The sequence below is a fragment of the Acidobacteriota bacterium genome (assembly GCA_026393675.1).
Classification (GTDB): domain Bacteria; phylum Acidobacteriota; class Vicinamibacteria; order Vicinamibacterales; family JAKQTR01; genus JBAXOX01.
Genome location: JAPKZQ010000019.1, coordinates 57672 through 102694 on the forward strand (window position 1 = coordinate 57672; position 45023 = coordinate 102694).

Here is a 45023-nt window from a genome sequence, read left to right on the forward strand (position 1 = left end):
CCGGGATGGTGAGCTTCGCGCGCGGGTGGGACCCGCTCCGGCGCGACGACCTCGGCGTCCTCTGGGAGCATCTCGTACTCGAACATCTGCAGGCGCACTTTCCACAGACGCCCGTTCTCTATTGGCGGGACAAGGCCCAACGCGAGCTCGACTTCGTGCTCGCGCATCGGCGGAATGCCGTGGATGTCGTCGAGTGCAAGTGGGACCCGGCCGCGTTCGACGTCGCGGCGCTCCGCGTGTTTCGCGGGTACTACCCGAACGGCCGGAACTACCTCGTCACGCCGTCTGGCGATCCGACCTACACCAGGCAGTTCGGGAGACTGGACGTGCGCGTCTGCACGCCGACCGAGCTGCACGCGTAGGCGACACGGCATCGCTCCAGCCGGATCGATGGCCCGATGTGACGGTGGCGTCGAGACGCTGGAAAGGCCCGTCCATCTCGACTCTGATTCAGCCGGCGCAGTCGTTCAGTCGTCTTCCGGCAGAACGTACCGCTCTTTGGGCGTCAAGTCCTTGGGCTGGACGAATCCGACCTGGCGCCTTCTCGCATCGGTTCTCAGGATCCAGGCGATGTCTTCCATTTCGCGGATGGATGCGTGCTGCCTGCTGACGTGATCGGTGCAGAAGTTAACGGCGAAGGTGATCCGGTTATGGCCGGACGTCAGCATGCCGCACTCCACGATTTCGTCCCGAAGGCGAACGCCCTTCGCGACGATCGAGTGCCGACAACTGAGGCACAGAGACGGCTCGCCCGGGCGTGCGGTGCTGCCCTCAATCTTGATGCGCATCGACATGTCCTCCTACAGGTGCGTCATGCAACACCTCCTTTTTGCGAGCATGTGACGACGATGCCATCGTCGAACGACGCGAGTCAAGTGGTGGGGGCGTGGTGTGGGGCCGAGATGCTCACCGCCCCGATCGTGGCGGAAGCGACGCGGGATCTTGGCTCACGGCTCCATGCCGGCAGCCGTGAGCGCAGCAAGGCCGCGGCCCAACGGCCCGGACCCGGCGGCGCTTGAGAGCTGTTCAGCGCCGCGGGTCAGGCCCGAAGGTGACCTTGCCGGAGGAGGGCCCCTCGCGCTCCCACGGTCCGCGCGGGTTGGGTCATTGACGACGATGATGCCGGGTGGGATAATCCCACCATGATCGTGACACTGGATGCGAAACGCCGACTCACTGTTCCCACCTCGCTGGCCCCGGCTGTGCCGGGCGAGTACTTCGACGCCCGCTTTGACCCTGAGGAAGACGCGATTGTCTTTCGCCGACTTCCCGCACACGGGGATTGGTTCACCATCCTCACGGAATGCCCCGTCAGCATGGACGACCTGCCCGTGCGCCGCCGTGAGCCCGCTCGGAGAAGAAAGCTGTGAGCTGGTTGCTCGACACTGACGTCCTCTCACAACCAGCCAAGCGTCACGGCGATCGTAAGGTGATCGCGTGGCTGCAGCGTGAGAAGGACCGGTGCTACACAAGCGCCATCGTCATCGCGCAACTGGCCTATTGGGTCCGCACGAAACAGGGACGTCAACGGGAACAGTTACAGGCGTGGCTCACGCGGCTGGTTGACGCGATGCAGGGCCGCATCCACGGGTTCAACGTGTCGGTGGCGCACGTCTGGGCGGAACAAGAGTACCTGCTCGCAAAAGCCAGCCATCGCATGCCCGTGGAGGACAGCTACATCGCGGCCACGGCCCGCCGGCACGGATTGACGATCGTGACCGGAAACGACCAGGACTTCCGCCGGCCGGGATTGAAGGTGCTGAATCCATTCACCGAACTTCCCGACGAGAAGTAGGCTCGGGGTGTGCCTCCGGCAGCAACCGGGCCGCAGCGCTGGCGTACCGAACGGAATTGCCGGATTGATCCGGTTCAGAGAATGAAGAGGGGGTCCACCTTCGCGCCTCCGCTCTTCGAGCTTCGGCGTCGGAAGCGAACCCCCACACTCTTGCGAGTGCCAGCCCCTCAAGCTGGCGAAATAGGTATGCACACATGATCAGACGCGGACTGTATTGACGGATCCTGATCACACGTGATCTCAAGCGTGCGCCCGTGACGACTTTATTCGCACATATTCGCACACGCTGGGAGCCGCGCTCAGAGACATCACGCCCGGGCTGGAGATTCTCTCGCTTTCACGGATTTCGTGAATGCCAGGACCAGGGCGGCTATCCCGTTGACATCTCAACCGGCGTTGGGACAGCGGGCCGGAGAGCGTCCCTACCGGCTTGTGCAAGGAGAGCCACGCGGAGCCACGTGCCGCTGTCGGTATGGTTCCCTCGGCCACGCGCCTTGTCCGCCGTCGCCCGTCGTGAGCCGGTGCAGGGACCTGTGGACCTTGGGCGCAGAGCCGATCGGGGGGGCGCGGGCAGCGTCGTCTGAGGGGTCTTCTGTGTACCTGGTGAGCCGCGCCCCGCTAATCCGGCCTGTCGTCCGGCGTCAGGTAAACTATCAGGCGTCGCGGGTCGTAGGTTCCATAGTCAGGGGGTTGCGTTTTGGGTGGAGATCGCGGGTGAGGAGCGCGTGGGTGCGGCCGTTACGACGAATCGCGTCGTTGAGGCTGACGGCTGTCTCCGCGGCCCCCTCCCTCGATTCGCCCGACCGCGGCATAGATCGTTCCAACGGCTCGCACTCGAATTCGCGAGCCTTTACCCCGCCACAACTGTCCATCGGATTGCTTGGAGCCCATCTGTGTTCATGATTCCTCCGCACGTTCTCGAGGATGTGAGCGTCGCTCGTCGGTTCGGCCTCCCTTGTCTCGCGTTTCTGGCGGTTTCGCTGCTGGCGATCGGCTGCAACGGAACCCCGGCCCAAAGCACAGGGAGCGGCGGTCGCGGTGGACGTGGGGGCCGCGGTGGTGGCGGTGCTCCGCAACCGGTCGTTACCGCCAAGGTCTCTCAGAAGAACGTGCCGGTCGACATCGCCGCGGTCGGGAACGTCGAGGCCTACACCACCGTTTCTGTCCGCTCGCAGGTTACCGGCCAGCTGCAGAGGGCTTTCTTCCAAGACGGCGACGTGGTGAAGAAGGGCGACCGGCTTTTCACGATCGACCCCCGGCCGCTCGAGGCGGCCCTGAAGCAGGCCGAGGCCACATTCGTCCGGGATCAGGCGCTGCTCAACCAGGCAGAAGCGCAGATCGCTCGTGACGGCGCCAACGCGGAATATCAGCAGATCGCGGCCGAACGCCAGGCGCAGTTGGTCGCCAGAGGCCTTCTGTCGAAGGACGCCGGTGACCAGTCTCGTGCTGCAGCCGACGCAACGCTCGGGACAATCAAAGCCGACAAGGCGGCGTTCGAAAGCGCGAAGGCGCAGCTCGCCGTGCAGCAGTCGGTGGTCGACAACGCCAAGGTCCTGCTCAGCTATACGGACATCCGCGCGACAATCGATGGCCGAACCGGCAGCAACACCGTCAGGCCCGGCAACCTCGTCACCGCCAACTCCACCGAGCTCGTGACGGTTTCCCAGCTGCAGCCGGTGTATGTCACGTTTGCGGTCCCGGCCGTGCACCTGCCAACTATCAAGGGTCACGCCGGCGCCGACCAGCTGATGGTCATGGCGACAACGCCTGAAGTCGGCGGCCAGCCGATCGAGGGACGCCTGACGTTTGTTGACAACGCAGTCGATCAGACGACCGATACGATCAAGCTCAAGGCGACGTTTCCCAACCACGATCTCCGGCTGTGGCCTGGTCAGTTCACTCGCGTGAGCCTGCGGCTCACAACGCTCATGAACGCGACGGTCATTCCGAGCCAGGCCGTTCAGACCGGCCAGAACGGTCAGTTTGTCTTCGTCGTCACGCGTGACGCCACCGTGGAACAGCGCCCCATCACCGTCGCCCAGCGGATGGGCGAAGTGGTCGTCGTCGGCAAGGGGGTATCCGTCGGCGAGACGATCGTAACGGAGGGCCAGCTTCGTCTTGAGCAAGGGACACGCGTGCAGAGCTCGGATGGCGTTGGCGCGGCCGGGGCGGGCGCGAGCGGAGGTCGGAGCGGCCGTGGCCGGGGCGGGCGGGGTGGTCGCGGCCGAGGAAGCGATGGGCGGAGTGGAACAGGCCGGCAGGGCGCTCAATAGGGCGGCGCCGTGAATATCTCCGAAACGTTCATCCGGCGTCCGATCGCCACCAGCCTGCTGATGGCTGCGATCGCCCTGTTCGGCGTCGTGGCGTACCGAGAGTTGCCGATCAGCGACTTGCCGACCGTAGAGTATCCAACGATCAGCGTGCAGGCCAGCCTGCCCGGCGGCGACCCGGTCACGATGGCGGCGGCGGTCGCCAGCCCGCTCGAAAGACAGTTCACGACGATCGCGGGCATCGACGAGATGACCTCGCGTAGTGGCACGGGCAGTAGCTCCGTCACGCTGACCTTCGACCTGAACCGCGACATCGAGAGCGCGGTTACCGACGTGCAGACGGCCATCGCTGCAGCGATGCCCCTGCTGCCGCCCACATTGACGGCGCCACCTTCGTTCCGCAAGCAGAACCCGGCCGATCAGCCGATCCTGCAGATCAACCTGACCTCCGATACCCTCGACATGACGACGGTCGACGAGTACGCGGAAGACGTCCTGGCCCCGCGCATTTCCACGGTGACCGGAGTCGCCCAGGTCAACGTGCAGGGCGCCGCGAAGTATGCCGTGCGGGTCCAGGTGGATCCCGACAGGCTGCAGGCGCAGAAGATAGGCATCAACGAAATCGACACCGCCCTGCAGAATTGGAATGTGACGCAACCCACCGGACAGCTGTTCGGGCCACTGGCCACTTACAGCATCGCGGCCAAGGGGCAGCTCAACAACGCCGACGAATTCGGGCGAATTGTCGTCTCGTACCGCAACGGCCGGGCCGTACGGCTGAATCAGGTCGCCAACGTGATCGACAGCGTCCAGAGCGTCACGCAGCGGGCGTGGTACATCACGAAGGACGCCTATCAGCGCTCCATCACCCTCGAGGTGTTGAAACAGCCTGGCACCAACGTGATCGAGGTGGCCGACGCGGTTCGTGCCGTGCTGCCGGAGCTCCAGAGCCAGTTGCCGCCCTCGGTGCACATCGTGATCCGCCAGGATCGTTCGGTGAACATCCGGGCGGCATTCAGGGACATCCGCGTGACGATGCTCATCACGCTCATTCTGGTGGTCGGCGTCATCTATCTGTTCCTTCACAACGCCTCGGCGACGCTCATCCCGGCGCTGGCGCTGCCGTTCTCGATTCTGGGCACCTTCGCCGTCATGCAGATGCTGCACTACAGCCTCGACAATCTGTCGATGATGGCGCTCATCCTTTCGGTCGGATTCGTCGTGGACGATGCGATTGTGATGCTCGAGAACGCCGTCCGCCACATGGAGGCCGGCGAGTCTCCGTTGCACGCGGCGCTATCGGGCTCCAGGGAGATTGCCTTCACGATCGTGACGATGACCGTCTCGCTGGCGGCGGTGTTCATCCCGCTCCTGTTCATGGGCGGCATCCTCGGCCGGCTCTTCCGCGAGTTTGCGGTGACCATCACGAGCACGGTGCTCATCTCCGGCATTGTCTCGATCACGCTCACGCCGATGCTCTGCAGCCGGTTCCTGCGCGTGGTCCTGACCAAACGCGGGTTCGCGGGGTTCATGGATCGGTGGTTCGATCGGCTGCGCTCGGCGTACGGACGGAGCCTGAGGCTGGTCCTCCGGCACCGGCTCGCGATGCTCGGCGTGTTCGTGGCCGTGCTCGGCGCCAGCGTAGAAATGTTCGGGATTGTCCCGAAGGGATTCATCCCTGACACGGACAACGACTCGTTGAGCGTCATGGTCCAGGCGGCGCAGGGCACCTCGTTCTACGAACAGGTCGGATACGTCCGGCAGATCGCCGACGTGATCCGGCCGAACCCGTTTGTCGTTGCGCAGATGGCCAACGCGGGCGGCGGCGGCCCCGGCGGCGGGTTCAACATCCAATTGACGCCGCGCGCCACCCGGAACATGACGGCGCAGCAGATCGCGCAGCAGCTCCGGGGACCCCTCGGCCGCTTCCCGGGGTTCCGCGCCTTCGTCAACGTGCCGGCCTCGCTCCAGATTGGCGGCTTCCGGGGCAACAGCAGCTTCAACGTCAACGTCCAGAGCCTCAACTACGACGAGCTCTACGAGTGGGCACCGCGACTGGAGCAGGCCATCGGCGAACTATCCTCGATCCAGGACGTGTCGGACAACATGGAGATGAAGAGTCCGCGCGTGAACATGACCATCGATCGGGACAAGGCGGCAGCCATCGACCTGAACGCGACGCAGATCACGCAGACGCTCTCCGACGGCTTCGGCCAGAAGCTGGTCGGCACCATCTATGGCGATCGGACCCAGTACCGCGTGCTGCTGGAGCTGGATCCGAAATATCAGGAACGGCCCGAGTCGCTGAGGAAAATCTCGTTCAGGACCCCGCAGGGCGCGCTGGTCCCGCTCGAAGAGGTGATCAACATCAAGGAAGACGTAGGGCCGCAGAGCGTCAATCACTTCGGTCAGCTGCCGGCCGTGAATATCTCGTTCTCGCTGAAGCCGGGCGTGTCGCTGGGCACCGCCATCGACCAGATCAACCAAGTCTCCCGCCAGGTGCTGCCGGCCACGGTGACGACGAGCTTCCAGGGGTCGGCCAAGGTGTTTCAGTCGTCGCTGGCCAATCTCAACCTCCTGTTCTTCATCGCGATCGGCGTGGTGTACATCGTCCTCGGCATGCTCTACGAGAGCTATATCCACCCGATCACGATTCTCTCCGGCCTCCCGTCGGCGGCCCTCGGCGGCCTGCTGACACTGTGGCTGTTCGGCAACGAGCTGAACATCTACTCGTATGTGGGTCTCATCCTGCTCATCGGTCTGGTGATGAAGAACGCGATCATGCAGATCGACTTCGCGCTCGAGGCCGAGCGCCAGCAGGAGATGACGCCGACCGACGCCATCTACCAGGGCTGCATCGTCCGATTCCGCCCGATCATGATGACGACCATGGCCACGCTGCTCGGCGCGCTGCCGATCGCGCTTGGATTCGGCGCCGGTGGCGAGGCGCGGCGGCCGCTGGGGATTGCGGTGGTCGGCGGCCTGATCGTCTCGCAGGTCATCACGCTCTATCTCACACCGGTCGTGTATACCTACATGGCCACCTGGGTCAAAACGAGCAGAATTCAGGCGACCAGCGCCTCCGCCGCGCGTGGCTAAGGGGATTCGTGAACATCTCTGAAGGATTCATCAAACGGCCCATCGCGACCAGTCTGCTCATGGCCGCGATCGCCCTGTTCGGCCTGGTGGCGTATCGGGCGTTGCCGGTCAGCGACCTGCCCAACGTCGACTTCCCGACGCTGCTCGTCACGGCGCAGTTGCCCGGCGCCAATCCGGAGACGATGGGCGCGTCGGTGGCGACGCCGCTCGAAAACCAGTTCTCGACCATCTCCGGGCTCGAGCAGATGACCTCGGTGAACTCGCTCGGCTCGACGCAGATCACGCTCGAATTCGCGCTGGACCGGAGCCTGGACGGCGCGGCGGTCGATGTGCAGGGCGCCATCACGCAGGCCTCGCGCCTGCTCCCGCAGGGCATGCCGACGCCGCCGGTCTTCACCAAGGTCAATCCGGCCGACCAGCCCATCCTGTATCTGGTCGTCACCTCGACGACGCTCCCGCCGTGGACCCTCGACGAATACGCCGAAACGCGGATCGCGCAGCGGATCTCGCAGGTCAGCGGCGTCGCGCAGGTGCAGGTGCTCGGCGGCCAGAAGTACGCCATGCACGCGCAGCTCGATCCCTACGCGCTGGCGGCACGCCAGATCGGGATCAACGAGGTCGAAGCGGCGCTTCGGAATTGGAACGTCAACGTCCCGACCGGATCGATCATCGGCCCGCACCAGGTGTTCACGCTGCAGGCGAGCGGACAGCTGATGAACGCCGACCAGTACCGGAACCAGATTATCTCGTACCGGAACAACTCGCCCGTCCGGCTCGAGCAGCTCGGCGCGATCGTCGACGGGGTCGAGGACCAGCGCACGGGGTCGTGGTACTACACGTCCGACCTCAAGCAAAGCGCCATCACGCTGGGGATTCAGCGCCAGCCCGGGACCAATACGATTGCGGTCTCAGACGCCGTCAAAGAGCTCTTGCCGCGGCTGCGCGCCGAACTGCCCGCCAGCGTTCACATGAACATGCTGTACGACCGCGCCAACACGATCCGGGAGTCGTATCGCGACGTGCAGTTCACGATGGGGCTGACCCTGGCGCTGGTGATCCTGGTCATCTTCGTGTTCCTGCGGAACGTCCGGGCGACGGCGATTCCGAGCCTCGCGCTGCCGTTTTCGATCATCGGCACCTTCTCGGTGATGTACTTCCTGAACTACAGCCTCGACAACCTGTCGATGATGGCGCTCATCCTCTCGGTCGGGTTCGTCGTGGACGATGCGATCGTGATGCTGGAGAACATCTATCGGCACGTCGAGATGGGCCAGGAGCCGCTCGAGGCGTCGTTTGTCGGAGCCCGCGAAATCGGCTTCACGATCGTGTCGATGACGCTCTCGCTGGCGGCCGTCTTCATTCCCGTGCTCTTCATGGGCGGGGTGCTCGGTCGGCTGTTCCGCGAGTTCTCGGTCACCATCTGCGTCGCGATTCTCATCTCCGGCGTGGTGTCGGTGACCTTGACGCCGATGCTCTGCAGCCGTTTCCTGAAGAAGCCGCGCACGCGCGGCGAGGACGGGGGACGCCCGCGTTTCTATGAGGTGACCGAGCGCGCGTTCAAGTCGTGGCTCAATGGCTACGACCGGACGCTGCAGATCGTCATGCGGCATCGTGCGGCGACCATGGTCGCCTTCGTCGTGATGCTCGTGTCGACAGGCATCCTCTTCGTCGTCGTGCCCAAGGGCTTCATTCCAGACCAGGACGCCTCCCAGATCGCCGTCGTCACGGAGGCCGCGCAAGGCACGTCCTATGGCAAGCTCGTCGAGTACCAGGACCGCGTCGCCGACATCATCAGGCGTGACCCCAATGTCGAGGGGCTGGTGTCGACAATCGGCGGCAGCGCCTCGATGGCGCTGGGCGGGCCGAACCTCGGGCAGATCGTGGTGACGCTGAAGCCGCATAACGAGCGGAGGCTCTCGGTCGGCGAGCTCATCGAGAAGCTGCGACCGCAGGTCGATCAGGTCGTCGGCATGCACGTCTTCATGCAGAATCCGCCGACCATTCGCATCGGCGCCCAGGTCAGCAAGAGCCTGTACCAATTCTCGATGCAGTCGCCCGACAAGAACGCGCTGTACGCCGCCGCCCGCACGCTGCGATCGGCGCTGGCGGCGCTTCCCGGCCTCCAGGACGTGACGAGCGACCTTCAGGTGAGCAGCCCGCAGGTCAGCGTCGAGATCGATCGCGACAAGGCCGCGGCGCTCGGCGTGACCGCCAACCAGATCGAAAACGCGTTCTACGACGCGTACGGTCCGCGCTGGGTCTCGACGATCTACGGGTCGGTCAACGAGTACAAGGTCCTGCTCGAGCTGGCGCCCGAGTTCCAGCAGGACCCGAGCGCCCTCTCGCTGCTCTACTTCAAGGGCGGTGGGGTGAACAGTCCGGTGGTCCCGCTCGACACGCTGGCGACACTGACGCAGCAGGTCGGCCCGCAGACCGTGAACCACTACGGTCAGTTGCCGGCCGTCACCGTGTCGTTCGGGATCGCGCCGGGCGCGTCGCTCGGCGACGTGCTGAGCCGGGTGCGGCAGGTGACGCTGGACACCGTGCCCGACGGCGTCACGGGTCAGTTCCAAGGTGCGGCCGCCGCGTTCCAGGGTGCGCTCTCGAACCTCGCCGTGCTGCTCGTCATCGCCGTGCTCGTCGTGTATATCGTGCTCGGCATCCTCTACGAGAGCTACATCCACCCGCTGACGATTCTGTCAGGCCTGCCCTCAGCTGCCTTCGGCGCCCTGCTCACCCTGATCCTCTTCCACATGGATCTGAACATCTACGCCTTTGTCGGCATGATCATGCTGATCGGCATCGTCGAAAAGAATGCCATCATGCAGATCGATTTCGCGCTGGAAGCCGAGCGGAACGGGCTGTCGTCGGAGGAGGCGATCTATCGAGGGTGCCTGATCCGGTTCCGCCCGATCATGATGACCACGATGGCCGCGGCTCTGGGCGCGGTGCCGATCGCGGTGGGATACGGGGCGGGCGGAGAAGCCCGGCGCCCGCTCGGCCTGGTCGTCGTCGGCGGGTTGGCGTTCTCGCAGATCGTGACGCTCTATCTCACGCCGGTCTTCTTCACCTACATGGCGCAGTTGCAGACCTGGCTGAGGCGCGGTCGGACGGTTCCGCAGGCGCAGTCCGTCGTGGTGGGGGAATAGGCAGGCCTGCGTCAGCCTCGGTGGCGCGCTGGTGTCGCGTACCGCCGAATCCGCTGCCGGTGGCAGCCAGTCGCTCGAGCGCAACGCTGGCATCGGAATCGGCAACCCCAAAGACCTCCGCCGTCACGTCGCGACGGCGGCGAGGGTGCCCGCCTTGAAGCAGGTTTTGTCCCCCCAGCTTCTCTCCACGAACGAAACGATGCCGGCGGCGATCTCTTCGAGCCCGCTGCGGTCCCGGTTGTACACGGCGTGATAATGCGTCAAGTCACGGACCGACGCGCGCAGGTAGCTTTCGATGAATGCGTCGCGCTTCTGGTGGTACTCCCGCAGCATCTCGGCGGCCTCCTTCTCGGAGATCTTCAGGCGCTGAGCCGTCGAGGAGACGCAGAACGCGTCGCTCGCATCGAGACGGAAGTGATAGCAGTTCTTGAGGTGCCGGGTCAGGATGGCGCCTCCGCGGCCGACGATGATCGCGTTGCCAGCCCCGGCGATCTGCACCAGGTGCCACGCCAGGCGGCGGAAGGCCTCGTCGTGCGTGACGTGACCAGGGAACACGAAACCCAGGGAGTCGTCGGCGCGCCTGGACGACCCCAGGTCCTCGAGGAACTCCATGGAGAGGTGCTCGGCTTGGCTCACCCGCTCAAGGAGCGCCTTGTCGTAGATGATCCAGGGTTCCTCGCAGGCGGCGTCGAGCAGTTCCTTGAGCCGCAGGGCCAGAGGAAACGCCTCGCAGCCGTACTTGCGCGAGATGGTGATGGTCGCGCCCGGCGGCGGCGCTTCGGCGTCCTTGCGTTTGTCCTTGACGGAGATCCACGCGGAAAGGCGCCGCTCGACGCTTGGGAGGAGGGAATCTTGGGACTTGGTCATGGTGTCCTCCGTCCGCCGCCCGTGTAGACCGTTGCTGAGCAAAATGTAGCACGACGGCGGACATGGGGAGGTCAGGGGTTTGAGGGGCAAATCTTGGCACGTGGGACGGCTGAGGGCTCTTCACGTTCCTGCGAACCTCTCCGGGGCTAATCGGCTCGGCTACCCCCGAATTGGCCGGAACGAGACGGAGGATTGGCTAGGCGATGGTCCGCCTCCGTCGCGGTCCAGGTGGCACGCTACTTCCCGCCACTACGGCGGGACAGCCTTCGCGACTAGCTGGCTTGCCCAGCCGAAGCTCGACCGAGGAGTATGGCAAGCCGAGGTCGAGCGAAGGCTGGTGCGGAAGGGGGGATTCGAACCCCCACACTCTTGCGAGTGCCAGCCCCTCAAGCTGGTGCGTCTGCCAGTTCCGCCACTTCCGCGAGGAGGGCTACCGTACTTTACTTCTTGACGGGCGCCGGCGGCGGGGCCGCGGGCGCGCTCTGACCAGCCGGCAGCTTGATGCCGCTCAGCGCCGTGCCCGAACCCTTCTGCCAGAAAATGGCCAGGGCGAGCGAGCCGGCCATGAACAGCACCGCCATCACGGCCGTCGCTCGCGTGAGCAACGTCGCGCCGGACCGTGCGCCAAACGCTGTCTGGCTGCTGCTGCCTCCGAACGCCGCCGCGATGTCGCCCGCGCGGCCCTGCTGCAGCAGCACGACCACCAGCAGGAACAGACATACCAGCACGTACAGAGTGATCAACACGTAATACAGCATCCAACTATTATACCCAAGGATGGCCCGGCCGTGAGTCTCGAACACGAATTCGCCGGGGATCGGGGCCTAATAACTCAGAACGGCCGCGCAGTCGACGAATTTCCTGGGACCGCCGGGCTCCAGCCCGGCTCGCGTTACGGCCACGCTGGAGCGTGGCGATCCCAGGGGGCCTGTCAATCCTGTCCGTTGAGTTCCCCCTCCAGTTCGACCATACTTTCGAGCGTTTCCGATTGACGGGGGAGTACTCGCGCAATGAAACTGATTCGATTCGGCCATCCGGGCAAGGAGCGGCCGGGCGTTCAACTGTCCGACGGCACGCGTATCGATGTCACGGCCTTCGGCGCCGATTATGACGAAGCGTTCTTCGGTGGCGGCGGCATCGCGGCACTCCGCAAGTGGCTGGCCCAGAAGGACGCGTCCTGTCCGCGCGTGGATTCGACCGTGCGGCTTGGCGCCCCGCTCGCGCGTCCCAGCAAGATCATCTGTATCGGCCTGAACTACCGGGACCACGCGGCGGAAAGCGGCATGGAGCTGCCGAAAGAACCGGTGCTGTTCTTCAAGTCCACCACGGCGCTCTGCGGGCCCAACGATCCGCTTATCATTCCGCGCGGCGCCACGAAGGTCGATTGGGAAGTGGAACTCGCCGTCGTGATCGAGCGCACGGCCCGCTACGTCGATCCCGTCAACGCGATGGACTACGTTGCCGGCTACGCGCTGCACAACGATTACTCGGAGCGCGCGTTCCAGCTGGAGCGCGGCGGTCAGTGGGTCAAAGGCAAGAGCGCCGATACGTTCGCGCCGCTTGGGCCGTTTATCGCAACCCGCCACGAAATGCCTGACCCGATGAAACTGGACATGTGGCTGCACGTCAACGGCGAGGTCCGCCAGAAGGGCACCACCGCCAACATGGTGTTCGATGTGCCGTTTCTCGTGGCCTACATCAGTGAGTTCATGACGCTGTTGCCTGGAGACGTCATCAGCACGGGCACGCCCGCCGGCGTGGGCCTCGGCTTCAAGCCTCCGATCTACCTCAAGGCCGGCGACGTCGTGGAGTTGGGCATCGACGGCCTCGGCAGTTCTCGGCAGGAGGTCAAGCCCTCGGTGTGAGGAAACTGGGGCCTGGCCCCGCTTCGCGTGGCTGGCTGGATTCCGGCTTTCGCCGGAATGACGAATCGAGGGTTGTAGGGGCGCGATTCATTGCGCCCGGGGGCTCGGGAAAGGCGGAGTTGGAGTCAGACCCCAATTACTGGCGGCATCCGGAGATGATGTCGAAAAACGACTGAGCCTTGAGGCTGGCCCCGCCGACCAGCGCGCCGTCCACATCGGGTAGGGCCATCAACTCCCGGATGTTGTCGGGCTTGACGCTGCCTCCATAGAGGATGTGGCACTGGTCCGCGCTCTCCGGCGTGAACCGGTCGCGGAGCCATCCGCGAATGTGGGCGTGGGCGTCGCCCGCCTGCTGCGGCGTCGCGTTGCGTCCGGTGCCGATAGCCCAGACGGGCTCATACGCGATGACCAGTGCGGCCACCTGCGGGGGCTTGAGGCCGCCAAGCGCCTCGTCAAGCTGCCGGTCGAGGACCTCGGTCGTGCGATTGGCGTCCCGTTCCTCGAGCGTCTCGCCAATGCATACGATGGCGGTCAGGTCGGCTGCCAGCGCAGCCAGCAGTTTCTTGTGCACGGTCTCGCCGGTGTCACCAAAGAGCCGCCGGCGCTCCGAGTGGCCGATGATCACGTAGCCCGCGCCAGCGTCCTTGATCATCCCGGCGCTGACCTCGCCGGTAAACGCGCCTTCGCGTTCCCAGTACAGATCCTGGGCGGCAATGCCGATCCGGCTGTTGCGCGCCGCGTCGGCGGCGGCCTGGATCGCGGGGAACGGCGGCGCCACGACGATCTCCGCGTCGGTGACGCCGCTGACCAGTGCCCGGAGTTCGTGGAGGTAGGCGACCGTCTCGCCGACGGTTTTGAACATCTTGAAGTTGGCCGCGACGAAAGGAATACGCATAAGGATAATCTTTCTTACCGATCCGTGAGCGCCTCCACGCCGGGTAACTTGCGCCCGCCAAGGAACTCGAGCGACGCGCCGCCGCCCGTCGAGATGTGCGTGATGCGGTCGGTGACGCCCGCCTTCGCGACGGCCGATACGGAATCGCCGCCGCCGATGATGGTCGTGCCGTTCACCCCGGCCACTGCCCTGGCGACCGCCGTCGTGCCGGCATCAAACGGGCTCGTTTCGAACACCCCCATCGGGCCGTTCCACACCACGGTCTTCGCCGTCTTGATCAGGCCTGTGTAGCGCTCCACAGTCTTCGGCCCGATATCCAGACCCATCCGATCGCCGATGGCCGCATCGGTCACATTCAGCGTCTCGGTCGCCACCCCCGCCGCGATCTTCGCGGCCACGACGTGATCCACCGGCAACTCGAGCAGGATCTTCATCTCGGCTGCGCGTTTCACAATCTCCCGAGCGGCATCGAGCTTGTCGTCCTCGACCAGCGACTTGCCGACCGGCAGCCCCTGGGCCTTGAAGAAGGTGTACGCCATCGCGCCGCCGATGAGCAGCGCGTCCACGCGACCAAGGAAGTTCTCGATGACCTCGATCTTGTCCGAGACCTTTGCTCCACCGAGGATCGCGACAAACGGGCGCTCCGGCGATTCGAGGGCGTGGCCAAGGTACTTAAGTTCGTCTTCCATCAGGAAGCCCGCGGCGGCTCGCGGCATCAACCGGGCCATCCCTTCGGTCGACGCGTGCGCGCGATGGCTCGAACCAAAAGCGTCGTTCACGTAAGTGTCCGCCAACTCCGCCAGTTGCTTCGCGAATGCGGGGTCGTTCTTCTCCTCCTGCGGGTGGAACCGGACATTCTCCAGCAGCACGACGCGATTGCCTGCGGCCTGGGCCTGCGCGATCGCCTGGCGGGCCGGCTCACCCACACAGTCGTCGGCGAACGTGACGGCGCGGCCGAGGAGCGTCGCCAGGTGCTCACCAACAGGCTTCAGACTGAACTCCGGGCTCGGCCCTCCCTTGGGCCGGCCAAGATGTGACGCCAGAATCACGGTCGCGCCATGCTCGAGCGCGTAGGTGATGGTCGGCAACGACGCTCGGATGCGCGTGTCATCCTTGATGCGCCCTTCCTTGATGGGCACATTGAAGTCGACGCGGATGAAGACACGCTTGCCCTGGAGGTCGAGATCACGGATGGATAGCTTCGCCATATGACACACCCCGAATCCCGAACACCGCTTCTCTGGGTTCTCCCGAGAGCCCCGTGCCAGCGGGACAGCGGTTCCTCCGCGTCCCCGCTCACACAAGCCGGCAAAACATGCCTTGCCAGGACATGTTGCCGACCTTACGAACGGGGCCCCTATCCCCCAGCTTGTCTTGGCCCTCCCGGCACGTTTTGCGAACTGACGCTGTCGGCTTGGTTCGAGGGGCCGCTCCGGAAGCCGCCTTCCCGCCGGCATCAAGGCTCTGTGCAGCTCCGCCCAAACCCCGAACCCCAAACCCCGAATCCCGCTATATCCCTCGGCTCGCCATGTACATCAACAGGTCGATGCACCGCTTTGAGTAGCCCCACTCGTTGTCGTACCACGAGAGGATCTTTACGAAGTCGCCGTCCATCACCTTGGTGTACGCCGAGTCGACGATGGAGGAATTCGGATTGCCGCGGAAGTCGATCGACACGAGCGGCGCATCCTCAACCGCGAGGATGCCCTTGAGTGGTCCGGCCGCCGCGGCGCGGAACGCCGCGTTCACTTCGTCGGCGGTCGTCTTCTTCTCGAGCAGCGCGGACAGGTCGACTACCGACACATTCGGCGTCGGCACGCGCATCGAGAACCCGTCCAGCTTGCCCTTCAGCGCGGGCAGCACTTCGCCGACGGCCTTGGCGGCTCCCGTCGTCGTCGGAATCATCGACAGCGCCGCCGCGCGTGCCCGCCGCAGGTCTTTGTGCGGCAGGTCGAGCAACCGCTGGTCGTTGGTGTAGGAGTGGATGGTGGTCATCCAGCCTTTCCTGATGCCGAAACGTTCGTGCAGCACCTTCGCGACGGGCGCCAGGCAGTTGGTCGTGCACGACGCGTTCGAGATGACCACGTGCTTGGCCGGGTCGTACTGCTCGTGGTTAACACCCATCACGAAGGAGCCGTCCGGGCCGGTTGCCGGCGCCGTGATGATCACGCGCTTCGCCCCGCCGGCCACGTGCTTGGTGGCATCGTCATGCTTCGTGAACAAGCCGGTCGACTCGAAGACGACATCCACGCCGAGGTCCTTCCACGGCAGCAGCGCCGGGTCCTTCTGCGACAGCACCTTGAACGTGTCGCCATTGACACTGATCCAGCCATCACCGGCTTCGATCGTCGCGGTCAGGTTGCCAAGGATCGAGTCATACTTCAGCAGGTGCGCGAGCGTCTTCGTGTCGGTAATGTCGTTGACCGCCACAAAATCGATGTCCCGATTTCCCAGTGCCGCCCGGACGAGATTGCGGCCGATCCGGCCAAACCCGTTGATTCCGACTTTGATCGCCATCGCGTGCCTCCAAGGGTGCAAAAGTTGATTGTACTGAACGCGTTGCGGCAGGGTCAAACACGCGTGGTATCTTGGTTCGGCTTATGTACGCGTTCTACAGCGTGGCGACCCTGCTCGTCTTCGTCGTGGCGATGCCGTACTTTGTCTACCAGGCCATTCGCTACCGGAAGTACATCGGCAGCCTGCCTGAGCGGCTGGGCTTCCTGCCGCTGTCGCTCAATCTCGACCGGGACCGCTCGATCTGGATTCACGCGGTGTCGGTGGGTGAGGCGCTCACGGCGCGGGCCATCGCGGGCGAACTCAAGGAGCGATATCCCGGTCTTCGGCTCTTCGTGTCGACGACGACGATGACCGGCCAGGAGGTGGCCCGCCGTAGCTTCCAGATGGCCGACGGCATCTTCTATTTTCCGTTCGACCTGTCGTTCATCGTGAATCGGGTGCTCACGGTTCTTCGGCCGCGCCTGTTCGTCATGATGGAAACGGAACTCTGGCCGAACCTGTTGCGCGCGTGCCACGAGCGCGGCGTCAAGACCATCGTGATCAATGGCCGCATCTCGGCGCGGTCGTACCCGCGGTACCGGCTCGTGCGGCCGCTGTTCAGGCGTGTGCTGGCGCTAGTGGACCGTTTCTGCGTGCAGGGCGAGGAGACGGCCGGGCGGCTGATTGAACTGGGTGCACCGGCCGGGCGCATCACGATTACGGGGAGCCTCAAGTTCGATTCGCTGCACGCGACGGGTGGCGCGGCGGCGTTTGGCAGAGGCGCCGAACGGGTGCTGCGCTTCTTCCGGGTGCCAGCGGGACGACCGGTCGTCGTGGCTGGCAGCACGATGCCCGGCGAAAGCGAGATCGTGCTGGGATGCTTCGAGCGCATCCGCACGCTGACCCGCCATCCATTGCTCGTGATTGCGCCCCGCAAGCCCGAGCACTTCGACGCGGTTGAACAGGCGGCGCGGCAGGCCGGGTTCCGGACCGTCAGGCGATCGGCGCTGACCATCGACGAGGAACCGAAGGCCGACGTCGTGATCCTCGATACGATTGGCGAGCTGGCGCATGTGTATCTGGCGGCGACGGTCGTGTTCGTGGGCGGCAGCCTGGTCGACGTCGGAGGGCACAACATCCTCGAGCCGGCCATCCATGGCAAGGCGATCGTGTTTGGTCCCTACATGCAGAATTTCGCGGAGATCGCGCGGTCATTTCTGGAGCACCACGCCGCCATCCAGATCCACTCCGCGCGCGAACTGGAAGATACGCTCCTCGACCTGATCTCGAACCGCGACCGCCGGGAGCGACTTGGCGACGCGGCACGGGCGTTGGTCGAGGCGAACAGAGGCGCGAAGGATCGGAGCCTCGAGGCCATCGCGACGCTGTTGCCCTTGCCATCGGCGGCGTCGGACAATGTCGTGCCGTTTCCGGCGGCACGCTGAAGCATCAAGCTGTGTTGAATTCCCTGTACGCGCAGATCGCCCGTGCCAGACGGCGCGCCTACCAGCGTGCTGATCGACAACGCCATCTCCGCCGCCCGGTGGTGAGCGTGGGCAACCTGCGCGTCGGCGGCAGCGGGAAGACTCCAACTGTGGCGTGTATCGCGCGCACGCTTGTCGATCTGGGCGAGCGGCCATCGATTCTGAGCCGCGGGTACGCGAGGCGCCACGCGCCGGATGGCGTCGTCGTCGTGTCGGATGGCCATCGAATATACGCGGATCTCGACGCGAGCGGCGACGAACCGCTGATGCTGGCGCGCGCGCTTGAAGGCGTTCCGGTGCTGGTCGCTCAGGATCGTTATCTCGCCGGCGTCGTGGCCGAGCAGCACCTGGGTGCCACCGTGCACGTGCTCGATGACGGGTTTCAGCATTTGCCACTCGCTCGCGATGTTGATCTGCTGATTGTCAGCGAGGACGATCTCGCCGACCCACGAACCCTGCCCGGCGGCCGTCTGCGCGAGCCGCTGTCTGCCGCCGCTGCCGCCGACGCGGTGCTGGTGCCAGGCGTGTCGCCCGACGCGGCGCAACCGATCGGGGCACGTCTTGGTGTGGCGGCGACATTCGGGATCACGCGCGTGGCGGAGGAGCCGCGGAGGCTCGATGTGCTGTCGGCTGCCGTGCGGGCTTCACGGAACATTCCCGTCTACGCCGTGGCGGGAATTGCGCGCCCCGAGTGGTTCTTTCAGGATTTATCGGGTGACGGATGGTCGCTGGTGGGGACGCTGGCGTTTGCGGACCATCATCGGTACGACGTTCGCGATATCGCACGCATCGTGCGTGCGGCGAAGTCGGCGGGTGCCGCGGCACTCGTGACCACCGAGAAGGATCTGATGCGACTTTTGCCGTTCCGGCCGCTGGCGCTGCCGGTCATCTGGGTGCCGTTGACCGTGCGCATCGAGCCGGAGCACCGCTTTCGATCCTGGCTATCAGCAAAACTGGCTGACGCGCGCCACGAGCCTGGCACGCGTCGCTCCACGGATTCGGCCGCGGAGTCGCGCATATGACGCGATTCAGGTACCGATTGGAGTACTGGCTCGTGCGCCTCACCATGTGGCTGGCGCGCCGGTGTTCGTGGCGCATGACGCGAGCCATGGGGGCTGGCGTCGGCCGCCTCTTCCACGCGTTCGATCGCCGCCATCGCCGGATTGCGCTCGCCAACGTCGCCGCGGCGTTTCCGCACCGTGCCGTTGCCGACCAGCGCGCCATCGTGCGCGGCGTGTTTGTCCACTTCGGGCGTCTGCTCTTCGAGTTGATGAAGTTCAGCGGCCTCACCCGCGAGCAGATGCTGTCGCGCGTCGAGTGGGAGGGCGGGCGATGGGCCGACGCCGCCTATGCCGCCGGACGCGGCGTGCTGTTTTTCACGGGGCATTTTGGCTACTGGGAAATCCAGGCGATCGCGCATGCCGCGGCCTCCAACCGGCCCATCGGAGTGCTGGCGCGTGCGCTCGACAATCCAGCGCTCCACAAGCTGCTCGAGCAGATTCGAGGCTGCACCGGGAACGTCTCGATCTACCGGCGTGGTGCGATCCGGCGTGTTCTGCGCGCGCTTCAGTCGAACCAGAGCGTGGCCATCCTGATCGACCAGCACATCCAGGCTCCAGACGCCGTCACGGTCAATTTCTTCGATCGGCCCGCGTCGACGACGCTGGCCCTCGCGATGCTGGCCAGGCGCACCGGCGCCGCCGTCATCCCCGTGTTCGCGATGTCGACCGCGCCGGGCCGCTATCGTATGGTGTTCGAGCATCCGGTGGATCCGCCTCAGGACGATTCTCCGGAGGCCATTCTCGACTTCACCCAGCGATGCACCGACGTGCTGGAGATGTACGTGCGCCGCCACCCCGAACTCTGGCTGTGGATGCATCGCCGCTGGCGCGACGAGGACGGCATCGACGCGACAGACCCCGGTATGTTTCCGCGCACTGAACCGGACACCGGAGGCGATCAGACATGACGACGATGGTCTTTTCGCCCAATTGGCTGGGCGACGCCGTGATGGCATTGCCAGCCATCGTGGACATTCGTCGTCACGCATCCACGGGCCGGTTGCTCGTCGCTGCGAGGCCAGCCGTCGCCGGGCTGATGAGCCTCGTCTCCGGGGTGGACGGCGTCGTGACGCTGGCGGGCACCGGAGGTTTCGCTGCCGTTCGCCGTCTCGGGCAGGACATTCAAGCCATTCGAGCGTCCGGGGCCGACGTGGCGATCCTGCTGCCCAACTCGATGCACGTCGCGGTGATGGCGGCTCGGGCCGGCATCGCGGAACGAACGGGCTACGCCCGAAACCTCCGTCGAGTGCTATTGTCGCGTGCGGTTGCGAGACCACCGGCCGATCTCCACCAGGTTGACGCCTATCGCCATCTTGTCGCGGCACTGGGCTTCGGGAATGGGCCGCGTGAACCGCAGTTAACGGCGCCGGCCGACGCGGTGGAATCGGCACGGCGACTGCTCGCTGGGTGCGGGTGGACCGGCGATCGCCGCCTGGTGGGCATCGCCCCCGGCGCGGCCTACGGAGGGGCAAAACGCTGGCCGCCGGAACGATTCGCGAGTGTCATCGTGGCGCTCACGCAGGACCATGGCCTCGCCTGCGCGCTTGTTGGCGGTGAGGCCGATTCGACGACGGCGATGGCAATCGAGGCGGAACTCGGTAAGATCAACAGACGGTCGCCGCCGGGCGCGGTCATCAACCTGGTGGGTCGCACCGACCTGCGACAGTTGTGCGGCGTGCTCGCGCTTGGCGCGGCGTTTGTCTCGAACGATTCGGGCGCGATGCACCTGGCAGCCGCGCTGGGCGTCCCCGTGGTGGCGCTGTTTGGCCCCACCAACGAGCGCGCCACTTCTCCGGTCGGCCGCCGCGCCACACTGGTGCTGACGGTGCCGGCATGGTGCCGGCCGTGCATGTTGCGCGAATGTCCGCTCGACCATCGATGCCTGTCCGGCATCACGGTCGACAGGGTCGTTCGTGCCGTGAAAGAACTGTTGTGATGCAGCCACGCCCAGCCGCGTTTCTCGATCGCGACGGCACGTTGAACGAAGAAGCCGGATACATCGATCGCCTCGACCGGTTCGTCCTGTTTCCCTTCGCGGTCGATGGGATCCGCCTGTTACAGCAGATGGGTTACCTCGTCGTCGTCATCACCAACCAGGCGGGCGTGGCGCAGGGACTCTACGGCGAGGACTTCGTCGAGGAGACCGGGCGGTACCTCGCGGAGCGGGCACGGCTGGGGGGGACGCGCATCGATGGTCACTACTATTGTCCCCATTCACCCGAGGCCGTTGTCGAGAAGTACCGGGTCGAGTGCGAGTGCCGAAAACCAAAGGCGGGGATGGCGGTGCGCGCCGCACAAGAACTCAATATCGATCTCCGGCGCTCCGTCGTCGTTGGCGATCGCTGGCGCGACCTCGCCGTGGCGCACGCGGTTGGCGGACGCGGCATCCTCGTCAAGACCGGGTATGGCGCGACAGAGGCCACCATGCCGCCGCCCGGCATGTCGGCCGACGCCGTGTGCGAAAACCTCATCGACGCCGTGGTCTGGTTGCAGGCCCACCCACGACCCTGAACCTGTATGGCCCGCATTGTCTCGCTTGACGAACTCGAACCGCTCATGACCGCCGACCGCAAGGCCGGCCGCACCATCGCGCTCGCCAATGGCGTCTTCGACCTGCTCCACGTCGGGCACATCCGCTACCTGCAGGGCGCGGCGGCGGAGGCCGATCGGCTCGTTGTTGCCGTCAACGACGATGAATCGGTGCGGATGCTGAAGGGGGAGGGGCGGCCCGTGATGAACCAGGCCGATCGTGCCGAACTGGTCGCGGCCCTCAGAGGCGTCGACTATGTGGTGCTCTTCTCCGGCCGCACGGTCACTGACGTCCTGCTGCGCCTTCGCCCGGACGTGCACTGCAAGGGCACCGACTACACCGTCGAGTCCGTGCCCGAGCGGCCCGTCGTGCAGTCGTACGGAGGACGCACCGCGATCGTCGGCGATCCCAAAGACCACTCGACGCGCGACCTGCTCTCGCGCATGAAACAAGACTGAATGGCCCGTTCCGTTCTCATCGTTCGGCTCGGCGCTCTCGGTGACCTGGTTCACGCCCTGCCTGCCGTAGCGGCGTTGCGGGACGCGTGGCCCGAGTCGCGGATCGATTGGCTCGTCGACGCGCGGTATCGCGCGTTGCTCGACTTCGTCCCCGTCGTGAATCGCGTGATCGTGATCGGAAGTCCGGGCGCGTCGCTCGGGGGCGTGGTGCGATCGCTTCGGCGCGAGCATTACGACACCGCGATCGATCTGCAGGGCCTCATCAAGTCGGCCGCGCTGGCACGATTGTCGGGGGCACGCGAGGTCGTGGGGTTCGCGACGCCGCTGCTTCGTGAATGGGCCGCACGTCTGTTCTACACGACACAGGCGGATAGTGACGCGGGCGGACACGTCATCGCCAAGAACGTGGGATTGTTGCGCGTGCTGGGCGTGACGCCGACGTCCTGGACATTCCCGCTGACGGTTCCCTCATCCGCTGTCGTCAACGCGGTGCGTGGCGTGCTCGGAATCGGCCAGGATGATCGGTTTGCGGTGCTCAATCCCGGTGCCGGCTGGCCCAACAAGCAGTGGCCGCCCGAGCGATTCGGCCGGGTTGCGCGGCATCTGTCCGAGCAGGAGGGATGGCCGTCGGTGGTGCTCTGGGGTCCGGGAGAAGGACGTCTGGCCGAAGCCGTCGTCGCCGCGTCCGACGGTGCGGCGCACGTTGCTCCGCCGACCGGATTGGGCGACGTGCTGGCCCTGGCCCGAGCGGCGGCGCTCGTTGTCGGGGGCGACACCGGGCCGCTTCAGCTGGCGGCCGCCCTCGGAACGCCGACGGTCGGCATCTTCGGGCCCACCAATCCCGCGCGCAACGGGCCCTGGTCGCAGGCGGATGTGACGCTCTCGCGATTCGAACAGTGTGAGTGTCATCATAAACGGCGATGCCGAAGGAGTCAGCCGTGCCTGCAGGACATTGGAGTCGATGAGGTGATTGACGCGGTCGACCGGCGATGCCACCAGGTGACGTTCCGTGGATGATGTGCTGCTGCGCCTCGCGCGGTTGAGAGTGCCGCTCGGTTTCGGCGCGGCCGTGGTCGCCATCGTGCTGGCGCGCCCGAATCCGACGAGCCTGCTCTGGGGGATGCTGGTGGCGGCGGCGGGTGAGGCCGTTCGCCTGTGGGCCGCCGGACATCTCGAGAAGGGGCGCGAAGTCACACGCTCTGGTCCGTACCGCTTCTCGAGGCATCCGCTCTATGTGGGTTCGACGGTGATGGCGTGTGGGATCAGCGTGGCGGCGGCCAGTGTGTGGGTCGCCATCGTGACGGCCGTGTACCTGGGGGTCACCCTGACGGCCGCGATTCGCACCGAAGAGGCGTTTCTCCGCCGTCAGTTTGGTGAAGAGTACGACGACTACTGCCGCGGCCGGGCCGCGAGCGTCGATCGACCTTTCAGCTTGGCCCGCGCGTGGCGCAACCGCGAATGGCGGGCGATCGTCGGTCTCGGCGTGGCGATGGTGCTGCTGGCCGCAAAGGCCGCGTGGCTGAACTAGTCGGTGCGCAGATGAAGTCCCGTCTGGCTGGCGCGTTGCTCGGACTGACCGTGGGTGCCCTGGCCGGCGTACTGGCGGTCGCGGTCGGGTACGCCTCTGCGCCAGGCGTGTTGCTCGACATGGGCCGGTATCTTCCCGACCTCACGCCGGGATTCTCCGAGCCTGAACTGGCCGGTGACACGTTGTTCGCCTGGACGGCCGAGCAGGGCAGCCTGCAGCTCCGCGGCCTTGATCGCCGCATCGAATGGAACTGTACCATCCGCCTGACGGGTGGGATGCGGCCATTACACGTGCCGATGCCCTCCGAGATCGCGTTCTCGGCTGACGGCATCGTCTTGTCACGGGTCACGCCAACCGACACCTTCGCGGACTACTTCGTGACCGTCCCGGCCCGACCACAGGTGGCGGGTTTGATGCTGACCATCCGCCCGTCCGCGTCATTTGTTCCGGGCGACCAGGATCGGCGGCACCTTGGAGTGGCCGTCGGACATCTGGCATGCGCGCCGGCCCCCGGTCGCTGGCCGCTTCCGCCTGCGGCCGTATTGGTATCGGCCGCGTTCGCCGCAGGCGCATTTGCAGCCGCCGCCGGACTTCTGGGCCTGGGCGCCGCCGGCGTCGTCCTGGCGGGCATCGCGATTGCGCTCCTCCAGGCGTTTCCCCTGACGGTGCAGTTCGCTCCCTACGGCGAATACGCGGTCCGCGTGCGATGGATGGCCACCTGGGCGTGGTGCCCGCTGCTCGTCCTGGCTGCGTGGCAACTGATTCGACGCCGGGACTTCGTCGCGCCGAGCCTGGCGGTTGCGCTCTTTTCCGCCTCCAGCTTCTATCTCAAACTCCTGGCGCTGTTGCATCCCGCCAAGGACGTGGTCGATGCCATCTTTCAGGCGCATCGATTCGAGTGGGTGCTGGCCGGGCAGTACTACTTCACGTCGGTGACTCCACGCGGCTACAAGTTTCCGTACGCCATTGGGCTTTACCTGGTAGCAGCCCCGTTCGCGTCGCTGATGGATCACGTGTCGCTGCTGCGGGTCATCGTCCTCGCGACGTGGATGGTGGCGGGCGTCGCGCTGTACCTGATCACGGCGCGCGTGTGGCACGACCGATTGGCAGGCGCGGTCGCGGCCGTCTTGTTCAACACCGTGCCGATCGTTTTCGATGTCGTCGCGTCGGCCAATCATCCCAACGCGTTTGGCGAGACGATGGCGCCGGTGGCCGTCTGTGCGTTCGTTTGGCTCATCGATCGGCGGTCGAGGTTCCTCTGGGCCGTTCCCGCCGTGGCCATGCTGATCGTCGTCGCGTTGCTGTCGCACCTCAGCACGTTCGCCACCTTGTCGGTGACACTGCTGGCCGCTTCCGCCGCCGTATGGTGGTGGGGGAGCGGCGTGTTGAAAAGGCGAGCGCTGTGGGCGGGCGTGTTGGTGACGGGAATGATCGTCGTGGCGGTGGTTGTCTACTATGGGCATTTTCCGGATATCTACCTGGGCCAGCTCAACCGTGTGCGTGCGGAAACAGGCAACCTGCCCGCGAGTCGCACGTTCGTGCTTGTTGATCCGACGCAGAGGCGGGATGTGGCCCCCGGCACGGCCCCTGCGGCGCCGCCGTTCTGGATGCGTCTCGTGCAGCCGGTCACGCAAGCCGGAACCAGCTTTGGCTGGCCGACCCTCGCGCTTGCCCTTGCCGGCGGGTGGCAGCTTCGTCGGAGCCGGCGACGGGATCCGCTCACCCTGGTTCTGGTGGGATGGCTCGGGATGTTCCTGCTGTTTTTCCTGCTCGGGATGTGGACGCCCGTCGAGATGCGCTACCACCTGTCGACCTCGGGTGCGGTCGCGCTTCTTGGAGGCTTCGGGGCCGCCGAACTCTGGAGGCGGTCTGGCCTGCTGCGTGTGGCGGCTGTGCTGCTCGTGCTGGGCAGTGTCGTCGGTGCCCTGGCCACCTGCGCCCGCTGGCTGGTGTGACGGGCACGTGTGGTAGCATCCTTCTGACTTTCCATCAGCCATGGCTTTTCGTGACATCGTCGGACACCGTCGCCAGATTGGGCTGCTCGCCCGGGCTCTTGGGGCTGACGCGCTGCCGCCTAGCCTGGTGTTTTCCGGCCCAGACGGCGTCGGCAAGCGGCTGGTCGCTCTGGCGGTGGCCCAATCGCTCAATTGCCCGACCCCGGTCACCGATGGAGCCACCGGCAGGCGTGATGCGTGTGGGATCTGTCCGGCCTGCAGCAAGATCGCCCGGCGCATCCACCCGGATGTCGTGTTGATTGAGCCGGAAGACACCGAGGCGATCAAGGTCGAGGCGGTTCGCCAGGTGGTCGGGCAGGTCACCTACCGACCGTTCGAAGGTCGCTATCGTGTCGTTGTCATCGACCAGGCTGATCAGATGAACGACACCGCGCAGAACGCCCTGCTGAAGACGCTCGAAGAGCCGCCGCAGCGCACTGTCATGGTGCTGGTCACGGCGCAGCCGGACACGCTGCTGGCGACGATTCGGTCCCGCTGCTGCCAGGTCCGGTTTGCGCCGCTCGCGCCGCACGATATTGCCCGGGCGCTGGTTGAGCGGCATGGCTTTACCGATCGAGACGCGAATGCCGCCGCGGCACTGGCGGGTGGCAGTTTTCGCAAGGCGCTCGAAGCCGGATCGGGCGAGACCACCGAGGCACGGGCCGTCGCCGTGGCCGTGCTACAGGAAGTCTCACGCGAGAGCGATCCGCGTGCCCGTCTGGCGGCGGGCGCCGCGCTGTTGCAGGCGGTGCCTCGGAAGGGCAGGGACAAGTCGCCAGCCAGCTCGGACCGCGGTGCGCTGGCGGTCCGTTTGAGTGCGATGGCGTCGATTATCCGGGACGTCACGGTTTTGTCAGCACGCGCGTCCGATGAGGCACTGGTCAACCTTGATATCAGGAGCGAACTGGAATCCCTGACGAGGTACTACGACCGGGCCAGGCTTGAGCGCGCGTTTTCGGCCGTCGGACGATCGCTTGCTGCGGTGGAACGGCACAATGCCAGTCCGAAGATCGTCGTGGACTGGTTGGCGGTCCAACTGTAGCGTCGCGGGGTTCGAGCGGCGATAGATGCAGAAGACTATGAGCGCTGGACTCCCCGGCGCCGCGATCATGCTCAAGACCATCGGCGGCATGATGGTCCGGGCGGCGGTGCTGTTTGATCCGAACCCACCTTTCGCGGACGGCGACGCGGTCGTCGTCAATCTCGATGGCGGCCCTGTCATTGGCCACATCGTGGTCAGACCCCTGCTGGTCATGGCGAAACAGCCGATGGCTGACGGTCTTCCGCAGGTCATCCGGCGCGCCAGCGCGCAGGATCTGACGATGAGGCACCGCCACGAACAGCGGGAACGGGACGCCTTCCGTCTCGGCGTGATGAAGATCCGCGAGCGGGGACTCGCGATGAAGCTGGCGCGGGTCGAGCAGGCGTTTGACGGGTCGAAGCTCATCTTCTTCTTCACCGCTGAAGAACGCGTCGACTTCCGGGAACTCGTGCGGGAGTTGGCGTCGGACTTCAAGACACGGATTGAACTGCGCCAGATTGGCGTGCGGGACGAGGCGCGGATGCTCACCGGCTACGGCACGTGCGGACGCCCGCTGTGCTGCAGCACGTGGCTGCACTCGTTCGATCCCGTGTCGATCAAGATGGCGAAGCAGCAGGATCTCGCGCTGAATCCCTCGCGACTGTCGGGACTGTGCGGGCGCCTGAAGTGCTGCCTGCGCTACGAACTGAATGGCGGCGCGGTGGCGCCAGCCAGCCACAGTGACGAAAGCCTCGCCGATAGCGTCGATGAATCGGGCTCGCGGGCTCGCGGCGGGGGATGCGGACAGGGCCGCCACCCATGAGCCTGCCCCGCATCGCCATCACCGTGGGCGATCCGTCCGGCATCGGTCCCGAGATTGTGGCCAGCGCGCGCGTCGACTCGCGGGTAACTGAGGTGTGTGTGCCCGTCGTGTACGGCCCGGCAGATCTGGCCCGGTTTCGTCCAGGCCAGCTCTCGGCCGAGGCGGGCCGTGCGGCGTATGACGCCATTATCGCGGCGGTGAACGATGCCCTGGCAGGACGCGTGCAGGCCGTGGCCACCGCACCGGTGAACAAGGAGGCGTTTGCGCTGGCCGGCCTTCCCTGGCGTGGTCATACCGACTTGCTGGCGCACCTGACCGGGGCGCCGTCGGTGGCGATGATGTTCTACGCCGAGGCGCTCCGCGTGGTGCTGGCGACGATTCACGTGCCCCTGGCCGATGTGCCGCGGCTGCTGACGCGGGCGTCACTGGAGCAGGTGATTCGACTGACCGCGCGCGAGATGCCGCGTTTCGGATTTCCCCATCCGCGACTGGCGGTGGCCGGACTCAATCCGCACGCCGGAGAACATGGCGTACTCGGATCAGAAGAGCGGGAGGTGTTCGAACCCGCGCTCGCCGCGTGCCGAACCGATGACATCGACGTGGCTGGACCGTTTCCGGCCGACACGTTATTCGTGCGTGCCGCCCGGGGCGAGTTCGACGTCGTCGTCGCGAGCTACCACGACCAGGGACTGATTCCGATCAAGCTGCTGGCGTTTGGCAAGGCCGTCAATGTGACGCTGGGCCTCCCGATTATCCGGACGTCGGTCGATCACGGGACGGCGTTCGACATCGCGGGCAAGAGGGTCGCCGATCATGGAAGCCTGGTCGAAGCCATTCGGCTTGCCGCGCGACTGGCCCGGCACCAGGCGGCGCCGACAACCGGTGCGGGAGCTGGCGCATGACGGCCCGGGACGACCACCAGAAGGAGGAGCGCCGGAAAGCGGAGCGCATCATTGCGGACAATCGCAAAGCGCACCACGACTATCACCTGCTCGAGACGTTCGAGGCGGGTGTGGCGCTGGTCGGCACCGAGGTGAAGGCCATCCGCGAGGGTCGGGTGAACCTGCGCGACAGCTACGCGCGGGTGACCGATGGCGAGGTGTTCGTGCACAACGTGCACATCGGGTCGTACAGCAGCCGGGGCTACGCCGATCACGAGCCGCTGCGGCCGCGCAAGCTGCTGCTGCACCGCCACGAAATCCGCAAGCTCATCGGCAAGACCACCGAACGGGGCATGACGCTGGTGCCGGTCCGGATGTACTTCAAGGATGGCCGGGTCAAGATGGCCATCAGCCTGGCGAAGGGCAAGCAGGCACACGACAAGCGCGAGACGATCAGGCGCCGGGAGATCGACCGCGAATCGCGCGCGGCCATCAAATCGCACGGACGCTAGCCTGCGCAGGCCGATTGCGGCGACCTCTGGCCGGATGCTAGCATGCTGAGGCTTCGAGACGCAGGCTCGGCCAAGTCCTTCGATTCATGAATTCGGCGACGAATTCATTTACTCAGGACTTGGTGCTGAGCGAGCACAATTGACCGAATCGCCTCGCTAGAATACGCAACGGTACGTGCGAGTCGAAGCACCAGAGGAGGAAATTCCATCGTGCTGAAGAATACCAAGCTTGTCGCCGGGGTCATTGTCCTGGCGGTCCTGGTCGTGATCGTCGCGATCTGGAACTCGCGACGCGGCGGGGAAGGCATGACCATCGACCTGCTCGCGCAGTTGGGTGACACACAGAAGCGGAGCACGTGGACGCAGACGACCGAGACACTGTTTGGCGTGAAAGACGTCACGATTGCCGGCAAGACGCACAAGGCGATCTTCGCGCCGCCGATGTCCCGCATCAAGTTCAAGATTGAAGTGCCGCGGCGCGGCGTGCTTGAGGTGTTCTATGCCCTCCGCGAGGACGCGTGGACCGCGGATGGCGATGGCGCCCAGTTCCGGATTGGCGTATCGGACGGCCGGACATACGAACAGTACCTCCAAGAAGCGATCAATCCGAAAACGCGTGACCGCGACCGCAAGTGGCTCCCGGCCACCATTGATCTGTCGGCGTACGAAGGCCAGATGGTCGAGATCGTCCTGAGCACGGATCCCGGACCACCAGACAACCGCGACCCGCGAAACGATTTCTGCCTGTGGGGCGATCCGAAGATCAAGGGGCGATAGTCACGGGAGCGGGTTGATGGCGATTGTGGGAACGGACCGGGGCGCGGGCACGATGCAGGTGCCGATGCTGGACTTGCAGGCACAGTATCGGCCGCTCCGGGAGCAGATCCTGGCGGCGGTCACGCGTGTGTGTGACAGCCAGCGATTCATCATGGGGCCGGAGGTCGACCAGTTCGAGCGTGAGTTGGCCCGGATGCTCGAGGTGCCCCACGCGATTGGCGTCTCGTCGGGCACCGATGCGTTGCTGCTGGCCATGATGGCGCTCGGCATCGGGCATGGCGATGAAGTCGTCACCAGCACGTATTCGTTTTTCGCCACCGGCGGCTGCGTGGCCAGGCTTGGCGCCACGCCGGTGTTTGTCGACATCGACCCGGTCACCTACAACATCGACCCGTCTGCGCTGGCGGCGGCCATCACCCCGCGCACGAAAGCCATCATCCCCGTTCACTTGTACGGCCAGAGCGCCGATCTCGAGGCCATCCTCGCCGTCGCGACCCGCGCCGGCGTACCGGTCATCGAAGATGCGGCCCAGGCCATCGGCTCTCGCTACAAGGGGCGACCGGTCGGCGGGTTCGGCCTCATCGGCTGTTTCTCGTTCTTCCCAAGCAAGAACCTGGGCGCGTTCGGGGATGGCGGGCTGGTGACCACCAGCAGCGACGATCTGGCGGCTTTGCTCCGGCGACTTCGCGTGCACGGCGCCGACCAGCAGTACTACCATCGCGCGATCGGCGGGAATTTCCGGATTGACGCGCTCCAGGCGGCCATTCTCCGCGTCAAGTTGCCGCACCTGGCCGGCTGGACCGAAGGCCGTCGTCGAAACGCCGCGCGCTACGATGGGTGGTTCCGGGAACGCGGGCTGACGGACCGCGTGACGACGCCGGTCGCGCTGGCCGATCGGTACCACATCTTCAATCAGTATGTGATCCGCGTGTCGAATCGGGATGCCGTCAAGGCTCACCTCGAATCCCGCGGTGTTGGCTGCGCCATTTACTACCCGGTGCCGTTCCACCAATTGGAGTGTTTCGCCTACCTTGGCTACCGCGTGGGGCAGTTCCCACACGCTGAAGCGGCTGCGCGCGAGACGCTGGCGTTGCCTGTCTTCGGCGAGTTGACGGAGGCTCAGCAGCGCTACGTCGTGGATGTGGTCGCCGAGGCCGTTGGTCGACACGGCTGAAGATCCCGCCCGTCGCCCGGACTTTCCAGACAGGAGCCAAACACGTGAAGGTTGCCATCGCCGATCACTCCACACCGCCGCCGGCCACGCGCAGTCGGATGCCGGGCGTGACCACCCAGATCTTCATCGGCCTCGTGCTGGGCGTCGGGATTGGCTACCTCTGGCCCTCGTCTGACGCCAACGGCGTGCATGTCGCCGGATACGCCGAGCAGATCAAACCACTCGCCGACACGTTCCTGCGGATGATCAAGATGATCATCGCGCCCCTGCTGTTCTCGACGCTCGTCGTCGGAATCGCCGGAACCGGCGACCTGAAGGCCATGGGACGGATTGGCCTCAAGGCGATCATCTACTTCGAGGTGGCGACCACCATTGCGCTCTTCCTCGGTCTGGGCCTTGTGAACCTGTTCCAGCCCGGCGCGGGCGTGCAGGTGGCGACGATGGGCGTTGACACGCTGCGGGCGCTGCAGGAAACCAAGGCGCACAGCGGATGGGACATGCTCGTGACGCTGTTCCCGACGTCGGTCTTCGACGCGATGGCGCGCGGGGACATCCTCCAGTTGGTGGTGTTCTCCATCTTCTTCGGCATTGGCGTCGCGGCGATCGGGAAGAAGGGCAAGCCGGTGGTCGACTTTCTCGAGAGCACGGCCCAGGTGATGTTCAAGTTCACCGGCTACGTGATGATGTTCGCGCCGATTGGCGTGATGGCGGCCATTGCCGCCACCGTCGGCAAGATGGGGATCGGCATTCTGCTCACGCTCGGCAAGCTGGTCCTGCTGATGTACGGCGGACTCCTTCTCTTCGCGATCATCGTCGTTGGCGGCGTGTCGTTCCTGATCCGCGTGCCGTTCTTCCTGTTCCTGCGGGCCGTGAGGGAGCCGTTCCTCATCGCGTTCACGACCGCCAGCAGCGAAGCCGCGCTGCCAAAGGCGCTCGAGGTGATGGAGTGCTTCGGCTGCCCCAAGAACATCGTCGGCCTGGTGCTCCCGACCGGGTACAGCTTCAATCTCGATGGCACGACGCTCTACCTGTCGCTGGCCAGCGTGTTCGTGGCCCAGTTATTCGGGATTCCGATGACGTTCGGCCAGCAGCTGATCATGATGGTGACGCTGATGCTGACGAGCAAGGGCGTGGCCGGAGTGCCCCGGGCGGCGCTCGTGGTGCTGACCGCGACCCTGTCGCAGTTCAAGCTGCCGCTCGAAGGTGCCGCGATTCTGCTGGCGATCGATCAGATTCTCGATATGGGCCGCACGGGCGTCAACGTGATGGGCAACTGCATAGCCACCGCCGTCGTGGCCCGATGGGAAGGCGTCTTCGATGATGCAAAGATGCGGGAGTTCGCCTCCGGGAAACGGGCGGTGTGATGCGGCGAACGGTCCTGGTCACCGGCGCCGCTGGTCAACTCGCCCAGGCGATCATTCAGACGTTTGGCCCCGATCACGAGGTCGTGGCGCTGACGCGCGCCGAGTTGGATATTACTGACGAGTCCGCCGTCGAGGCTGTGATCGCCGCGCGGGCGCCCGCGATCGTGATCAACTGCGCCAGCGAGAACGACGTGGACCGCGCACAAACGCATGCCGTGCGGGCGCTCGAGATTAACGCGTTCGGCGTGAGGGCGCTCGCCCGTGCGGTGGAGCGGCTCCCGGCCACCCTCGTGCACTACAGCACGGACTTCGTGTTCGACGGGTCGACCACCCGGCCCTATGTCGAAGACGACCGGACCAATCCCCAGAGCGTCTATTCGGCGTCGAAACTGCTCGGTGAGTGGTTTGCCCTCGAGGCCACGCGCGGATTCGTACTGCGCGTCGAGAGCCTGTTCGGCGCACCGCCAGCCGGTCGTCCCGCGCGAAGCAGCCTCGACCGCATTGTCAGCGGGATCGAAGCCGGCGACGAGGTGCCGGTGTTTTCCGACCGGACCGTGTCGCCAAGCTACGTACACGACATCGCCGCCGCCACACGCAGACTCCTCGAGATGCAGGCCCCGGCGGGCGTCTATCACTGTGTCAATACAGGAGCCTGCAGCTGGGTGGATGTGGCCCGCGAGGCGGGACGGCTGCTGGGTATGACGCCCCGGTTGCGTCCGATCACGCTCGAGGACGTGGCGTTGCGCGCACCGCGGCCGAAGTTCTGCGCGCTCGACAACTCGCGGCTGACCGGTCTGGGCATCGTGATGCCGACCTGGCAGGACGCACTGGCCCGGCACATCAGGGCGCGCCGATCGTAGGGCGCAACCACCTCCGCCAAGGCTACGGCGGTCCGCCGAAGCGGTAGCGAAGGCGGATGAATTGCGCCCTACGCCAGCACCTCGCGCACGAGATCCGTCACGAGATTTCCCACCGCCAGACACGCCGTCAAACCAGGCGAGCTGATGCCCGCTGCCTGAATCAGCCGCGGATTCCTGGTATCGCGCCGGATCAGGAAGTCGGCAAACGTCTCGTCCGGCGCGTTCAGATTCGGCCTGATGCCGCTCCCTCCCATACGGAGATCGGCCAGTTGAATCTCCGGCAGCAACCGGCGAGTCGGCTCGAGAAACTCCGCCAGTTCCAGGCGGCTGCTTTCGTAGTCGTCCCTGCTCTGCTGGTGCTGAATCGTTGGTCCGATGAGTACGCTGCCTCTCGTCGTCCTGGTCAGATGCACGCCCAGGCCATGACCCGACACGTGGGGCAGTGGATACACCAGCGCGTTGACCAGATCGCACCTGGAGGGCGCGATCTCGGCGTACTCTCCCCGGCACGGATAGATCGTGAACGTCTCGCCGCCGAGCTGGGCCGATACCTCATCGGCATGGAGCCCGGCGGCGTTGACAACGACGCGCGCCCGAATCTGCTCGCGCTCGGTGTGGAGGATGATGCTGTCCTGCGCGAGGTCCGCGCCGGCGCACCGCGTTCCGGGCAGCAGATAGGCGCCGTGATCTTCGCAGACACGGGCGAGCGCCTGCACGAGCTCCTCCGGCTCCACAATGCCGGTCGTCGGCGAGTAGACGGCTGCCACACCGGCGGCGTGCGGTTCAACGCGACGGATGAAATCCCGGTCGACCAGCGTCAGTCCCTCGACCAGGTTGGCATCGCCCCGCTGCTTGAGGGCCTGCAGCGCGTCCGCTTCCGCCGCGTCCAGCGCCACGATGAGCTTGCCGCACCGGGCGTGCGGCACGCGATGCTGTTCGCAAAACGCGTACAGCAGCCGCGCGCCCTCGACACACAGTCTGGCCTTCAGCGAGTCGGCGGGATAGTAGATCCCTGCGTGAATCACTCCGCTATTGTGAGTACTGGTGTCCATGCCGAACCTGGGGTGCCGCTCGAGCACACACACTCCCAGCCCGGCCCGCGCCAGCGCCGAAGCTGACGCCAGGCCTGTGACCCCTCCACCTATGACGACAACGTCGATCGACTCCATTGGACTCCTCAGCCGACACCAGACATCTTCTATGGGCCTCATCTTACCGAATGAAGCGAGTTTCTCGTCGCCCCCGCCCCTGTCCTTGCGTCGCGCGGCGCGAAGCTCATAAGATCAGATGCCGCATTTATGGCAGGGGAGACATGTATGGCGAAGCGAGCGATCATCACTGGTATCACGGGGCAGGACGGGTCGTACCTGGCCGAACTGCTGCTCGAAAAGGGCTACGAGGTCACCGGCATCATCCGCCGGCTGAGTTACCAGAACTTTGGCCGGATCGAACACCTGCTTGATCGCGTCACGCTTCGGCCTGCCGATCTGCTGGACCAACTGTCGCTCGTGCGAGCGATTGAAGATGTTCAGCCCGACGAGCTCTACAATCTGGCGGCGATGTCGTTTGTGCCCGCCTCGTGGGACCAGCCATTCCTGACCGGCGAGTTCAATGCCCAGGGTGTGACGCGCGTGCTCGAGGCGATTCGCATGGTCAACCCGAAGATCAAACTGTACCAGGCGTCGTCGAGCGAGATGTTCGGCAAGGTCCGCGAGGTGCCGCAGACCGAGATGACCCCGTTCTACCCGCGCAGTCCGTACGGCGTGTCGAAGGTCTTCGGGCACTACATCACCGTGAACTACCGCGAGAGCTACGGGCTGTTCGCGTGCTCGGGGATTCTGTTCAACCACGAGTCGCCCCGCCGGGGACTCGAGTTTGTGACGCGGAAGGTGACCGATGGTGTGGCGCGGATCAAGCTCGGGCTGGCCGACAAGTTGCGCCTCGGCAATCTTGACGCCCACCGCGACTGGGGATTCGCCGGCGATTACGTCCGCGCGATGTGGCTGATGCTGCAGCAGCCGACTCCCGATGACTACGTGGTGGCGACCGGTGTCAGCCATTCGGTCAGGGACCTGGTGCAGGTGGCCTTTGCGCACGCGGGGCTCGAGTGGAAGAAGTACGTGGAAGTCGATCCGACCCTGCTTCGACCGGCCGAAGTCGATCATCTGATCGGCAGCTCCGACAAGGCGCGCAAGATCCTCGGGTGGGAGCCGTCCGTTGATTTCAACGGCCTGATTAACATGATGGTGGACGCGGACTTGAAGCGTCTGGCCAACTGGAAGCCCGCGACGGCTTCCTGAAGTCTTCGCGGCGCGGAAATCGCGCGTCGAGGCAACCGGCTTTCTCCAGCCCGCGATGGTGATGCCGCACGCGGATTGTCTCCTACCTGGTTGATGAGGGTGTCCATGAATCTGTCTGAACGCATCCAGAACAAGACGTGCAAGGTTGGCATCATCGGTCTCGGGTACGTCGGGTTGCCGCTTGCGGCGGAGCTGGCCAAGGCCGGGTTCCCGGTAACGGGTTTCGACGTCGACGAACGGAAGGTCAGCGAACTGAACGCGGGCCGAAGCTACATCCCGGACGTGTCAACGGCGGAGCTGGCCGAAATTGTCCGCAGCGGACGATTCAGGGCGACCACCGACATGTCGGCGCTGGCGGAGATGGACGCCATCGACATCGCCGTGCCGACACCGCTTCGCAAGACCAAAGACCCCGACATGTCGTATGTCGTGCAGGCGGTCGAGGCCGTGAAGAAGCACCTCCGCAAAGGACAGATGGTCTGCCTGGAGTCGACCACCTACCCCGGAACGACCGACGAGCTGGTCAAGCCGATGCTCGAGGAGACCGGGCTTCGTGCCGGCGTCGATTTCTATCTCGTGTTCTCGCCCGAACGCGTGGACCCGGCCAATCCGGTGTACCTCACGAAGGACATCCCGAAGGTCGTCGGTGGGATTGACAAGACGAGCACCGACCTGGCGTGCGCGCTGTACGGACAGGTTGTCACCAGGACGGTGCCGGTCAGTTCGACCGTCGTCGCGGAGATGGCCAAGCTGCTGGAGAACACGTTCCGCGCGGTCAACATCGGGATGGTGAACGAACTGGCCTTGATGTGCCACCGGATGGGGATCGACGTCTGGGAAGTGATCGACGCCGCGAAAACCAAGCCATTCGGTTTCATGGCGTTCTACCCCGGACCGGGACTGGGCGGCCACTGCATCCCGATCGACCCGTTCTATCTCTCGTGGAAGGCCAAGCAGAGCGGCTTCGAGGCACGATTCATCGAGTTGGCCGGCCAGGTCAACGCCTCGATGCCCGCATGGGTAGTGTCACGCGTGGCGGACGCGCTCAACACCGTCCGGAAGGCTGTGAACGGGTCTCGCGTCCACATCTACGGGGTGGCCTACAAGAAGAACGTCGGCGACATGCGTGAATCGCCGGCGTTGGACGTGATCGAGCATCTGCTGCGGCGTGGCGCCACCGTCACGTACAGCGATCCGCACGTGCCAAGCTTCCGTCTCGACGGCCATGGCGAGCAGCACGCGATTTCGGAGGCCGATGCGCTGGCCGCGTCGCCCGATTGTGTCGTGGTCACGACCGACCACGACGCATTCGACTACGACGCGCTGGTCGGCAAGGCGTCGCTCATCCTGGACACGCGCAACGCCCTCCGGAAGTACCAGGGCGCGCACATCCACAGGCTGTAGCCTACAGGCGCTCGGCGATCACCGCATAGTCACGATTGCTGAACAGTTGTCCGTTCAGGCGATCGACGTTGGTGTTGAACGTTTCCATCATGGACACTTCCGCCGGCGTCAGGGCGGTGTCGCGCCCGACCGACATCCGCTGCATTTTGTGGTCCGGGGAATACGGCGCCATGTACCGGACCTCGATGCGCTGAAACCCCGCGGCCGTCACCAGGAAGCTGAGCGTATCGGGGTGGAGCGGCCAGGCATGCGTCACGTCGCGGATGTAGCTGTCGAAAAACGCCGACCAGCATGCCGGATTGAGCGTCTCGAGTACGAGCCGGGAGCCGGGCCTCAGCGCGTGGTAAGCCACGTCCAGCAGGCGCATCAGGTAGCCGGGTTGAAAGTGTTCTACGACCTGCGCGGCGAACAATCCCCCCAGTGAGCCATCCGGCAGGCGCTCGAGATACGACAGCGCGTCGCCTTCATCCACAGTGAGGCCCCGACTGTGACACAGTTCGACCATTTCGTGATTGATGTCGAGACCACGTCCGCTGATGCCGTGGTCACGCAGAGTCGCCAGGAACTCCCCGCGGCCGCAGCCGAGATCCAGGACGTCGGACGCGCCCTCGAACAGCGGCAGGTAGGTCGCGAGCCGTTCGCTGATGTCGCTTTCCGATCCCCTGAACTTATCCTCGAAGCCGACGTACTTGTACGCGTTGACCGCATCCGGGCTTGCCGCCGAGCGGACGCCAGGCTCCGCTCGATCGGTCCGGTCAGCCGCGACTCCAGCGCCAGTCGTCGCGTGCGCCATCGGCGCCGGGGCAGCCGCCAGCAGCCGCTCGAGTTCGCGCTTGAGCGTCGCGCCTGTCTGGTTGACGATGGCAATGCTCGTCTGGATTTCGCCCGCTATGCTGGCGCGGATTTCGTCGAGCGCCGCCACCATCCGTCGCTCCCGCGCCTGGGTGGCCTCCCAGCGGAGCGCGTACACGGCATTGACTTCGTCGAGGTACGCCGCCAGCCCCGAGCCGACCATCATCTGATGCCGGTAATTCGTCTCGATCAGCGGACTGACCTGCTGCATGTACTGGATCACGTAGTGGTGGAATCGGGCGAGGGCCTGCATCTGCTCGCCCAATTGGACCTCAATCGACGCGGCGTACGACACGACCGTCCCGTTGAACGTCTGCTGACGCCGCAGCACGCCGGAGAACGGTGTGCGGAGTAGCTTCCGGCCGAAAGCCAGGACGCGCCCGACAAGCGACGGCCCCGCGGATTCCTGCATGATCTCCCAGATCGGGGCCAGCGAGGCCGACCCGTGACCCTCGCCACGGGTGGCCGTCGGGTGGATCGGCTCGAACTTCGGGATCGCACGATCGACCGCCTCGAGGGCGTTCCGGTACCGACGGTCGGCCTGCTCGCGTTCCGCCGTCAGTCGGCTGGCTTCGTCCGGGTGTTTCAGATCCTCAGACACAGTCCACTCCTCGCGTCCTATCGCCCAGTTCGCCGGGTTGTCCGCCGTGGCGTCCCGACCGGCGGTGCGCCATCGAGTCGGATGGCCGCAGCCGACCTGTCTGCCTCACTCTACAGCCAGTCCAGCTTGACACCCATGTGACTGGCAATCGCCCGCGCCTGTTTGGTGCCATCCACGACCAGGTGCGCCGGCCACCGCGGGTGCGGATTGGGCTCGGACGTCCGCGTGCGCTCTAGCAATGCCTCATAGTCCTGCGCCATGATCTCGATCGTCGCGTGCCGGCTCCAATACCGCCTCGCGGCACTGCCGAGCTGCTCGCGAAGCTGGCGGCTTTCGGCCAGCCGGCGGATCGCGAGCTTCAGCATCTGCACCTCGTCGGTCAACTCGACGATGAGCGCAATCGGTTCGCGGTCCGCGGGCGGCCGGTCGCCAACCGCCAGAGTGGCCATCGACCGTGGGTCGATCACGGGTACCTCTGTCAGGTGCGCCAGCTCGCTGATGACCGTGGGCTTGCCAGCCGCCAGACAGCGGAGCCAGGAGGCGGACGTTTCCCGGCCCGTCGGCCAGCGCAGGCAAAGACACGCATCGGCGAGCGCCAGATACCGGCCCAGTTCTCCGTCTGGCACGTAGCCGGTGACCACGACGCGGTCGGCGACGTGCGACGACGCCGCATCACGGCGAACGTCGTAGTAGTCGGCCGTCCCGCCCACGCACAGCAGCCAGGGTTCCGGGACAAGCCCAGACACCTTGATCTGGCCCAGCGCTTTCACGACAGCCGACAGCCGCTTTTCAGGCGTCGCCCGACCGAACGCCACAAACACCACGGCCTGCTCCGGAATACCCAGCATGGCCCGCAGGGCCTCGGAGTGCCCGGTCTCGCCGGTCGTCAGATCCCGAACGCCCTGGCGAATCGGGATGACCTTCGCGCCTGCAACCACCTCGGACAGTTCCTCGGCCAAGAGGCGATTGTGAACCGCCACCACCCGGCCTGCCTCGACCGGAATTCTTACCATCGGGTGGTCGTAGTACAGCGAACGGACGGCGTCTCCCAATCCGGAAATCACCACCTCGTGCAGCGCACGCGGGGCACGGGGATGACAGTACGAAAACTCCGCGCGATACTCGTTGAGGCGTCCCCGCCCAATCAGGCCTGCGGCCCGCGCATGGTGCAGTTGTCCGTCGTGGATGACGACCAGCCCCGGGTATCGCACCATGTACGGCCAGATGTAGTCGTGACACAGCTCATTGCCCAACTGGTACACGCAGACATCGAATCCTTGTGTGGTATATCGCCAGGGGAAGTCGTGCGCGCCGCGCACGCGCACACCAGCGATGGGTTCGACTCGGGCGGCGCCAGGGCGGCCGTCTCCATCGTCGACAAACGCCTCGATCTCGTGCCGGGATGCCAACTGCGGGAGAAGCTCCGCGCAGTAGGCCGCAATTCCCGACCGATCCGGCGGCAGAGGGCTGAACCACGCAACGCGCATACGCCTAATCACCGTAGCACGAGTTTGACTTGCCCATGCTCCCCTTCGTCCGATAGCATGAGTGCGACTTATGCAGGGCTGGCTGTCGATTGTCCTTCTGGCTCTCCTGGGCGTGGCGTTCGCCCTGGGGTCGATCATCATGGCAAGGCTGCTCGGGCCGCGGAATCCGACGGCCGAGAAGGAAGCGCCGTACGAGTGCGGGATGCCGCCGGTTGGCGACGCGCGTGAGCGCCATTCGGTGAAGTTCTACCTCGTGGCGATGATCTTCCTGCTGTTCGACATCGAAGTCGCCTTCCTGTATCCCTGGGCCATGGCCCTGCGCGATTTGCGCTGGATGGGGTTTATCCAGGTGCTGGTGTTTTTCGCGATCCTCGTAGCCGGCTATACGTACGTGTGGAAGAAGGGCGCCTTGAAATGGGACAAGCCCTGACACTAAGGCGATGGCACCTATGATCGAGATTCCGGTTCTGACGACGACCGTCGAGAAGATGGCGCAGTGGGCGCGCCGGTCGTCGGTGTGGCCGGTGACGTTTGGCCTGGCGTGTTGCGCCATCGAGATGATGTCGATGGGCGCGTCACGCTACGACCTTGCCAGATTCGGGGCCGAAGTGTTCCGGGCATCGCCGCGCCAGGCGGATCTGATGATCGTGGCCGGCCGGCTGTCGCGGAAGATGGCGCCGCCGTTGCGGCGCATCTACGACCAGATGCCCGAGCCGAAGTGGGTGATCTCGATGGGCGCCTGCGCGTCCTGCGGTGGCGTGTTCGACAACTACGCCATCGTCCAGGGTGTCGATCGCGTGGTGCCGGTCGACGTGTTCGTGCCCGGCTGTCCCCCACGGCCGGAAGCGTTACTGTATGGCATCATCTCGCTGCAACGGAAGATTGACCAACAGCGGGCGTTTGAATACCCCCGCGGATAGTTTCGTCAGATCCATGGATTCACGCGCGATTGTCGCTGCCCTGGAAACTCTTGTGCCCGGCGCCCGCGTCGAGGCCGTGCCCGCCATCGATCAGCCGACGGTGCTGGTCGGCGCCGAGTCTCTCGTCGCCGTGTGCACCGCTCTGCGTGACGAACCCGACCTCCGCTTCACCGCCCTGGTCGACATCGTCGGCGTCGACATGATGCCGAGAGTGCCCAGATTCGATATCAACTACAGCCTGGTGGCGACGAGTGTTGTGGCGAGGCTGCGCGTCAAGGTGCAGGTGGACGGCGACTCGCCGCGGATTCGGTCGGTGGTTGGCGTCTGGCCTGCCGCGGGGTTTCTGGAGCGTGAGGTGTGGGATCTGCTGGGCGTGACGTTTGACGGCCACCCGGACCTGCGGCGGTTGCTCACACCCGAGGACTGGACAGGGCATCCGCTTCGCAAGGACTATCCGGTGCAGATCGACGCCCCGGTCAAGGTGCACGAGCCACTCCAGATGACCGAGGAGCAGTTTCGCGCCAACATCCGGAACGACCGGCAGATTCGAAAGGGCGACGCCTGATGGCCAGCGACTTCGCCGAGGTCGTCTTGCGCACGCTTGCTGCAGCTGTCCGCCTGCACGAGCAGGCGCAGACCTCGTCTGTCGACGCGACGGTGGCGGCCACCGAACTGATGGTGGCGTCGCTGCGCAGCGGCGGGAAGATCCTGGTGTGTGGCAATGGCGGCAGCGCCTCCGACTCCCAGCATTTTGCGGCTGAGTTGGTGGGGCGCTTCGAGCGGGAGCGGCGCGCGTTGCCCTCGATCGCGCTGACCACGGATACGAGCATCCTGACCGCGATCGGCAACGACTACGCCTACGATCGGGTGTTTGCGCGGCAGGTCGAGGCCATCGGCCGCGCCGGAGACGTCCTGCTGGGCATCTCGACCAGCGGCGGATCGCGCAATGTGCTGGAGGCGTTTGGCGTGGCGAAGGCGGGCGGCCTCACCACCGTCGCGCTCACCGGCCGTGACGGCGGCCTGGTTGGTGCGGCCGCCGACATCCACGTCAACGTGCCGTCGCCGTCGACCGCGCGCGTGCAGGAAGTGCACCGGACGCTGATGCACGCGATGTGCGAGCTCATCGAACGGGAGTTGTATGCCTGACCTTCGCACCGAAGTGCTGACCGTCAACATGGGGCCGCAGCACCCCAGCACGCACGGCGTGCTGCGCCTGGTGCTGGAGCTCGACGGCGAGACGGTGCTCTCGGTGATGCCGACGATCGGCTACCTGCACACCGGCATCGAGAAGACGATCGAGCAGAAGAAGTGGCAACAGGTGGTGCCGCTGGTCGAGCGGATGGACTACCTGAGTTCCCACTCGAACACGTTGAGCTACGTGCTGGCGGTCGAGAAACTGCTCGGCCTCGATGTGCCGGATCGGGTGAAGTGGATCCGTGTTCTGCTGGTTGAACTGCAGCGCATCAACAGCCATCTGGTCTGGCTCGGCACGCACGTGATGGATCTGGGCGCCTTCACGGTGATGCTCTACACATTCCGTGAGCGCGAACTCATCCTCAACGTCAACGAGTTGATTGCCGGCTTCCGGATGTTCCCGAGCTACATCCGCGTGGGCGGCTTGCGGGAGGATCTGACGGGCGGGTTCCACGAGGCCGTGCGAAACATCCTCGACCTGATGCCTGGCAAAATTGACGAGTACGAGGACCTGCTCACCAAGAACCAGATCTTCGTCAATCGCACGCGCGGCATCGGCATACTCTCGCGGGCTGATGCCCTCGCCTGGGGGCTGGTGGGCCCCATGGCGCGCGGGTCCGGCGACACCTACGATGTGCGGAAGGCCTTCCCGTATTCCGGGTACGAGACGTTCGAGTTCGATGTACCGATCGGCGCGAAGGGCGACGTGTTCGACCGCTACCTGATTCGCGTCGACGAAATGCGGCAGAGCGTGCGGATCTGCAAGCAGGCGCTTGACCGCATCAGTCCGCGCGGCGCGTTCGCGGCCGACGACCCGCGCGTGGTGCCGCCGACCAAGGACAAGGTCTACGCCGAGATGGAAGCGCTCATTCAGCACTTCCTGATCTACTCGCAGGGCTTCACGGTGCCTGCCGGCGAAGCGTACGTGCCGGTGGAGGGACCGCGCGGCGAACACGGGTGCCACGTCGTGTCGGATGGCGGCAACCGGCCGTGGCGCGTCAAGATGAGGTCGCCGTCGCTGATGGCCTGTCAAGCGATTGAGGCGATGGCCAAAGGCGGGCTGATTGCCGACGTCGTCGCCGTGATTGGATCGAGCGACGTCGTCATGGGGGACGCGGACCGGTGACTTTTCACCCCAACATGCCGTACGACACGGGGCTTCACAAGTCGGAGCGCCGTCTGCCCGAACAGGGTGAGCCCTTCGCCTTCACGCCAGAGAACCGGGCGCGCCTCGAGGAGATTGCCAGGCGGTATCCGCCGGAGCGGCGCAGGTCCGCGTTGCTGCCCGCGCTATACCTGGTGCAGCGCCAGCAGGGGTACATCTCCGGGCACGCGATGGAGCACGTGGCTGAGGAGATTGGCGTCACACCGGCCGAGGTCGAGGACGTCGTGTCGTACTACGCGATGTTCTACTCGCAGCCGGTCGGCAAGTACGTACTCCAGGTGTGCCGCACGCTCTCGTGCGCGCTTAATGGCGCGGAGCGCGTGACCGAGGCGCTGTCGGCCAAGCTCGGTATCAAGCCCGGCGAGACCGATCCGACAGGCATGTTCACGCTAATGGAAGTGGAGTGTCTCGGCGCCTGCGATCGGGCCCCGGTTGTGATGGTGAACGACCACTGGCACGAATGCCTCAAGCCCGGCGATGCGGCCAAACTGGTCGACGATCTCCGCGCGAAGGGGCCAGACGCGGTCAGCGGATGCCACTTGTGCGTCGAGAAGAAGTAGTCGGTAGACAGCAGTCGGACGGGATTCGGGATTCGGGATTCGGGGTTCGGGAATCGGGAATCGGGAGGGACTCGTAGGGGCGGGCTTCCGCCTTCGCGTAAAGCTTCGGCGGACCGCCGTAACCTTGGTGGAGGCGGTCAGACCCGGCGAATCGGTTAATCGTGTGTATGTTTGAACCAGTCCTCACCAGTTTCGTCCGCGAACCGAACAGCTTCACGCTCGACGTGGCGCTTGGGCACGGGGCCTACGAAGGCTTGCGCAAGGCGCTCACCATGGCGCCGGCCCAGGTCATCGAGACCGTGAAGGCCTCGGGTGTGCGCGGTCGCGGTGGCGCAGGCTTTCCGGCCGGCATGAAGTGGGGCTTCGTGCCGAAAGATTCCCCGAAGCCCAAGTACGTGTGCTGCAATGCGGACGAGAGCGAGCCCGGCACGTTCAAGGATCACGTGCTGATGGAGCGCAATCCGCATCTGGTGCTCGAGGGCTGCGCCATCAGTTGCTTCGCCATCGGCGCCAAGGTGTCGTACATCTACATCCGCGGCGAGTTCCACCACGTGGCCGACGTGCTCGAATCGGCGATCGCCGAAGCCAGGGCGCGCGGCTATCTGGGACAGAACATCTTCGGCAGCGGATTCGACTGCGACATCTTCGTGCACCGTGGCGCCGGCGCGTACGAGGCCGGCGAGGAGTCGGCGCTGCTCGAGTCGCTCGAAGGCAAACGCGCTCAGCCGCGCCTGCGGCCGCCATTCCCGGCGGTGGTGGGTCTCTACGGCTGCCCGACCGTCATCAACAACGTCGAGACGCTGGCCAACGTGCCGGCCATCATCACGAAGGGGCCGGAGTGGTTCGCCGCGCTTGGTCCCGACAAGAATGGCGGGCCGAAACTGTACTGCATCAGTGGGCACGTGGAACGCCCCGGCGTTTACGAAGCGACCATGAGGACGACGGTCCGGCAGTTAATCAATGACTATGCCGGGGGCATCCGGAAGGGCCGAACGCTGAAGGCGGTGATTCCGGGCGGGTCGTCCACGCCGGTGATGCTCCCCAACGCGATCGACTGCGAGGCCAGCTACGACGGCATCGCGAAGGCCGGATCGATGCTGGGATCGGCGGCGATGATCGTGATGGACGACACCACCTGCATGGTGTGGGCGGCAGCCAATCTCATCCACTTCTACCGCCACGAGTCGTGCGGCAAGTGCACGCCGTGCCGGGAAGGCGCCGACTGGATGCTGAAGATCCTGCTCAAGATCGAGCGGGGCGAAGGCGAGATGCGCGACCTCAAGTTGCTTGAGAGCGTGGCCAACAACATCACGGGCAAGACGCTGTGCCCGTTCGGCGATGCCGAGGTGGCGCCGGTGCTGAGCACGCTCCAGCATTTCCGCCATGAGTACGAGGCGCACATCCGCGAGGGGCGGTGTCCACTGCCGGCGGAGTGGCGGTGTGGGGGTGGGGGACACTGAGCAGAAATCGCTTCGGGAATGATTTCTGTGCGCCGGGGGCCACGCTGGAGCGTGGCGATCCGTGCGCCTGTAAGTGTGCCATGACCCGAGAGGTGCAAGTCCTCTCCAGGCAAACGCTCTCCGGCCTGAAGCCGACGATTACTGCGCCGCCGCGAGGCGGGGTGGGGAGCTATCGGA

General features: G+C 65.4%; 41 protein-coding genes, 1 tRNA gene and 1 pseudogene (1 of these 43 only partly in view). 33 read left to right on the forward strand and 10 right to left on the reverse strand.

Annotation, left to right across the window (positions count from 1 at the left end; genetic code table 11):
* Positions 1-362, forward strand: partial view of an ATP-binding protein gene (locus tag NT151_06865; GenBank protein MCX6538636.1) — the 3' portion only. The gene continues 769 nt to the left of window position 1, outside the view; 362 of the gene's 1131 nt are visible here — the last part of the coding sequence; its start codon lies beyond the left edge, outside the window; its stop codon occupies positions 360-362.
* A 105-nt stretch (positions 363-467) separates the two neighbouring features.
* Here NT151_06865 and NT151_06870 read toward each other — a convergent pair whose 3' ends face one another.
* Positions 468-788: a hypothetical protein gene (locus NT151_06870; GenBank protein MCX6538637.1), complete on the reverse strand. Its 321-nt coding sequence runs from the start codon at positions 786-788 to the stop codon at positions 468-470.
* Positions 789-1142: 354 nt separating this feature from the next.
* Here NT151_06870 and NT151_06875 point away from each other — a divergent pair, with 354 nt between their 5' ends.
* The 5 genes from NT151_06875 (at position 1143) to NT151_06895 (ending at position 10313) form a co-directional block, all read left to right on the forward strand.
* A complete protein-coding gene (locus NT151_06875; GenBank protein MCX6538638.1) occupies positions 1143-1370 on the forward strand; it encodes a hypothetical protein in 228 nt (75 codons plus the stop codon).
* The gene (locus tag NT151_06880) at positions 1367-1795 is read left to right on the forward strand and encodes a type II toxin-antitoxin system VapC family toxin (protein ID MCX6538639.1); all 429 of its coding nucleotides are present in this window, start codon (positions 1367-1369) and stop codon (positions 1793-1795) included. The genes NT151_06875 and NT151_06880 overlap by 4 nt, the downstream gene beginning before the upstream one ends.
* A gap of 899 nt (positions 1796-2694) precedes the next feature.
* A complete protein-coding gene (locus tag NT151_06885) occupies positions 2695-4068 on the forward strand; it encodes an efflux RND transporter periplasmic adaptor subunit (GenBank protein MCX6538640.1) in 1374 nt (457 codons plus the stop codon).
* A 9-nt stretch (positions 4069-4077) separates the two neighbouring features.
* Positions 4078-7164, forward strand: a complete 3087-nt coding sequence (locus NT151_06890) for an efflux RND transporter permease subunit (protein MCX6538641.1) — start codon at positions 4078-4080, stop codon at positions 7162-7164.
* A gap of 8 nt (positions 7165-7172) precedes the next feature.
* Positions 7173-10313 carry an efflux RND transporter permease subunit gene (locus NT151_06895; protein ID MCX6538642.1) on the forward strand — a complete coding sequence of 1047 codons (3141 nt, stop codon included), beginning with the start codon at positions 7173-7175 and terminating at the stop codon, positions 10311-10313.
* Between the two features lie 123 nt (positions 10314-10436).
* On the opposite strand, the gene NT151_06900 is transcribed toward NT151_06895, so the two are convergent.
* The 3 genes from NT151_06900 to secG form a co-directional block, all read right to left on the reverse strand.
* Positions 10437-11180: a cytidylate kinase-like family protein gene (locus NT151_06900; protein ID MCX6538643.1), complete on the reverse strand. Its 744-nt coding sequence runs from the start codon at positions 11178-11180 to the stop codon at positions 10437-10439.
* A gap of 335 nt (positions 11181-11515) precedes the next feature.
* Positions 11516-11602 (reverse strand) — tRNA-Leu (locus NT151_06905).
* An 18-nt stretch (positions 11603-11620) separates the two neighbouring features.
* Complete coding sequence (secG, locus tag NT151_06910) at positions 11621-11926, reverse strand: preprotein translocase subunit SecG (GenBank protein ID MCX6538644.1); 306 nt, start codon at positions 11924-11926, stop codon at positions 11621-11623.
* Positions 11927-12190: 264 nt separating this feature from the next.
* Here secG and NT151_06915 point away from each other — a divergent pair, with 264 nt between their 5' ends.
* On the forward strand, positions 12191-13045 hold the full coding sequence (locus tag NT151_06915; protein ID MCX6538645.1) for a fumarylacetoacetate hydrolase family protein: 855 nt from the start codon (positions 12191-12193) through the stop codon (positions 13043-13045).
* 136 nt (positions 13046-13181) lie between these two features.
* Here NT151_06915 and tpiA read toward each other — a convergent pair whose 3' ends face one another.
* The 3 genes from tpiA to gap all read right to left on the reverse strand — a co-directional run bounded on the left by tpiA (position 13182) and on the right by gap (position 16457).
* Positions 13182-13940, reverse strand: a complete 759-nt coding sequence (gene tpiA / locus NT151_06920; GenBank protein MCX6538646.1) for a triose-phosphate isomerase — start codon at positions 13938-13940, stop codon at positions 13182-13184.
* A gap of 14 nt (positions 13941-13954) precedes the next feature.
* The gene (locus NT151_06925; GenBank protein ID MCX6538647.1) at positions 13955-15148 is read right to left on the reverse strand and encodes a phosphoglycerate kinase; all 1194 of its coding nucleotides are present in this window, start codon (positions 15146-15148) and stop codon (positions 13955-13957) included.
* Positions 15149-15449: 301 nt separating this feature from the next.
* The gene (gene gap / locus NT151_06930; protein MCX6538648.1) at positions 15450-16457 is read right to left on the reverse strand and encodes a type I glyceraldehyde-3-phosphate dehydrogenase; all 1008 of its coding nucleotides are present in this window, start codon (positions 16455-16457) and stop codon (positions 15450-15452) included.
* Between the two features lie 83 nt (positions 16458-16540).
* Between gap and NT151_06935 the strand changes: the two genes are divergently transcribed.
* The 17 genes from NT151_06935 (at position 16541) to rfbD (ending at position 32903) form a co-directional block, all read left to right on the forward strand.
* A complete protein-coding gene (locus NT151_06935; GenBank protein ID MCX6538649.1) occupies positions 16541-17881 on the forward strand; it encodes a 3-deoxy-D-manno-octulosonic acid transferase in 1341 nt (446 codons plus the stop codon).
* Positions 17882-17892: 11 nt separating this feature from the next.
* On the forward strand, positions 17893-18942 hold the full coding sequence (gene lpxK / locus NT151_06940) for a tetraacyldisaccharide 4'-kinase (GenBank protein MCX6538650.1): 1050 nt from the start codon (positions 17893-17895) through the stop codon (positions 18940-18942).
* Positions 18939-19889 carry a lysophospholipid acyltransferase family protein gene (locus NT151_06945; protein MCX6538651.1) on the forward strand — a complete coding sequence of 317 codons (951 nt, stop codon included), beginning with the start codon at positions 18939-18941 and terminating at the stop codon, positions 19887-19889. Before lpxK ends, NT151_06945 begins: the two co-directional genes overlap by 4 nt.
* Positions 19886-20917, forward strand: coding sequence for a lipopolysaccharide heptosyltransferase II (gene waaF / locus NT151_06950; GenBank protein MCX6538652.1), 1032 nt, complete (start codon positions 19886-19888; stop codon positions 20915-20917). Before NT151_06945 ends, waaF begins: the two co-directional genes overlap by 4 nt.
* Positions 20917-21492 (forward strand): HAD family hydrolase, encoded by a 576-nt coding sequence (locus NT151_06955; GenBank protein MCX6538653.1) that lies wholly within the window; start codon positions 20917-20919, stop codon positions 21490-21492. The genes waaF and NT151_06955 overlap by 1 nt, the downstream gene beginning before the upstream one ends.
* 6 nt (positions 21493-21498) lie before the next feature.
* Positions 21499-21969, forward strand: coding sequence for an adenylyltransferase/cytidyltransferase family protein (locus tag NT151_06960; GenBank protein MCX6538654.1), 471 nt, complete (start codon positions 21499-21501; stop codon positions 21967-21969).
* Entirely contained in the window at positions 21970-22986 is a 1017-nt protein-coding gene (locus NT151_06965; protein MCX6538655.1) for a glycosyltransferase family 9 protein, read from the forward strand.
* On the forward strand, positions 22979-23497 hold the full coding sequence (locus tag NT151_06970) for an isoprenylcysteine carboxylmethyltransferase family protein (GenBank protein ID MCX6538656.1): 519 nt from the start codon (positions 22979-22981) through the stop codon (positions 23495-23497). Before NT151_06965 ends, NT151_06970 begins: the two co-directional genes overlap by 8 nt.
* A complete protein-coding gene (locus NT151_06975) occupies positions 23485-25452 on the forward strand; it encodes a hypothetical protein (GenBank protein ID MCX6538657.1) in 1968 nt (655 codons plus the stop codon). Before NT151_06970 ends, NT151_06975 begins: the two co-directional genes overlap by 13 nt.
* Before the next feature lie 40 nt (positions 25453-25492).
* Entirely contained in the window at positions 25493-26533 is a 1041-nt protein-coding gene (gene holB, locus NT151_06980) for a DNA polymerase III subunit delta' (GenBank protein MCX6538658.1), read from the forward strand.
* 37 nt (positions 26534-26570) lie between these two features.
* On the forward strand, positions 26571-27335 hold the full coding sequence (ricT, locus tag NT151_06985; protein MCX6538659.1) for a regulatory iron-sulfur-containing complex subunit RicT: 765 nt from the start codon (positions 26571-26573) through the stop codon (positions 27333-27335).
* Positions 27332-28237 (forward strand): 4-hydroxythreonine-4-phosphate dehydrogenase PdxA, encoded by a 906-nt coding sequence (gene pdxA / locus NT151_06990; protein ID MCX6538660.1) that lies wholly within the window; start codon positions 27332-27334, stop codon positions 28235-28237. The genes ricT and pdxA overlap by 4 nt, the downstream gene beginning before the upstream one ends.
* Complete coding sequence (smpB, locus tag NT151_06995) at positions 28234-28728, forward strand: SsrA-binding protein SmpB (GenBank protein MCX6538661.1); 495 nt, start codon at positions 28234-28236, stop codon at positions 28726-28728. Before pdxA ends, smpB begins: the two co-directional genes overlap by 4 nt.
* A 210-nt stretch (positions 28729-28938) precedes the next feature.
* Positions 28939-29505, forward strand: coding sequence for a hypothetical protein (locus NT151_07000; protein MCX6538662.1), 567 nt, complete (start codon positions 28939-28941; stop codon positions 29503-29505).
* A gap of 16 nt (positions 29506-29521) precedes the next feature.
* Positions 29522-30679: a DegT/DnrJ/EryC1/StrS family aminotransferase gene (locus tag NT151_07005; protein ID MCX6538663.1), complete on the forward strand. Its 1158-nt coding sequence runs from the start codon at positions 29522-29524 to the stop codon at positions 30677-30679.
* 98 nt (positions 30680-30777) lie between these two features.
* Entirely contained in the window at positions 30778-32043 is a 1266-nt protein-coding gene (locus NT151_07010) for a cation:dicarboxylase symporter family transporter (protein ID MCX6538664.1), read from the forward strand.
* A complete protein-coding gene (gene rfbD / locus NT151_07015) occupies positions 32043-32903 on the forward strand; it encodes a dTDP-4-dehydrorhamnose reductase (GenBank protein MCX6538665.1) in 861 nt (286 codons plus the stop codon). The genes NT151_07010 and rfbD overlap by 1 nt, the downstream gene beginning before the upstream one ends.
* 68 nt (positions 32904-32971) lie before the next feature.
* Here rfbD and NT151_07020 read toward each other — a convergent pair whose 3' ends face one another.
* Positions 32972-34072: an NAD(P)/FAD-dependent oxidoreductase gene (locus NT151_07020; GenBank protein ID MCX6538666.1), complete on the reverse strand. Its 1101-nt coding sequence runs from the start codon at positions 34070-34072 to the stop codon at positions 32972-32974.
* A 147-nt stretch (positions 34073-34219) separates the two neighbouring features.
* On the opposite strand from NT151_07020, the gene gmd reads away from it, so the two are divergent.
* Entirely contained in the window at positions 34220-35203 is a 984-nt protein-coding gene (gmd, locus tag NT151_07025) for a GDP-mannose 4,6-dehydratase (GenBank protein MCX6538667.1), read from the forward strand.
* 105 nt (positions 35204-35308) lie between these two features.
* Positions 35309-36607, forward strand: coding sequence for a nucleotide sugar dehydrogenase (locus NT151_07030; GenBank protein MCX6538668.1), 1299 nt, complete (start codon positions 35309-35311; stop codon positions 36605-36607).
* Position 36608: 1 nt separating this feature from the next.
* On the opposite strand, the gene NT151_07035 is transcribed toward NT151_07030, so the two are convergent.
* Positions 36609-38060: a class I SAM-dependent methyltransferase gene (locus NT151_07035; GenBank protein MCX6538669.1), complete on the reverse strand. Its 1452-nt coding sequence runs from the start codon at positions 38058-38060 to the stop codon at positions 36609-36611.
* A gap of 110 nt (positions 38061-38170) precedes the next feature.
* Positions 38171-39547 carry a glycosyltransferase family 4 protein gene (locus NT151_07040; protein ID MCX6538670.1) on the reverse strand — a complete coding sequence of 459 codons (1377 nt, stop codon included), beginning with the start codon at positions 39545-39547 and terminating at the stop codon, positions 38171-38173.
* Positions 39548-39617: 70 nt separating this feature from the next.
* Here NT151_07040 and NT151_07045 point away from each other — a divergent pair, with 70 nt between their 5' ends.
* The 7 genes and pseudogenes from NT151_07045 (at position 39618) to nuoF (ending at position 44846) form a co-directional block, all read left to right on the forward strand.
* Positions 39618-39977, forward strand: a complete 360-nt coding sequence (locus NT151_07045; protein ID MCX6538671.1) for an NADH-quinone oxidoreductase subunit A — start codon at positions 39618-39620, stop codon at positions 39975-39977.
* A 10-nt stretch (positions 39978-39987) separates the two neighbouring features.
* Positions 39988-40401 (forward strand): annotated as a pseudogene (locus NT151_07050) (NADH-quinone oxidoreductase subunit B).
* A gap of 79 nt (positions 40402-40480) precedes the next feature.
* Entirely contained in the window at positions 40481-41032 is a 552-nt protein-coding gene (locus tag NT151_07055; protein ID MCX6538672.1) for an NADH-quinone oxidoreductase subunit C, read from the forward strand.
* A complete protein-coding gene (gene gmhA / locus NT151_07060; GenBank protein ID MCX6538673.1) occupies positions 41032-41613 on the forward strand; it encodes a D-sedoheptulose 7-phosphate isomerase in 582 nt (193 codons plus the stop codon). The genes NT151_07055 and gmhA overlap by 1 nt, the downstream gene beginning before the upstream one ends.
* Positions 41606-42787: an NADH dehydrogenase (quinone) subunit D gene (nuoD, locus tag NT151_07065; protein ID MCX6538674.1), complete on the forward strand. Its 1182-nt coding sequence runs from the start codon at positions 41606-41608 to the stop codon at positions 42785-42787. The genes gmhA and nuoD overlap by 8 nt, the downstream gene beginning before the upstream one ends.
* Entirely contained in the window at positions 42784-43386 is a 603-nt protein-coding gene (gene nuoE, locus NT151_07070) for an NADH-quinone oxidoreductase subunit NuoE (GenBank protein ID MCX6538675.1), read from the forward strand. The genes nuoD and nuoE overlap by 4 nt, the downstream gene beginning before the upstream one ends.
* Positions 43387-43553: 167 nt before the next feature.
* Entirely contained in the window at positions 43554-44846 is a 1293-nt protein-coding gene (gene nuoF, locus NT151_07075; protein ID MCX6538676.1) for an NADH-quinone oxidoreductase subunit NuoF, read from the forward strand.
* The last annotated feature ends 177 nt before the right edge of the window (positions 44847-45023 follow it).

Coding starts and splice junctions, on each gene's coding strand:
- gmhA (MCX6538673.1), top strand. CDS start 41,032: ATGGCCAGCGACTTCGCCGAGGTCGTCTTGCGCACGCTTGCTGCAGCT.
- nuoD (MCX6538674.1), top strand. CDS start 41,606: ATGCCTGACCTTCGCACCGAAGTGCTGACCGTCAACATGGGGCCGCAG.
- gap (MCX6538648.1), bottom strand. CDS start 16,457: ATGGCGATCAAAGTCGGAATCAACGGGTTTGGCCGGATCGGCCGCAAT.
- holB (MCX6538658.1), top strand. CDS start 25,493: ATGGCTTTTCGTGACATCGTCGGACACCGTCGCCAGATTGGGCTGCTC.
- NT151_07020 (MCX6538666.1), bottom strand. CDS start 34,072: ATGGAGTCGATCGACGTTGTCGTCATAGGTGGAGGGGTCACAGGCCTG.
- gmd (MCX6538667.1), top strand. CDS start 34,220: ATGGCGAAGCGAGCGATCATCACTGGTATCACGGGGCAGGACGGGTCG.
- NT151_06965 (MCX6538655.1), top strand. CDS start 21,970: ATGGCCCGTTCCGTTCTCATCGTTCGGCTCGGCGCTCTCGGTGACCTG.
- pdxA (MCX6538660.1), top strand. CDS start 27,332: ATGAGCCTGCCCCGCATCGCCATCACCGTGGGCGATCCGTCCGGCATC.
- NT151_06885 (MCX6538640.1), top strand. CDS start 2,695: ATGATTCCTCCGCACGTTCTCGAGGATGTGAGCGTCGCTCGTCGGTTC.
- NT151_07010 (MCX6538664.1), top strand. CDS start 30,778: ATGCCGGGCGTGACCACCCAGATCTTCATCGGCCTCGTGCTGGGCGTC.
- NT151_06900 (MCX6538643.1), bottom strand. CDS start 11,180: ATGACCAAGTCCCAAGATTCCCTCCTCCCAAGCGTCGAGCGGCGCCTT.
- tpiA (MCX6538646.1), bottom strand. CDS start 13,940: ATGCGTATTCCTTTCGTCGCGGCCAACTTCAAGATGTTCAAAACCGTC.
- NT151_06870 (MCX6538637.1), bottom strand. CDS start 788: ATGCGCATCAAGATTGAGGGCAGCACCGCACGCCCGGGCGAGCCGTCT.
- NT151_06960 (MCX6538654.1), top strand. CDS start 21,499: ATGGCCCGCATTGTCTCGCTTGACGAACTCGAACCGCTCATGACCGCC.
- NT151_06945 (MCX6538651.1), top strand. CDS start 18,939: ATGACGCGATTCAGGTACCGATTGGAGTACTGGCTCGTGCGCCTCACC.
- NT151_06875 (MCX6538638.1), top strand. CDS start 1,143: ATGATCGTGACACTGGATGCGAAACGCCGACTCACTGTTCCCACCTCG.
- NT151_07005 (MCX6538663.1), top strand. CDS start 29,522: ATGGCGATTGTGGGAACGGACCGGGGCGCGGGCACGATGCAGGTGCCG.
- NT151_07055 (MCX6538672.1), top strand. CDS start 40,481: ATGGATTCACGCGCGATTGTCGCTGCCCTGGAAACTCTTGTGCCCGGC.
- NT151_07040 (MCX6538670.1), bottom strand. CDS start 39,547: ATGCGCGTTGCGTGGTTCAGCCCTCTGCCGCCGGATCGGTCGGGAATT.
- NT151_06925 (MCX6538647.1), bottom strand. CDS start 15,148: ATGGCGAAGCTATCCATCCGTGATCTCGACCTCCAGGGCAAGCGTGTC.
- NT151_06935 (MCX6538649.1), top strand. CDS start 16,541: ATGTACGCGTTCTACAGCGTGGCGACCCTGCTCGTCTTCGTCGTGGCG.
- waaF (MCX6538652.1), top strand. CDS start 19,886: ATGACGACGATGGTCTTTTCGCCCAATTGGCTGGGCGACGCCGTGATG.
- nuoF (MCX6538676.1), top strand. CDS start 43,554: ATGTTTGAACCAGTCCTCACCAGTTTCGTCCGCGAACCGAACAGCTTC.
- rfbD (MCX6538665.1), top strand. CDS start 32,043: ATGCGGCGAACGGTCCTGGTCACCGGCGCCGCTGGTCAACTCGCCCAG.
- NT151_06915 (MCX6538645.1), top strand. CDS start 12,191: ATGAAACTGATTCGATTCGGCCATCCGGGCAAGGAGCGGCCGGGCGTT.
- smpB (MCX6538661.1), top strand. CDS start 28,234: ATGACGGCCCGGGACGACCACCAGAAGGAGGAGCGCCGGAAAGCGGAG.
- NT151_06955 (MCX6538653.1), top strand. CDS start 20,917: ATGCAGCCACGCCCAGCCGCGTTTCTCGATCGCGACGGCACGTTGAAC.
- ricT (MCX6538659.1), top strand. CDS start 26,571: ATGAGCGCTGGACTCCCCGGCGCCGCGATCATGCTCAAGACCATCGGC.
- NT151_07030 (MCX6538668.1), top strand. CDS start 35,309: ATGAATCTGTCTGAACGCATCCAGAACAAGACGTGCAAGGTTGGCATC.
- NT151_07045 (MCX6538671.1), top strand. CDS start 39,618: ATGCAGGGCTGGCTGTCGATTGTCCTTCTGGCTCTCCTGGGCGTGGCG.